The 57671-nt window shown below is 62.3% G+C and carries 44 protein-coding genes, 1 tRNA gene and 1 pseudogene (1 of these 46 running past the window's edge); 13 read left to right on the top strand and 33 right to left on the bottom strand.

The features are described from left to right. The 5 genes in view from ASD07_RS09140 to ASD07_RS09120 are tightly spaced (at most 56 nt apart) and all read right to left on the bottom strand, a layout consistent with a single transcriptional unit that may run on beyond the window. On the bottom strand, positions 1 to 160 hold the start of the coding sequence (locus tag ASD07_RS09140) for a DUF4159 domain-containing protein (RefSeq protein ID WP_055928395.1). The gene continues 461 nt to the left of window position 1, outside the view; 160 of the gene's 621 nt are visible here — the first part of the coding sequence; the start codon lies at positions 158 to 160; the stop codon falls past the left edge of the window. Between the two features lie 3 nt (positions 161 to 163). Next, positions 164 to 1498 (bottom strand): TldD/PmbA family protein, encoded by a 1335-nt coding sequence (locus tag ASD07_RS09135; protein WP_055928391.1) that lies wholly within the window; start codon positions 1496 to 1498, stop codon positions 164 to 166. Between the two features lie 11 nt (positions 1499 to 1509). Further along, positions 1510 to 3147, bottom strand: coding sequence for a TldD/PmbA family protein (locus tag ASD07_RS09130; protein WP_055928388.1), 1638 nt, complete (start codon positions 3145 to 3147; stop codon positions 1510 to 1512). Between the two features lie 56 nt (positions 3148 to 3203). After that, positions 3204 to 4541, bottom strand: a complete 1338-nt coding sequence (locus ASD07_RS09125) for a TldD/PmbA family protein (RefSeq protein WP_055928386.1) — start codon at positions 4539 to 4541, stop codon at positions 3204 to 3206. Positions 4542 to 4556: 15 nt separating this feature from the next. After that, positions 4557 to 6191: a TldD/PmbA family protein gene (locus tag ASD07_RS09120; protein WP_055928383.1), complete on the bottom strand. Its 1635-nt coding sequence runs from the start codon at positions 6189 to 6191 to the stop codon at positions 4557 to 4559. A 240-nt stretch (positions 6192 to 6431) separates the two neighbouring features. Here ASD07_RS09120 and ASD07_RS09115 point away from each other — a divergent pair, with 240 nt between their 5' ends. After that, positions 6432 to 7247 carry a class I SAM-dependent methyltransferase gene (locus ASD07_RS09115; RefSeq protein ID WP_055928380.1) on the top strand — a complete coding sequence of 272 codons (816 nt, stop codon included), beginning with the start codon at positions 6432 to 6434 and terminating at the stop codon, positions 7245 to 7247. A gap of 3 nt (positions 7248 to 7250) precedes the next feature. Next, positions 7251 to 8108 (top strand): ABC transporter substrate-binding protein, encoded by an 858-nt coding sequence (locus tag ASD07_RS09110; protein WP_055928377.1) that lies wholly within the window; start codon positions 7251 to 7253, stop codon positions 8106 to 8108. A 157-nt stretch (positions 8109 to 8265) separates the two neighbouring features. On the opposite strand, the gene ASD07_RS09105 is transcribed toward ASD07_RS09110, so the two are convergent. The 3 genes from ASD07_RS09105 to ASD07_RS09095 form a co-directional block, all read right to left on the bottom strand. Beyond that, entirely contained in the window at positions 8266 to 9873 is a 1608-nt protein-coding gene (locus tag ASD07_RS09105; protein WP_055928454.1) for a serine hydrolase, read from the bottom strand. Positions 9874 to 9875: 2 nt separating this feature from the next. Then, positions 9876 to 11717 (bottom strand): M1 family metallopeptidase, encoded by a 1842-nt coding sequence (locus tag ASD07_RS09100; RefSeq protein WP_307143641.1) that lies wholly within the window; start codon positions 11715 to 11717, stop codon positions 9876 to 9878. A gap of 122 nt (positions 11718 to 11839) precedes the next feature. Further along, a complete protein-coding gene (locus ASD07_RS09095) occupies positions 11840 to 20395 on the bottom strand; it encodes a GH36-type glycosyl hydrolase domain-containing protein (RefSeq protein ID WP_373922078.1) in 8556 nt (2851 codons plus the stop codon). Between the two features lie 345 nt (positions 20396 to 20740). Between ASD07_RS09095 and ASD07_RS09090 the strand changes: the two genes are divergently transcribed. Next, positions 20741 to 22894: a TonB-dependent siderophore receptor gene (locus tag ASD07_RS09090; protein ID WP_055928367.1), complete on the top strand. Its 2154-nt coding sequence runs from the start codon at positions 20741 to 20743 to the stop codon at positions 22892 to 22894. A gap of 242 nt (positions 22895 to 23136) precedes the next feature. Here the strand turns inward: ASD07_RS09090 and ASD07_RS32290 are convergent, their stop codons facing one another. Beyond that, a complete protein-coding gene (locus ASD07_RS32290) occupies positions 23137 to 23391 on the bottom strand; it encodes an STY0301 family protein (protein ID WP_373922077.1) in 255 nt (84 codons plus the stop codon). Positions 23392 to 23516: 125 nt separating this feature from the next. Between ASD07_RS32290 and ASD07_RS09085 the strand changes: the two genes are divergently transcribed. Then, positions 23517 to 23960 (top strand): DUF3592 domain-containing protein, encoded by a 444-nt coding sequence (locus ASD07_RS09085; RefSeq protein ID WP_055928365.1) that lies wholly within the window; start codon positions 23517 to 23519, stop codon positions 23958 to 23960. A gap of 56 nt (positions 23961 to 24016) precedes the next feature. Here the strand turns inward: ASD07_RS09085 and ASD07_RS09080 are convergent, their stop codons facing one another. Continuing rightward, on the bottom strand, positions 24017 to 25942 hold the full coding sequence (locus ASD07_RS09080; protein ID WP_055928363.1) for an aminotransferase class V-fold PLP-dependent enzyme: 1926 nt from the start codon (positions 25940 to 25942) through the stop codon (positions 24017 to 24019). Positions 25943 to 26042: 100 nt separating this feature from the next. Here ASD07_RS09080 and ASD07_RS09075 point away from each other — a divergent pair, with 100 nt between their 5' ends. Together ASD07_RS09075 and ASD07_RS09070 are read left to right on the top strand one after the other, a co-directional pair. Then, positions 26043 to 26528 carry an Lrp/AsnC family transcriptional regulator gene (locus ASD07_RS09075; protein WP_055928360.1) on the top strand — a complete coding sequence of 162 codons (486 nt, stop codon included), beginning with the start codon at positions 26043 to 26045 and terminating at the stop codon, positions 26526 to 26528. Between the two features lie 31 nt (positions 26529 to 26559). After that, positions 26560 to 27750 carry an HPP family protein gene (locus ASD07_RS09070; RefSeq protein WP_055928357.1) on the top strand — a complete coding sequence of 397 codons (1191 nt, stop codon included), beginning with the start codon at positions 26560 to 26562 and terminating at the stop codon, positions 27748 to 27750. Here ASD07_RS09070 and ASD07_RS09065 read toward each other — a convergent pair. Then, a complete protein-coding gene (locus ASD07_RS09065; protein ID WP_055928354.1) occupies positions 27692 to 28321 on the bottom strand; it encodes a TIGR02281 family clan AA aspartic protease in 630 nt (209 codons plus the stop codon). The genes ASD07_RS09070 and ASD07_RS09065 overlap by 59 nt on opposite strands. Positions 28322 to 28413: 92 nt before the next feature. Between ASD07_RS09065 and ASD07_RS09060 the strand changes: the two genes are divergently transcribed. Beyond that, positions 28414 to 30636, top strand: a complete 2223-nt coding sequence (locus ASD07_RS09060; RefSeq protein WP_082507223.1) for a DUF1631 family protein — start codon at positions 28414 to 28416, stop codon at positions 30634 to 30636. Positions 30637 to 30639: 3 nt separating this feature from the next. On the opposite strand, the gene ASD07_RS09055 is transcribed toward ASD07_RS09060, so the two are convergent. The 3 genes from ASD07_RS09055 to ASD07_RS09045 are packed head-to-tail and all read right to left on the bottom strand — an operon-like array spanning position 30640 to position 31932. Next, positions 30640 to 31044: a hypothetical protein gene (locus ASD07_RS09055; RefSeq protein WP_156397940.1), complete on the bottom strand. Its 405-nt coding sequence runs from the start codon at positions 31042 to 31044 to the stop codon at positions 30640 to 30642. 22 nt (positions 31045 to 31066) lie between these two features. Further along, positions 31067 to 31465 carry a DUF4348 domain-containing protein gene (locus ASD07_RS09050; protein ID WP_055928346.1) on the bottom strand — a complete coding sequence of 133 codons (399 nt, stop codon included), beginning with the start codon at positions 31463 to 31465 and terminating at the stop codon, positions 31067 to 31069. Beyond that, complete coding sequence (locus ASD07_RS09045) at positions 31462 to 31932, bottom strand: cupin domain-containing protein (RefSeq protein ID WP_055928343.1); 471 nt, start codon at positions 31930 to 31932, stop codon at positions 31462 to 31464. The genes ASD07_RS09050 and ASD07_RS09045 overlap by 4 nt, the downstream gene beginning before the upstream one ends. Before the next feature lie 97 nt (positions 31933 to 32029). Here ASD07_RS09045 and ASD07_RS09040 point away from each other — a divergent pair, with 97 nt between their 5' ends. Both ASD07_RS09040 and ASD07_RS09035 read left to right on the top strand, forming a co-directional pair. Further along, positions 32030 to 33847 carry a DUF885 family protein gene (locus tag ASD07_RS09040; RefSeq protein ID WP_055928341.1) on the top strand — a complete coding sequence of 606 codons (1818 nt, stop codon included), beginning with the start codon at positions 32030 to 32032 and terminating at the stop codon, positions 33845 to 33847. A 92-nt stretch (positions 33848 to 33939) separates the two neighbouring features. After that, positions 33940 to 34491 carry an outer membrane beta-barrel protein gene (locus ASD07_RS09035; protein ID WP_055928339.1) on the top strand — a complete coding sequence of 184 codons (552 nt, stop codon included), beginning with the start codon at positions 33940 to 33942 and terminating at the stop codon, positions 34489 to 34491. On the opposite strand, the gene ASD07_RS09030 is transcribed toward ASD07_RS09035, so the two are convergent. The 3 genes from ASD07_RS09030 to ASD07_RS09020 are packed head-to-tail and all read right to left on the bottom strand — an operon-like array spanning position 34488 to position 37029. Further along, positions 34488 to 35132, bottom strand: coding sequence for a hypothetical protein (locus ASD07_RS09030; protein WP_055928335.1), 645 nt, complete (start codon positions 35130 to 35132; stop codon positions 34488 to 34490). The genes ASD07_RS09035 and ASD07_RS09030 overlap by 4 nt on opposite strands. Beyond that, positions 35132 to 35755, bottom strand: a complete 624-nt coding sequence (locus ASD07_RS09025) for a response regulator transcription factor (protein ID WP_055928332.1) — start codon at positions 35753 to 35755, stop codon at positions 35132 to 35134. The genes ASD07_RS09030 and ASD07_RS09025 overlap by 1 nt, the downstream gene beginning before the upstream one ends. Next, entirely contained in the window at positions 35752 to 37029 is a 1278-nt protein-coding gene (locus tag ASD07_RS09020; protein WP_055928329.1) for a sensor histidine kinase, read from the bottom strand. Before ASD07_RS09020 ends, ASD07_RS09025 begins: the two co-directional genes overlap by 4 nt. A 125-nt stretch (positions 37030 to 37154) precedes the next feature. Here ASD07_RS09020 and ASD07_RS09015 point away from each other — a divergent pair, with 125 nt between their 5' ends. Beyond that, positions 37155 to 37883 carry a hypothetical protein gene (locus tag ASD07_RS09015; RefSeq protein WP_055928326.1) on the top strand — a complete coding sequence of 243 codons (729 nt, stop codon included), beginning with the start codon at positions 37155 to 37157 and terminating at the stop codon, positions 37881 to 37883. Here ASD07_RS09015 and ASD07_RS09010 read toward each other — a convergent pair whose 3' ends face one another. Then, on the bottom strand, positions 37884 to 38327 hold the full coding sequence (locus tag ASD07_RS09010) for a thioesterase family protein (protein ID WP_055928324.1): 444 nt from the start codon (positions 38325 to 38327) through the stop codon (positions 37884 to 37886). A gap of 147 nt (positions 38328 to 38474) precedes the next feature. Here ASD07_RS09010 and ASD07_RS09005 point away from each other — a divergent pair, with 147 nt between their 5' ends. Then, positions 38475 to 39896: a sensor histidine kinase gene (locus tag ASD07_RS09005; protein WP_055928322.1), complete on the top strand. Its 1422-nt coding sequence runs from the start codon at positions 38475 to 38477 to the stop codon at positions 39894 to 39896. Here the strand turns inward: ASD07_RS09005 and ASD07_RS09000 are convergent. Next, the gene (locus tag ASD07_RS09000) at positions 39840 to 40145 is read right to left on the bottom strand and encodes a DUF962 domain-containing protein (protein ID WP_055928319.1); all 306 of its coding nucleotides are present in this window, start codon (positions 40143 to 40145) and stop codon (positions 39840 to 39842) included. The two genes, ASD07_RS09005 and ASD07_RS09000, sit on opposite strands and share 57 nt — an antisense overlap. Beyond that, complete coding sequence (locus tag ASD07_RS08995; protein ID WP_055928316.1) at positions 40120 to 40755, bottom strand: transcriptional regulator; 636 nt, start codon at positions 40753 to 40755, stop codon at positions 40120 to 40122. Before ASD07_RS08995 ends, ASD07_RS09000 begins: the two co-directional genes overlap by 26 nt. Before the next feature lie 106 nt (positions 40756 to 40861). Here ASD07_RS08995 and ASD07_RS08990 point away from each other — a divergent pair, with 106 nt between their 5' ends. After that, a complete protein-coding gene (locus ASD07_RS08990; RefSeq protein ID WP_055928313.1) occupies positions 40862 to 41218 on the top strand; it encodes an MmcQ/YjbR family DNA-binding protein in 357 nt (118 codons plus the stop codon). On the opposite strand, the gene ASD07_RS08985 is transcribed toward ASD07_RS08990, so the two are convergent. Both ASD07_RS08985 and ASD07_RS08980 read right to left on the bottom strand, forming a co-directional pair. After that, positions 41208 to 42818, bottom strand: a complete 1611-nt coding sequence (locus ASD07_RS08985; RefSeq protein WP_055928309.1) for a M64 family metallopeptidase — start codon at positions 42816 to 42818, stop codon at positions 41208 to 41210. The two genes, ASD07_RS08990 and ASD07_RS08985, sit on opposite strands and share 11 nt — an antisense overlap. A gap of 94 nt (positions 42819 to 42912) precedes the next feature. Further along, complete coding sequence (locus tag ASD07_RS08980; protein WP_055928306.1) at positions 42913 to 43806, bottom strand: helix-turn-helix domain-containing protein; 894 nt, start codon at positions 43804 to 43806, stop codon at positions 42913 to 42915. A gap of 210 nt (positions 43807 to 44016) precedes the next feature. Here ASD07_RS08980 and ASD07_RS08975 point away from each other — a divergent pair, with 210 nt between their 5' ends. Continuing rightward, positions 44017 to 44472: a cupin domain-containing protein gene (locus ASD07_RS08975; RefSeq protein WP_055928304.1), complete on the top strand. Its 456-nt coding sequence runs from the start codon at positions 44017 to 44019 to the stop codon at positions 44470 to 44472. 10 nt (positions 44473 to 44482) lie between these two features. Here the strand turns inward: ASD07_RS08975 and ASD07_RS08970 are convergent, their stop codons facing one another. From ASD07_RS08970 to ASD07_RS30035, 11 genes and pseudogenes are all read right to left on the bottom strand, one after another. Beyond that, on the bottom strand, positions 44483 to 45079 hold the full coding sequence (locus ASD07_RS08970; protein ID WP_055928301.1) for a hypothetical protein: 597 nt from the start codon (positions 45077 to 45079) through the stop codon (positions 44483 to 44485). A 206-nt stretch (positions 45080 to 45285) separates the two neighbouring features. Further along, entirely contained in the window at positions 45286 to 49509 is a 4224-nt protein-coding gene (gene rpoC, locus ASD07_RS08965; protein WP_055928297.1) for a DNA-directed RNA polymerase subunit beta', read from the bottom strand. Positions 49510 to 49649: 140 nt separating this feature from the next. Then, positions 49650 to 53759 (bottom strand): DNA-directed RNA polymerase subunit beta, encoded by a 4110-nt coding sequence (rpoB, locus tag ASD07_RS08960; protein ID WP_055928294.1) that lies wholly within the window; start codon positions 53757 to 53759, stop codon positions 49650 to 49652. 191 nt (positions 53760 to 53950) lie between these two features. Further along, positions 53951 to 54322 carry a 50S ribosomal protein L7/L12 gene (rplL, locus tag ASD07_RS08955; RefSeq protein ID WP_055928291.1) on the bottom strand — a complete coding sequence of 124 codons (372 nt, stop codon included), beginning with the start codon at positions 54320 to 54322 and terminating at the stop codon, positions 53951 to 53953. 64 nt (positions 54323 to 54386) lie between these two features. Next, the gene (gene rplJ / locus ASD07_RS08950) at positions 54387 to 54884 is read right to left on the bottom strand and encodes a 50S ribosomal protein L10 (RefSeq protein ID WP_055928288.1); all 498 of its coding nucleotides are present in this window, start codon (positions 54882 to 54884) and stop codon (positions 54387 to 54389) included. 299 nt (positions 54885 to 55183) lie between these two features. Continuing rightward, positions 55184 to 55873, bottom strand: coding sequence for a 50S ribosomal protein L1 (gene rplA / locus ASD07_RS08945; RefSeq protein ID WP_055928285.1), 690 nt, complete (start codon positions 55871 to 55873; stop codon positions 55184 to 55186). 2 nt (positions 55874 to 55875) lie between these two features. After that, positions 55876 to 56307 carry a 50S ribosomal protein L11 gene (gene rplK, locus ASD07_RS08940; RefSeq protein WP_028103004.1) on the bottom strand — a complete coding sequence of 144 codons (432 nt, stop codon included), beginning with the start codon at positions 56305 to 56307 and terminating at the stop codon, positions 55876 to 55878. 91 nt (positions 56308 to 56398) lie between these two features. Then, entirely contained in the window at positions 56399 to 56998 is a 600-nt protein-coding gene (gene nusG / locus ASD07_RS08935) for a transcription termination/antitermination protein NusG (protein WP_055928282.1), read from the bottom strand. Next, a complete protein-coding gene (gene secE / locus ASD07_RS08930; RefSeq protein ID WP_055928278.1) occupies positions 56998 to 57381 on the bottom strand; it encodes a preprotein translocase subunit SecE in 384 nt (127 codons plus the stop codon). The genes nusG and secE overlap by 1 nt, the downstream gene beginning before the upstream one ends. 36 nt (positions 57382 to 57417) lie before the next feature. After that, a tRNA-Trp gene (locus ASD07_RS08925) sits at positions 57418 to 57493 on the bottom strand. Positions 57494 to 57572: 79 nt separating this feature from the next. Then, a pseudogene (locus tag ASD07_RS30035) lies at positions 57573 to 57671 on the bottom strand (elongation factor Tu); the annotation flags it as partial.

Here is a 57671-nt window from a genome sequence, read left to right as displayed (position 1 = left end):
TCTTCGGGTCGGACAGGGCCACAATGCGCTCAACGGGATCAACTTTCAGGGTCGTGTATTCGACCAGTGAGTTGAGCACATTGCTCGGCATGCGGATATCGACATCCCAATCGCCCGACTCGTAAGTCAGGCGGCTGAAATAGAAATCGTAGGCGGGCATTCCTTACACCGCGTCGGACAGCGACGTGAAGTTGAAATCGCGCACCTTCATTGCAGGAATCATCAGCTTGCGCGTATCGGTATCGCCGATCAGCACCGGACGGCCCAGTTCATCGATGTTGTTCAGCATCGATACCGGGCTGTCGTTGAAGCGGAAGTTCTTGATCGGGTGCTTGATCTTGCCGTTCTCGATGTAGAACGTGCCGTCGCGGGTCAGGCCGGTCAGTGCCACCGATTGCGGGTCCACCATGCGGATATACCAGGTGCGGGTCACCAGGATGCCCTTCCTGGTCGAAGCAACCAGTTCCTCGGTCGACCTGGAGCCGCCCGCCATGATGATATTGCCGGCTGGCGCAGTCGATTCCTTGCGCTGCTTCTGCGCCCAGAAACGGCTGTAATCGAGCGAAGTGATGACGCCGCCCTTGATCAGGTCACGCCGCGCGCGCGCCTGCATCGAGCCCTGGTCCCATGGCAGCACCGGCGCATTGGCATCCCACGGATCGGTCCAGACATTCACCTGCTCGTCGAACAGCTTGTCGCCCAGGCGATTGGCGCCACCCTTCTTGGACAGGAAGCTGCGGCCCTCGTCGGCGGAACGCGCATCGAAGGCGCTGAACATGAAGTTCAGCAGGTCGTTGGTTGCCGCCGGCTCCATCACCACGGTGTAGCGGCCCGGTTCCAGCGCCTTGGCATCCACCGAGCGCAACGCTTTCTCGATCGCAATTTCAGAGGTCGCGCGCGGATCGAATGCCTTGGGATCATAGGCAGCGCGGTTGACCCAGCCCGAACCGCGGCCGTCGTCCGTGCGCGTCGTCACGGTGAAATTCAGGCCGCCCAGTTCCTGGAAACCGAATACGCCGTTCGAATTGGCGACGCAATCGAACCCGATGCTGTCGTTAAAGAAGCCGGCTGCCTGCAGGCCGGCCTTCTTCGCCGCCGCGATGCTGGCGAACGCCACGTCGGCACGGTAGTCGGGATTGAACGCTTCCGCATTGCGGTTGAAGGTATCGGTCGCCTTGAAGTCCTGTTTGCCTACGGCCGGCATGAATTCGGGATTCTCCGGCGCCAGGCGCGCGATCTCCTCGGCGCGCCGCACGGCAGCTTCCAGCGACCTGGCGTCGAACTGGTTGCAGGTGGCGGAGCCTTGCTTCTTGCCGAAGGCGACGCTGACGACCAGGGTCGTGTCTTCAATCTGTCCCGCAGTGGAGACGCTGTTGTTCGCATAGCGCACATTGCCCTTGCGGCTGCCGCTCAGGTTGACGCGGCACTCGTCGGCCCTGGACATGGCCATCACTTTGTCGCAGATGCTTTTTGCTTCGTCTTTGCTCAGGAGTTTCATCTATCGCGTCCTTAGTCAATCTTGCGGGCAGTGTTGATCACATTGATGCCATTGAAGCGCGTGGTCGAGGAACCGTGCGAGACGGCGCTGACCTGGCTCGGCTGGCCTTTGCCGTCGAAGAACGAACCGCCCATGCGCCAGTCGCGTTGGTCGCAGATGGCCGAGCAGGAGTTCCAGAATTCCTGGGTGTTCGACTGGTAGGCCACGTCGTTCAGCATCTGGCCGACCTTGCCGTCCTTGATCTCGTAGAACAACTGGCCGCCAAACTGGAAGTTGTAGCGCTGCTGGTCGATCGAGTAGGAGCCGCGGCCCAGGATATAGATGCCCTTCTTCACGTCCTTGACCATGTCGTCCACCGACAGCGGCTTCCTGCCCGCTTCCAGCGATACGTTGGGCATGCGCTGGAATTGCACGCTGCTCCAGGAATCCGCATACGAACAGCCATGCGACTCCTTCTCGCCGATGATGTGCGCCTGGTCGCGCGTGGCCTGGTAGTTCACCAGGATGCCGTTGCGGATCAGGTCCCACTTCTTCGAAGCGACTCCCTCATCGTCGTAGCCGACATTGCCCAGCGATCCCGCGGTGGTCTTGTCGGCGACGATATTGACGATGTCGGAACCGTACTTGAAATTCCTGCCCTTCCATTTATCCAAGGTCGCGAAAGAAGTGCCGGCGTAGTTGGCCTCGTAGCCCAGCACGCGATCCAGCTCGGTCGCATGGCCGACATTCTCGTGGATGGTCAGGAACAGGTGTTCAGGACTGAGCACCAGGTCGTACTTGCCCGGCTCGACCGATTTGGCGGACAGCTTCTCGCGCGCCTGCTTGCCGGCCGCCCTGGCGTCTTCGATGATGTCGTAGCCGCCGTTGTACAACTGGGTAACGCCGCCAGCCGAACGCACCTTGTGCTCCGGCTTGGCGTCGAAGAATTCAAAGCCCATGCCGGCCGGTGAAGACAGCCCGTCGCGCGTGCGGAACTTGCCGGTCGCCTTGTCCACTGCCGTGGCAGTGAACGGCGCCCACAGGCGGTGCACGTCCTGGTCGATATAGGAACCGTCGGTCGAAGCAAAGTATTTCTGCTGGTTGACCTGGAACAGGTTGGCGGTCATGAAGGACGCGCCGGCGTCCAGGCCTGCCTTGTTTGCGGCCAACAGCATGTCGGCCTTTTCCTTGATCGGCACTTCGCGCCAGTCCTTTTTGAAAGGCGTCTGCCATGCCACTTCGCCGACGCCTTTGACCGGCGCCAGTTGCACCGGCGAGGATTGCAGGCGCGCGTTGGCGCGCGCGATGGCGACTGCCTGGCGCGCGGCATCAGCCACCGCATCCATCGTCATCGCGTTGGTGGCGGCAAAGCCGTAGGCGCCGTTGGCGATCACGCGCACGCCGACACCGGTCGATTCGGTGTTGACGATGTTTTCTACGCGGGTGTCGCGGGTGGTGATGAACTGGTTCAGGTAGCGGCCAATGCGCACGTCGCAGTAGCTGGCGCCGGCCTTGGTGGCAGCGTTCAGTGCGGCGTCGGCCAGTTCTTTCTTGAACTTGCGGGCCATCGGGTTCATCAAATCTTCGGCGGCGATAGCGTTGCCGAAGACGGGTACCAGCACGGTGCCGCCGGCAGCAGCGGCGACTTTCAGGAAGGATCTACGTTCCACATTTACTCCAGAATCATAAGCGCCGCCGCGTGGAGGCGGCGGCGCGTTGGGGTTGCTTAAACAGCGTCAGACAAAGAGGTGAAGTTGAAGTCGCGCACCTTCATGGCCGGAATCAGCAGCTGGAATTGCGACTCGTCGCCGGCCAGCACCTCAGGGCGGCCCAGTTCTTCAATATTGTTCAACATCGTCACCGGACTTTCGTTGAAGCGGAAGTTCTTCACCGGGTGTTTGATCTTGCCGTTCTCGATGTAGAAAGTGCCGTCGCGGGTCAACCCGGTCAGCAGCACAGTCTGCGGATCGACCATGCGGATATACCAGGTGCGGGTCACCAGGATACCCTTCTTGGTCGAGGCAATCAGTTCCTCGGTCGACTTGGATCCGCCGGCCATGATGATATTGCCCGGCTGGCCCACCGCACGCTGGCCCTGCTTCTTGCCCCAGAACGGCGAATAGTTCAACGACGCGATCTTGCCGTTCCTGATGATGTCCATGCGTTCGCGCGCCAGCAAGGTCTGGTTATCCCAAGGCAGCACAGGGATGTCCTTGTCCCACGGATCGGCCCACACGTTCACCTGCTCGTCGAACAGCTTGTCGCCCATGCGGTTGCCGCCGCCCTTCTTCGCCAGGAAGCTGCGGCCCTCGTCGGCCGAACGCGCATCGAAGCCATTGAACATGAAGGCCAGCAGGTCCGACGTTGCGGCAGGCTCCAGGATCACCGTGTAGCGGCCCGGCTCCAGCGCCTTGGCTTCCGCCGAACGGATCGCCTTTTCCATTGCGACTTCGGCCGCCGCGCGCGGATCGAAGCGAGCCACGTCCTGCGCATCGCGGCGCACCCAGCCCGAACCGCGGCCGTCTTCGGTGCGCACGGTGCAGGTGAAGTCGACGCCGGTTTGCGACTGGTGGCCGAACACGCCGCGCGAGTTGGCGACTGTTTCGAACGAAGACTGGTCGGTGAAGAAGCCGGCAGCAACCAGGCCTTTCTTCTTGCAGGCCTCGATGCTGTACGCCGCCACCTGCGCGCGGTACTCAGGATTGATCGCGTCGGTCGACTTGCTGAAGGTATCGGAGCCCTTGAACGCCTGCTTGTCCGGCGTAGGCATGAACTCCGGATTTTCCGGAGCCAGCCTGGCCAGTTCTTCGGCGCGCTGAACGGCCTTCGCCAGCGATTTGTCGTCGAACTCGTTGATCACGGCCGTGCCCTGCTTCTTGCCGAAAGCGACAGCCACGGACAGCTGGGTGTTCTCCACCAGGCCTGCGGTCGATACGGCATTGCGCGCATAGCGGATATTGCCGGTGCGGCTGCCGTTGATGGTGACGATGCACTCATCGGCTTTGCTCAGCGACATGACCTTGTCGGCGATGCGCTTGGTCTCTTCCTGATTCAGGATCTTCATGGTTGTCCTTTACGCTCAGCCGATCTTGCGGGCAGTGTTGATCACATTGATGCCGTTGAAGCGGGAAGTCGACGAACCGTGCGACACCGCGCTCACCTGCATCGGCTGGCCTTTGCCGTCGAAGAAGGAACCGCCCATGCGCCAGTCGCGCTCATCGCATACGGCAGTGCACGCGTTCCAGAACTCCTGGGTATTCGACTGGTACGCCACGTCCTCCAGCATCTGGCCGATCTTGCCATCCTTGATCTCGTAGAACATCTGGCCGCCGAACTGGAAGTTGTAGCGCTGCTGGTCGATCGAGAAGGAACCGGCGCCCACGATGTAGATGCCCTTCTTCACGTCTTTCACCAGTTCGTCCGGGGTCAGCTTCTTCTTGCCCGATTTGAGCGAAACGTTCGGCATGCGCTGGAACTGCACATTGCTCCAGGAGTCCGCATAAGAGCAGCCGTGCGATTCTTTTTCGCCAATCACTGCCGCCTGGTCGCGCGTGGCCTGGTAGTTGACCAGGATGCCGTCCTTGATGATGTCCCACTTCTTGCACTTGACGCCTTCGTCATCGAAACCGACGGCACCGAGCGAGCCCTGGATGGTCTTGTCGGCTTCGATGTTGACCAGGTCGGAACCGTACTTGAATTTCTTCGACTGCTGCTTGTCCAGCGTGGCGAAGGAGGTGCCGGCGAAGTTGGCCTCGTAACCCAGTACGCGATCCAGTTCGGTCGGGTGGCCGACGGATTCGTGGATGGTCAGCCACATATGCTCCGGCGACAGCACCAGGTCGTACTTGCCCGGCTCGACCGACTTGGCAGTCAGCTTCTCCTTGGCCTGGCGGCCGGCGGCTTTCGCATCTTCGACCAGGTCGTAGGAGCGGTTGTACAGGGTGGCGACGCCGCCCGCAGCCTTGATCTTGTCTTCCTTGCGGCCATCCAGGTATTCGTAGCCCATGCCGACCGGAGTGCCCAGGTCGGAGCGGCTGCGGAACTTGCCGCTCGCCTTGTCGACGGCGGTAGCAAAGAAAGGCACCCACAGCCGATGCAGGTCCTGGTCGATGTAGGAACCGTCGGTGGAAGCGAAGTACTTCTGCTGGTTGACCTGGAACAGCAAGGACTGGATGAAAGAGGCACCGGCCTCCAGCGCGCCCTTGTTGGCGGTGATCAGCAGGTCGGCCTTCTCCTTGATCGGCACCGTGCGCCAGTCTTTCCTGATCGGGGTGGCCCACGACACCTCGCCCACGCCCGGCGTCGGCGCCAGCTGCACGCCCGCAGCCTGCAGCTTGGCATTGGCCTTGGCGATGGCGACCGCCTGGCGCGCGGCACCGGCCACGCCGTCCGGCGACATATCGCTGGTGGCGGCAAAGCCGTAGGCGCCGCTCGCGATCACGCGCACGCCCACGCCTGCGGATTCGGTATTGGTGACGTTTTCGATGTTCAGGTCACGGGTGGTGATGAACTGGTTCAGGTAGCGGCCGATGCGCACGTCGCAGTAGCTGGCGCCGGCCTGGGTGGCCGCGGTCAGCGCGGTATCTGCCAGCATCTTCTTGAACTTCACTTCCACGGGCTTGATCAGCTCGTCGGCCGCAATGGCGCGGCCAAAAGGCATCATCATGGCAGCCATTGCACCGCCGCTCATGTTGAGGAATGCACGTCGTTCCATAGTCTCTCCAGGGTTATCGTTATGACCTAAGACAGCTTGCAGGAATCAAATCGTACGCAATTTTTGTGCCATTGTGTAAAGCTTGTACAAAGCTGAAACATATCGGCGAAAAGTGTCCGGTCGAGTGTCCGCACACCGTCCGCGCGGACACTTGACCCGGCGCTCAGCTTGCACGATCATCAAGTCCCGGGCGACCGGACTCGCTGCGTCGCCTGCCCAACGAAAAAAGGAGACTCCTGAATGAAACAGTACGTCCTGGCCGGCCTGCTGGCCGTAGGCTTCACCAGTTTTTCCGGCGTTGCATGGGCAGATCCTGCCTTGAAAGCCGCAATCGCCAACCCGACCCGCAACGCCGACAACGTCAAACGCGACCAGTTCCGCCATCCATACGAGACCCTGACCTTCTTCGGCATCAAGCCGAACATGACGGTGGTCGAACTGTCGCCAGGCGGCGGCTGGTACACCGAAATCCTGGCGCCTTACCTGCGTGACCAGGGCAAGCTGATTACCGCCGGCTCCAGCCCGCAATCGGCCGATGAACGCGTGCGCAAGTCGGCCGAACGCTTCCAGGAATTCCTGGCCAGGCAACCGGGTCGCGACAAAGTGGTGCTGGGCGCCTTTGAGCCAGGCAATGGCGTTTACACCTACGCGCCGAAAGGCAGCGCCGACATGGTGCTCACTTTCCGCAATATCCACAATTGGATCGGCACCGGCGACGAAAACATGAAGAAGCTGATGGCCAGCATTTACGACAGCCTGAAGCCAGGCGGCGTGTTCGGCGTGGAAGAGCACCGCCTGCCGGCTGCGATGAGCCAGGACGCCAAAGCCAGCTCCGGCTATATGCACGAAGCCTACGTGATCAAGATGGCCGAGCAGGCCGGCTTCAAACTGGTGGCCAAGTCCGACGTCAACGCCAATGCAAAGGATGATGCCAACCACGAAAACGGCGTCTGGGCGCTGCCGCCAACCTTCACCAACAAGGACAAGGACCGTGCCAAATACGCGGCTATCGGCGAGAGCGACCGCATGACGCTGAAGTTCGTCAAGCCTCAGTAATCAGTGCTGAAAAAGCTGCAATGCGCTGCCGCCGGCCTGCTGCTGGCGGCAGCTTCCACCCTGGCCAACGCCGGCGGCGCGGCCAACGCGCCGCTGATGCGCTTCGTCCTGCCGTCGGTCACCCCGGGCTCCGAAGTGCAGGTCACCTACTTCCACCTGCTGCTGCGCCTCGCGCTGGAAAAGACCGACGGCCCGTTCTCGATCGAGTTCTATCCCTACGAACTGACCAGCCCGCGGCGCGCCCTGGAGCTCAAACGCAATGGCGTCATCAACATCATGTGGGACGGCACCAACGCCCAGCGCGAACGCGACTTGCTGCCGATTCGCATCTCCCTGGTGCGCGATTTGAATGATTACCGCGTCTTCATGATCCGCAAGGAAGATGAGGCGCGCTTCCACGACGTACGCAGCCTGGCCGACCTGCGCAAGCTCACCGCCGGCGCGGGCCTGAACTGGCCTTCGGTGGACGTATTGCGCCATAACCGCTTGCCGGTGGAAACGACGGTCAATTACAGTTCCCTGTTCCCGATGCTGAAAGCCAGGCGCTTCGACTACATGCCGCGCGGCGTGCACGAAGCCTGGGCTGAAGAACAGGTGTATGGCAAGGATGGATTGATGGTGGAGCCGACCATCTTCCTGCATTACCGCGTGCCGTTCTATTTCTTTGTCGGCAAGGACAACAAGGCAATGGCGCAGCGGGTGGAGAGGGGGTTGAAACTGGCGCAAGCCGATGGCAGTTTCGACAAGCTGTTGAACGGCTACCCGGCTTTCCAGCGCGCGCTGGCGGAGATCGCGGCGCGCAAGCGCAAGGTATTCGAGCTGGAACTTCCTAGCGGGACTGCAGGCGGCTCATCAAAGTGACAAAGCCATAGCCGGCGACGACCAGACCTCCCAAAACGGCGGCAATTGAAACGATCAAGCTAGTCATTCATTCTCCCATGTGCGCAAACTAGCGATATTATGCGTCATGCGCACATGAATGAATCTCACACTTCGTTTCAATATTGTCGCAATTGTGTCATTTTTTCAGCGGAGTAAAGGACAAATCGGCGAAGTCGTAGCTGAAATCGGTCTCGGTGGACACCGGCGCCATCTTCATGCGCTCGATCGAGCCGTCCGGATTCAGCGCGAACGTCACGTAGGCGTCCGCATTGAAATTGCGCTCCTTCCAGCGCACGATGAAGGTGTCGTGCTGGAAGTGTTCCAGCGTGCCGCTCAGGTCCGGCGTGCGGCTGAAGGTCATCAGCTGCCTGCCGCCCGCCTGCCTGATGCTCACCGTGCCATACCAGTCGTCCTGGTAGTCGCCGTTGTAGGAAGCCAGCGGCAGCGAAGGCTTGGATGCCGCCGCGCGCGCTGCAGTCAGCTTGCCTTGGCGCGCCAGTTCGTCCTTGTGCATTTCGGCTTCCATCTCGGCATAGACCTTGATCCAGTCGGTCGGCGCCGCGCCCATGTAGTTGTCCAGGATGCGCCACTGCAGCGCGCTCATGGACGGACCGTTTTCCGCATTGGTGAAGATCGCCACGCCCAGTTTTTCCTCCGGCACCATCACGATGCGCGAATAGAAGCCCTGCAGCGCGCCGCCGTGCATGGCGAGCTTGCGGCCGCGGTAGTCGCGCAGCTGGAAGCCCAGGCCGTACGCGGCGAAGTTAGCCCTGGTGGCGGCCAGCGGCGGTTTCGGCTCGCTGATCTTCATCGGCGTCTGCGGCGTCCACATTTCGCGCGCCTGCTTGGCGCTGAACAGCTGCTTGCCGTTTTCCATCTTGCCTTCGTTGAGCAGGACCTGCATCCACTTGGCAATATCTTCGGCATTGGTCTGGATGCCGACCGCGCCCACGGCGTTCTGCACCGGCATCGGCTTGACCACGGCGGCCTTGCCATTGACCTTGCTGTGCGGCGCCGAATAGTCGGCCGTCTTCAGCATTTCGTCCACGTTGGTGGTGGAACCACTCATGCCCAGCGGCGCCAGGATGCGTTCGCGGGTGGCGTCTTCCCAGCTCTTGCCGGACTTCTGCGCGATGATCTTGCCGGCCACGATGTACAGCAGGTTGTCGTAGGCGTAGTTGTTGCGGAAACTGGTGGCCAGCTTCACATTGCGCAGGCGCTCGATGATTTCATCGGTGCTGAAGGTGGTGGTCGGCCACCACAGCAAGTCGCCCGCACCCAGCCCCAGGCCGCTGCGGTGCACCAGCAGGTCGCGCACGGTCATGGTGTGGGTCACGTAGGCGTCAGCCATCTGGAAACCAGGCAGGTGCCTGGTGACGGGATCGTCCCAGGCCAGCTTTCCCTCGTCCACCAGTTGCGCCAGTTCGGCAGCGGTAAAGGCCTTCGAGTTGGAGGCAATCTCGAACAGGGTCTTGCCGGTTACCGGCGCCGGGTCGCCCAGCCTGCGCACGCCGAAACCTTTGGCCGCCACCACCTTGCCGTCCTTGACGATGGCGATGGCGATGCCGGGAACGTCGAAAGTTTTAAGCGCCAGGTTGACGTCGCGGTCCAGGTCGAAGGCCGGCGCACTGGCAGCTGCTGCAGCGACCGCGCCTTCCGCTGCGGCGACAGCCGGCGCACCGATGGCGGCGCTGGCCGCGAAGGCCAGCATGAACAGGGCGGCGAGAGGTTTCTTCAGCAGCATGGTCATTTCTTCAGCAGTTTATCGACGGAGCCCTGGGTCTCAGGGTGGTAGCGCGGGCGTGCCTTGGCATAGACGCCCTTGGCCCAGGACGCTTCGTTCGGGTTGTTCAGCAGCGCCTTGTACAGCGGGACCACGAACTTCTGCCGGCCCACGCTCATCAGGAAGGCATTCAGCGGCTCACGCACGCCATAGCCGGCATGCACCGACGCCAGCAGGAAGCGGAAGCCGATTTCATTGTTCTTCGTATCGCGCAGCTTGAAGGCCTCATCCAGCTCCTTCATTTGCGCCGCATTGGCCTTGCTGTCGATGCCGTTCAGGAAGTGCATCCACTCCAGCGCGATCCACTGCTGCGTCTCCAGCGTGCTGGTCGCCAGCTCGCCCTTCAGCCAGGCGTCGCGCTTGGCGTCCAGCGCAGCCAGGCGCGCCGAATTCACATACTGCGCGCTGGCCGGGATGCCGCTGCCGTGCAGCCATTCATCGAGCTCCGCGTCGCCCATGATGGCCGGATTTTTCGCCAGCAGGTTCTTGCGCAGGTAATCGACGAATTCGCCCGTCGTCGCCGACTGGAAGGCATGCTGGTCGAACCAGCCGCGCAGGAAGGGATCGAACACTTCGCGGCCGGCGCGCTGCTCCAGCGTATGCAGCAGCCAGGCGCCTTTCGGATAAGCCAGCCCCTCGTCGGTGTAGGTGTCCGGATTGGTGTCGGCATCCTTGGTCAGCAAGGCTTGCTTGGCCGGCGCGATGTCCTTCAGCGAGGCGACGGCTTCGGCCTGCTCCACCTGCAGGTTCATGTCGGCCACGTCCTTGCCGTACAGGCTCTCCACGATGCGGGTGGTGACGTAAGTGGTAAAGCCTTCGTTCAGCCACCAGTGTTTCCACGAGGCGTTGGTGACCAGGTTGCCGGACCAGCTGTGCGCCAGTTCGTGCGCGATCAGGTCGTTCAGGCTGCGGTCGCCCGCGATCATGGTCGGGGTCAGGAAAGTCATGCGCGGGTTTTCCATGCCGCCGATCGGGAACGACGGCGGCAGCACCAGCATGTCGTAACGCCCCCAGCGATAAGGGCCGTACAGCGCTTCGGCCGCGTTGACCATCTTCTCGGTGTCGGCCAGCTCGTAGGCTGCGGCGTCGATACGGCCTGGCTCCGCGTACACTGCGGTGCGCGGGCCGAGGTTGCGCAACTCGATTTCGCCGATGGCGATGGCCAGCAGGTAGGATGGAATCGGCTGCGGCATCTTGAAGTTCCAGCCGCCCTTGCCGGTCGCGTGCTGGTCGCCCTCCGCGCTCATCACCACGCGCATGCCGGCCGGCGCGTCGATGTGGGCGCTGTAGGTGAAACGCACTGCCGGCGTATCCTGCACCGGCGCCCAGGAGCGCGCCTCGATCGTCTCCGACTGGCTGAACATGAAGGGGCGCTTGCCCGACAGCGTCTGCTCGGGATTCATCCACTGCAGGGCATTGGCCGTCGGCGCGGTGCGGTAATAGATGCGCACTTTCTCGGGCTGCGTTTGCAGCGCGATGCGCAGGGCGCGGCCCTTCTTCGAGTCCTGCTTGTCGAGCATGAACGAAGCCGGTGCCCAGTTGCCGCCAGGCTGCTGCACCTGCACGCGTGCGATTTTCAGCTGGCGGGTATCGAGTACCAGGGTGCGCGCCGACTTGTCGATCCAGTTCAGCGACAGTTCCGCATAGCCGTCGAGCGTCTTGCGTGCGAAATCGGCTTTCAGGTCCAGGTGCAAGTCGGTGGTGCGCACCTGGTCATAGCGCGCAAAGCTCAGCGGATCTTGCGCCCACGCAGGCAACGCAAACGCAGCCACCACAGCGGCAGCAGGCATAGACAGTCGGAACATGGCATCTCTCTGTTGTTACAAGCGCGCAGAGGATAGCACACCTAAAGTCGGGGTCAGGTCTGGCAATCGGACATTTTGCGCAGCAAAATGTCCGATTGCCAGACCTGACCCCGACTTTCAAATTACACCTTTATATCTATCTCGTAGGTTGTGCCATCGTCGACCAGCGCAATCTCTGTTGGCGCGGCGCTCGCTTCGCCGCGGGTGACGCGCAGGATGTAGGTGCTGCTGCCGTAGCGGTAGTGCAGCGTGAAGCCCGGCCACGCGGCCGGCAGGCGCGGGGCCAATAGCAGCTTGTCGGCCTGGCGCGTCAGGCCGAGCAGGGATTCCAGCAGCAGGCGGTACATCCAGCCGGAAGAACCGGTGTACCAGCTCCAGCCGCCGCGGCCCACATGCGGTTCGACGGCGTACACGTCGGCGGTCACCACATACGGCTCCACCTTGTAGCGTGCGCAGGTTTCCGCGCTGGAGCCGTGCCGTACCGGGTTGATCATCCGCATCAGGTCCCAGGCGCGTTCCACGTCGCCCAGCCGCGCAAAGGCCATCACGGTCCAGATGGCAGCGTGCGTGTACTGCCCGCCGTTCTCGCGCACGCCCGGCACGTAGCCGCGGATGTAGCCGGGGTTCAGGTCGGCCTTGTCGAACGGCGGGTCAAGCAGCTGGATCAGGCCGAAATCACGCCGCACCAGCCGTGCTTCCACCTGCTCCATTGCGCCTTCCACGCGCGCCTTGTCGGCGGCGCCGGTCAGCACGCCCCAGCTTTGCGAAATCGAATCGATCTGGCATTCCTCGTTCTGCGCGGAGCCGAGCGGCGTGCCGTCGTCGAAATAGGCGCGGCGGTACCACTGGCCGTCCCAGGCATTGGCTTCGATGTTGGCGGCAAGCTGTCTGGCCTGCTCGCGGCATTCGTTGGCGAAGGAGGCATCATCGCGCTTCTCCGCCACTTCGGCAAAGCGCTGCAGCACTTCGATCAGGAACCAGGCCAGCCACACGCTCTCGCCCTTGCCATGTTCGCCGACCTTGTCCATGCCATCGTTCCAGTCGCAGGAACCGATCAGCGGCAAACCATGCTCGCCGAAGCGCAGGCCATTCCGGATGGCGCGCACGCAGTGTTCGTACAGGTCGCCGGCATGGGCCGAGCGGCCCGGCATGTCGTAATAGGAGTCTTCTTCCGGCTGCACTGAACGGCCTTCCAGGTAATGCGCCTGCTCGTCCAGCACCGACAGGTCGCCGGTACTAGAGACATAGCGCCAGGCTGCAAGCGGCAGCCACAGGTAGTCGTCCGAGCAGTGCGTGCGTACGCCGCGGTCGGATGGCGGATGCCACCAGTGCTGCACATCGCCTTCCACGAACTGGTGCGCCGCGCACAGGACCAGGTGCTCGCGCAGGATATCGGGGCGCGTGTGCACCATCGCCATCGCATCCTGCAGCTGGTCGCGGAAGCCGAACGCGCCGCCGCTCTGGTAGTAGCCGCTGCGCGCCCACATGCGGCAGGCGATGGTCTGGTACATCAGCCAGCCGTTGGCCAGCACGTCCAGTTCCGGCTCGGGCGTCTGGACCTGCACCGCGCCCAGCACCTTGTCCCAATGTTCATGCACTTCGCCCAGCGCCTGCAGCGCCGCGCCGCGCCCGCCATGGCGCTGCACCACATTGGTGGCGTCGGCGTTGCGGCGGCCGCCCATGCCCAGCACGAACACAATCTCGCGTTCCTGCCCCGGCTGCAATTCGAACGGCGCCTGAATCGCTGCGCAGGCATCGAGCCCGGCGCCGGCCTTGCCCGACAAACGCACCCGCCGCAGCGCCGCCGGCCGCGCCAGGCTGCCATTGCGGCCGATGAATTCGGTACGATCGCACGTCACGGTGCGCACCGAAGCGTCGGCATTGAAGAAGGCTACGCGGCCGGAGAATTCGGTGTTGTAGGCATTGCGCGCAAACAGCGCGCCGCTCACCGGATCGATCTCGGTCACGATATGCATGCCCGACTTGGAGCGCATATCGCCCAGCACCCACTCGACATAGCCCGTCACCGACAGCTTGCGCACCGCGTCGGAATCATTGCGTACGCGGATCACCGTGTAGCGCACCGGCGCGTCCAGCGCCACGAAGGTGGTCATGCGGCTGCTGATGCCGGCTTCTGCGTATTCGAACGAGGAATAGCCGAAGCCATGGCGCGTCAGGTAGCTGCCGGCGCCCGGCGCAGGCAAGGCAGACGGCGACCAGAAACGGCCGCTCTGTTCATCGCGCAGGTAGAACGCCTCGCCGCTCGAATCCGACACCGGATCGTTATGCCATGGCGTCAGGCGGAATTCGTGTGCATTCTCCTGCCAGGTATAGGCCTGGCCGCTTTCCGACACCACACTGCCGAATTGCGCGTTGGCGATCACATTCGACCATGGCAGCGGCGTGCGTTGCCCGGCACTGGTGGCGATGACATACTCCTTGCCGTCCGGCGTAAAGCCGCCCAGGCCGTTCACCAGGATCAGGTCGTCCGGCAAGGTCACGCCCGCTGCAGCGTCACGCTCCGCCGGCTCGGAGCGCCCTTCCGCCATCAACGGCGGCATGCGCAGCGTGGGCGCCACGCCGCGCTTCAATTGATCGGCCAGCGTGCCGCGTTCATCGCTCAGCACTACGCGTGCCACGGTCTGCAGCAGCACGCGGTCTTCCGGTGCGATGCCTTCCGTCGGCCGCACGAAGATGCCGCCCGGCCGGTCGATCGCCTGCGCATCCAGGCCCGACGCAATCAGCCCCATGATCTGGTCATGCAGCGCCTGGCGGTAGCCGGAACGGTCTTCGTACCAGATCACCAGGTCCACCACCAGCCCTTTCAGGCGCCAGTAGGCGTGCGCCTGCACCAGCTGCCGCGCCAGTTCGATATTGGCGGCATCGCGGATTTCCATCAGCACGATCGGCAAGTCGCCGGAAATCGCATAGGCCCACAGGCCGGACTGGCCGCGCTGGTTGCGGATCAGGATGCCGGAGTCCGCCCGCAGCGCCGCATTTGGATAAATCACATGGTTGGCCAGCCGCGCATACAACTGGGCCTCGGCCTCGCTGGCATTCAGCTGCCGCAGCACCACCTGGCTATGGGTCCATGCCAGTTCGAACACGCGGTCCGCCATGTGGCGGTCCTGGTACTTGTCGATCAGGTATTGCGCCGCGTCGCGCGTATCGGTCATGCCGGTCACCACGTCGACCACCGACACCTGGCCCGGCTCCAGCGCAATGCGGTAGCGGATCGCCACCACCGGATCGAGCACCGAACCCTCGCTGCCGGACAGCGGCCCCGGCTGCTGCACCGCCAACGGCAGCTGCGCCGTGTTGCCGCGGCCTATGAAGCGCGCGCGGTCGGTTTCATACGACACCTGCTGCACCTGCGCATCGTGCACCGTCATCACGTGCAGCAGGTATGGCGTCTTTTCGTCCTTGCCGCGCGGACGGCGCGTGCACAGGATGGCGCTTTCGTCTTCCACGATCTCGGTCTGCACGAACAGCTTGCTGAACGCCTGGTGCGCGTTATCGGCCGGCGCCGGCGCCATCACCACTTCGCCGAAGCTGGTGACCTCGATGGTGCGGCGCCGGTCGGAATGGTTGGAAATTCGCGTGCGCCGCATCTCGATATCATCTTCCGGCGATACCACGATTTCCGTGTACAGTTCGATCTCGTTGTCGCTGCGGCGGAACTCGGCCCGGCCTTCGGAGAAGATCACTTCCAGCCGTTTCGGCTCGGCCTGGGTCGGCTGGTATGTGGTGGACCAGACCGCACCGTCCTCCACATCCTGCACGTAGCAGAACTGGCCCCAGTTGTCGCGCGTGCTGTCCTCGCGCCAGCGCGTCACCGCAAGATTGTTCCAGCGGCTGTAGCTGCCGCCGGCGCTGCTCACCATCACATGGTAGCGGCCATTCGACAGGAGCTGGGTTTCCGGCACCGCCGGCGTATGCTGGCTTGTGATCCGCATCGGCGCAGCCTGGTCCGGCACCGTGCTGCGCACCGAGGCCTGCTCCGCGCTGGCCGAATGGAAGGCGCCGATGCGCGGGCTGCGCTCCTGCAGCACCAGCAAGGTCGATTGCAGCAGCGGGTCGGATTCGAACCGGCGCTGCATCGGGCGATCGTTCAGCACATAGCTCAGCGCCAGGAGGCCCATACCCTGGTGGTGCACCATGAAGGACTTGATGATGGCGTATTGCTGGCCGCGCGGCAGGCGCGCCGCCGTGTAATCGATCGCCTCGTAAAAGCCGTAGCGGCCCATGAAGCCCATGGCCGCCATCTTCTGCAGGTTCTGGCAGGAGCTATCAGGATCGACCATCAGGCCAAGCATGGTGGCGTAGGGCGCTACCACCAGATCTTCCGCCAGGCCGCGCTTCAGGCCGATGCCCGGCACGCCGAATGCGCGGTACTGGTAGTTCAGCGCCGCGTCGGTGGTGTTGTAGCCCGACTCCGAAATCCCCCACGGCACGTTGCGCTGCTTTGCGTATTCCACTTGCGCCGCCACCACCGATTGGTATGTCTGCTCCAGCAGCGTACTTGGGTAGGTCGGCATCACCAGCAGCGGCATCAGGTACTCGAACATCGAGCCGCTCCACGACAGCAGTACCGGCTGGCCATGCACCATGCACAGCTGGCGCCCCATGGCGAACCAGTGCTCCTGCGGCAGCTGCCCTTGCGCGATGGCGACGAAACTGGCCAGCCGCACTTCGGAGGCCAGCAAGTCGTAGCAGCTCGCATCCAGTCGCCGCTCGCTCAGGTTGTAGCCGATAGCCAGCAATTTCGTGGTCTGGTTGTACAGGAAGCCATACTCGCACTGGGCGAATTCATTGGCCTGGTGCGACAGGCGGTTCAGCATGTCGAGCCGTTCGCGCGCGCGTGCCGCCCCCTGCTCCACCAGCGTTGCCAGCTGCTGCTGGCGTTCGCGCTCGTCCGGCGCCAGGTCGCTCAGCGCGGCGCCGGGCAAAGGCCAGCTGGCCAGTTCACGCAGGGTCGGCACGCGATCGAGCGTGGTGTCGTATTGCGCCTCGGTTTGCGCCGTGATCCAGGGCGCGAAGCCATCCAGCTCTTCCAGCATGCTGCGGCATTGCGAATGCAGGGCGCCAGCCCATGCGGCTACCTGCGGGTCGAGCGGCACCGACGCCTGGCGCAGGAATTGTTCGGCGCCTTCGCAAGCGCGCACCAGCCAGCTGCGCGCCTGCCGCAGGCTTGGCGGATAGGCCGCCGGCGGCGCAGCAACGGCTGCCTCCAGCGCGGCCAGCGCATCGGCCGCCACACTGCCGGCCGAAGCAGCGGCTTCGCGCAGCAGGGAACAGGTAGTGGCCAGGCCTTGCGCCAGGTTCGGGTGCACGATGGGCAGTTCGGCAATGCCGACCAGGCCAGCCTGCAGCGTGAGCAGGTGGCCTGCCAGGTTGCCGCTGTCGACGGTGGAAATATAGATCGGGTGCAGCGGCTTCATCGACTGGGTGTCGTACCAGTTGTAGAAGTGGCCCTGGTGCCGCTCCAGCTGCGCCATGCTGTCCAGGGTGCTGGCCGTGCGTGCCGCCAGCTGGGCGCCGCTAATGTAGCCGAAATCGTAAGCGGTCAGGTTGGCCAGCAGCGCCATCCCCATATTGGTGGGCGAGGTACGGTGCGCCACCACCTGGGTCGGATGCTCCTGCATATTATCGGGCGGCAGCCAGTTGTCTTCCGGGCCGACAAAGGTCTCAAACCACAGCCAGGTCTTGCGCGACAGCTTGTGCAGGAACTGGTTCTGGTCTTCCTTCAAGGCCCGCTGCACGCGTGCAATGGGAAGGCTGATCCACCAGGCCACCAGCGGCGATGCGAACCAGGCAGCGACGAAAATCAGCGCCGCCTGAAACGCCTGCGGGCGCAGTACCGCCAGGCCAGCCCCGGCACCCAGGGCCAGCAGCGGCGCAATCCACATGGTGCGCCAGTTGCTGGCCAGGCTGGTGCCCGAGCGCGACAGCCCGGACGCACGCCATTCCAGCAAACGGCGCCGCGATACCAGCAGGCGCCAGCCGGTGCGCACGATGGCATCCAGGCTGATGTAGGCTTCATACGGCAGGAACACCAGCGTCAGCAGTGCGTGCGCGAACTGCAAGCCGCTGCGGCGCAGCGATGCCGGCGCATGCTGGCTCCACAGCGTGTCGTCCGGCTTGTGCAGCAAATCGTAGACGGCGCTCACCAGCGGCGGCAGGAAGATAATCGCCAGCACGGCCAAGGCCCAGAACCATGGATGCGGCAGGGCGGCAAAAGCCATCAGCAGCGACAATGTCAGGACCGGCGCCACCAGGCTGCGGCGCAGGTTGTCGAACAGCTTCCAGCGCGACAGGGCGGACAGCGGATTGCTTTCGTGCTTGCCGCCGGCCAGCGGCACGCGCCGCATCAGCCATGGCAGCAATTGCCAGTCGCCACGCATCCAGCGCTGGCGCCGGCTCACGTCATCGCGATAGCGCGCCGGGTAATGTTCATAGAGCTGCGCATCGCTCAGCAGGCCGGCGCGCAGGTAGCAGCCTTCCAGCAAGTCGTGGCTCAGGATGCGGTTATGCGGCAAGCGCCGGCCCAGTACTTCCTCGAACACGTCGACATCGTAGATACCCTTGCCGATGAAAGAGCCTTCGGCAAACACGTCCTGGTATACGTCGCTGACGGTACGGGTATAGGGATCGATGCCAGGCTCGCCGCCGCACAGCTTTTCATAGCGCGACGCGTCTTCGCTCGGCAAGCTGACTGCCACCCGCGGCTGCAGGATGCCATAGCCGGCCACCACGCGCCGCAGGCGCTGGTCGATACGCGGCAGGTTGAGCGGATGGCGCATGGTAGCGACAAACTGGCGTGCCGCATCGCGCGGCAACTGGGTGTCGCTATCCAGCGTGATCACATACTTAAAGGCAGGCAGGTCGTCGATATCGCCAACGATCAGCGAGAAGGCATCCTGCGCCCCGCCGCGCATGAAGCGGTTCAGGTCGGACAGCTTGCCGCGCTTGCGCTCCTCGCCCATCCAGGCCCGCTGCGCCGCGTTCCAGCGGCGCGCGCGATGCAGCAGCAGGAAAGGCGCCGGCCCGCCCTGCTCCGTATATTTCAGGTTCAGGCGCGCGATATTGGCGGCCGCACGCTCGGTCAAAGCTGCATCGGTCGGCAGCGTCTCTTCCTGCGCATCGGCGAAGTCGGTCAGCAGGCAAAAACGCAGGTTGGGGTCGCGGTTGGCAAGGAAGCGCACTTCAAGCTGCTCGCAAAGTTCATCGACGTTTTCACGGCTGAACAGCAAGGTTGGCACCACCACCACGGTGCGCGCATCCGGCGGCACGCCGTTCTGGAAGTCCATGCGCGGCAATGGCCGCGGCTCGACAAACAGCGTGGCGACCCAGTTGACCAGGGCCAGTGCCAGCTGGCTGCTGCCCATCAGGCCAAGGATGCCCAGTACCACCAGCGCCCACGGCTGCACGCCATCGCGCCAGGCGCGTTCCAGCATCAGCGCAGTGGCGATCACGGACAGTGCGCCGATCGCGCCGAGATAGGACAACAGCGGCGAGGTGCGCATGGTGCGCTTCAGCGAGCGCAGGGGCGGCAGGCGCACGCCGACCTGGCGCTCCATCAGCAGCATGCCTTCGCCCACCAGGTAATAGCCTACGTGATGCAGGCGTGTGTCAAGGTCGCCGGCCCGCGTGCGCGCCAGCTCGAGCGCCTGCTGCGCCACCTCCGCCTCCGTTGCCTGCGAATAGCGCGCCATGCGTTCCACGCTGTGGCGGTACTGGTCGCGCGTGGAAAAGTCCATGTCCGGATAAGTACCGGCAGGATCCTGGCGCAAGGTCTGCTCGACCACGCTCATGGTCTCGACAAACTCCTGCCAGTCCATGGTGCTGAGGAAGCGCAGGCTGCCGATGCTGTTGGCAATCGACACCTGCTCCGCAGCCTGCATATGGATTTCGGCCTGGATCTGCTGCTCGATGGTCTGGCCGGTTTCCGCCAGGCGGTAGGTGATCCAGTTCAGCGCCAGGGTCAGCACCGGGCTTTGCCCTTGCAAGCGGCGCGCCAGTTCGGCCACGAAGCCGCTGGTGATCGGCGGCTCGGAGCGCGCCATGTCGGCCACCAGCAGGATCAAGCCGCTCGGATTCTTGTCGGCGATCTCCACCATCTGGTCGGCCCAGCTATTGGCCAGGTCGCGCTGGAAGCGGTTTTCCGCCACGCGCGCAGCCACCCGGCGCAGGTTCTCGATCAACGCCAGGCGCAGCATGATCGGGATCGCCCACAGCTCGCCCAGTTTCAGCGTCGCCACTTCCTGGTAGGCTTCCACGAAACGGCTCAGGCTCTCCGGATCAACGCGGCCGTCGCCATGGGCAATGATCTCCAGCGCGATCTGGTAGACGCGCGGCGTGCCCTGCGGCGCGCCTTTGGCCAGGCGCGGCAATTCCTTGCTGTAGTCTTTCGGCAGGTGGCGCCGCGCGGTGCGGATCTGGTCTTCGATCAGGTAGAAGTTATCCAGCAGCCATTCGGAAGCGGGCGTGATCTGCCGGCCTTCCTTGACCGCTTCGGTCAGGCCTTCGCAGGTTGAACCGATCAGCGCTTCGTTTTCACTGAGCCGCGCAAGCAGGCGGTCCCCGCCACCGCGCTTGCTGAGTTCATGGCTTGCAGCCAGTGCACGGCCATGCTGTTCCATTTGCTGCGCGCTGAACAGCTCACCGCGCAGGGGCAAATCGTCTTCCTCACCGGTCCCTTTTTCAAGGGACCCCGATTCTGATTCCTTGAACCCGGCACTTGCGGCCGGCCATAAAAAAGGATGCTCTTTCAAGGGTGGGCCTCACACTTATTCTTAGAACTGCCGCGCAGACGGGCAGTATGGTCCAAGGCATGTTAGGCGGGCGCACGACTTACGACTGTTCGCTAGCGTACATATGGGTCCGTTAAAGATCAGCGAGAATTTCACCTCGGCAAGAGCACGTTTTTTTTTGCTAAGCCGGCGGCCTGAAAATTGAATAACTGCCGGGTTAACGGTTGGCAGTGTATCCTGTCATGTTTCCCAAAAGCCACCGCCATTTGCATGAAGAAAATCGCCCTCCCCCTCCTGCTCATCGTCCAGGCGCTGAACGGCGCTTACGCACAAGAGCAAGCCGCATCCGACAAAGCCACGCCCAAGGTTGAGATCAAAGGCAGCGCGGCGATGGATATCCGCCGCAACGACACCGCCACCAAGATCGTCGTGACGCAGGAAGAGATCCTGAAAAATGGCGACACCAGCATCGGCGAAGTGCTCAAGCGCCTGCCGGGCATTACGCTGGACGGCGTGCAGGGCCGCGGCGGCAACATCCGCATGCGCGGCCTGGGCAGCGGCTACACCTCCATCATGCTGAATGGCGAACCGGCGCCGCCAGGCTTCTCGCTCGACTCGCTGACACCGGACATGATCGAACGTATTGAAGTCATGCGCGCCGCCACGGCGGAATTCAGCACCCAGGCGATTGCCGGCGGCATCAACATCGTGCTGAAGAAAGCCATCTCCACGGCGCAGACCGAAATCAAGGCCGGACTGCAAGCGGACAACGGCCAACCCGGCGCCAGCGTCAACCTGCAGATGTCGGACCGCAAAGGCCCTTGGTCGTACTCCATCGGCGGCGGCTTCCTGCACGGCGATTTTGATCGCCCAAGCCACACCATCACCGAAGCCACCGGCAGCGCGCCCCTGCTGCGCCGTGCCGAAGCCACCAGCAAAGGCTCATTCCGCAACCTCAACCTCGCGCCGCGAGTGAACTACGCGATCAAGCCGGGCGACGTGATCACCTCGCAGAGCTTCATTGCGGTCAACCGCTTCCGCGCCCAAAACTCCGAGCGCACCACCACCGCGTACGGCGACGAGCCAATGTTCAGCGCCCTGGACCAGGCCATCAAGGCCGACATGGAATTGTTCCGCACGGACCTGAGCTGGGCGCGTCCGCTGGCCGACGGCGCCAAGCTGGATATGAAAGCAGGCCTCAATTACAACCACCGCAACGTGCAGGCACCGAACCTGCAAAGCGGCGCACTGCTCGAACGCACCCGCACCGTCACATCGGAATCGACCGACAAAGGCTTCAGCAGCACCGGCAAATATTCCAGCCCGCTGGTCCCCGGCCATGCGCTGGCGACCGGCTGGGACATCGGCTACAGCAAGCGCGATGAAGACCGCATCCAGCGCGAACAATACCTGCGTGCACCGCCCGGCATCGCCCCACAGAACCTCGACGAAGTTTATTCCGCCGACGTCACGCGCCTCGCCGCCTACGCGCAGGATGAATGGAATGTGACCGACCGCTGGTCCGTCTATTTCGGCCTGCGCTGGGAAGGCGTCAACATCAAGAGCACCGGCACTGACTACGGCAGCATCGACAACAACTCCAGCGTATTGAGCCCGCTGTTCCAGACCCTGTACAAGCTGGGCGAAAAGAAGAAGGACCAGGTGCGTTTCGGCCTGACCCGCACCTACAAGGCGCCCGGCGTGGGCGACCTGATCCCGCGCCGCTTCACCTCCAACAACAACAGCTCGACTTCGCCAGACTCCATGGGCAACCCGAACCTGAAGCCGGAACTGGCCTGGGGCCTGGACCTCGCGTTCGAGCACTATCTGGGCGAAGGCGGCGGCCTGCTGTCGGCCAGCACCTATGCCCGCCGCATCGAAGACATCACACGCCGCCGCGTGGACCTGATCGATGGCGTGTGGGTCTCGCGTCCTGTCAACGCCGGCACCGCCGACACCTACGGCATCGAACTGGAAGCCAAGCTGCCATTGCGCGCGATCATGAAGGACGCGCCAGGCGTGGAAATGCGCGCCAACCTGACGCGCAGCTGGTCGAAGCTGGACACCGTACCGGGCCCCAACAACCGCCTGGACCAGCAGGTTCCAATCAGCGGCACCGTGGGTGCGGACTGGAAGCTGGACAAGCTTCCGCTGACACTGGGCGGCTCCTACAGCTACCAGGGTGGCGGCGAGGTGCGCATCTCCGACAGGCAGTACGCCTACTCGGTGCCGAAGCGGGCACTGGACGTATATGGCTTGTGGAAGTTCACTCCCAAGACGCAACTGCGCCTGTCGGCATCGAACATGCTGCACCAGGACAACCTGTCGCAGTCGTCCTTCGTCGAGGCCACCGGACGGCGGAGCGACACCACCATCACCCCAACCAGCGTCTTGTTCCGCGCGATGCTGGAGATGAAGCTATAAAGAGGACGGCGACCGATTGCAAAGTCGGTGCCAACAAAGTCGGTGCCAGGTCTGTCATTCGGACAGATAGCGCTCACGCTTGATAAAACTCAAGACGCAAAACCAGCCGGTTTTCCGTCTTGAGTTTTATCAAAAGACCGGTTCGCGTGTCCGAATGACAGACCTGGCACAGACTTATGTCCGAATGACAGACCTGGCACAGACTTATGGCACAGACTTATGGCCGCGCTACGCATCGCGCATTACCGCGAACGATAGGGCCGTAGCGTCTTATTCGCCTGGTGGGTTGAGTCAACGCACGTTACAACGACTTTTCCCCTACCCGATCTCGTTTGAGCCAGCTCGCTGCGCTGAAAGCACAAGGTAGTGTCTGAACGAATTCGTTTACTCAGTGATAGAGAAGAACGCGCATAGTCGCATCTCATCCACATTTCCCTTTGTTCGATCGGCTCACCAAACGCCCAGTATTGAATTCCATCCTTCGTCAAAGGCCTCAACTCAGCCAGGCATTAAAACCCCAACGAATAAAGCACCGCACAGGATGGGCCCGGCCAGCGGTCGGGAAATTATCTTATGGTAACATTGTTTAATTATTTAACAAATACATGTACCAAGCCACCTTATGTTTAGTGTTTTTCGCAGTGCCGTATTCCCCTGGATCCTGATCACATTCGCCGTATTATTCATGTTCACAGGCCACAAACATGGCGTGGAATTTTCGAAGCTGCGCGACCACGGCGTAGCCGCAGCGGCTGAGATCACCGAACTCGAATGGAAAAAGCGGAAGAATGGCGGCTCCGAGAAGGAGCACGTAGCCCACATCCAGTTCACGATGGAGAATGGACAGCAAGTCCGTGACACGGTATCCATCCCCGAAAGCCTGGCCCGGCAACTGCGCGCGCGGGAAATTCCTTGGTCAATCGATATTCGTTATTTGCCGGAATCGCCTTCGACTTTGGTTAAAGCCGGTGACAACGACACTTCGGATGGGGAAAAGGGCTTCGCACGGATCTTGCTGCTGGCCGGGATTGCGGTGCTGGTCCTGCGCCATTTTTTTGCCAAGTAGGCGCTAAAAAAAACGGCGGCCAACGGCCGCCGCAAGCAGGATACAACCTCACAAAATCATGCGGCCAGCGCCAGCGCTGGCGATGCCAGGGCAATCCCTCCGCCCAGGCTATAAGCATTGCGATAGCCGAGGCGGCGCAGGCATTGCGCGGCTTTGGCGCTACGGTTACCGCTGCGACAGAAGAAAACCAGCGGCGGCTGTTCTGCTGCATCCAGCCAGTGCGGCACGAATGCAGCCAGCCGGCTCAGTGGGACGCTTTGCGCGGCGCGGCCGCCTGGGATGCAGGCGGCTTGTTCATAGACTTCCCGCACATCCACCAGCACCGCTTGCGGATACGCTTCCAGCAGGCGCGCCAGCGCGATGCTGTCCAGGTTCAGGTCTGCGTTTGCCATGCTGCCCTGCTCCTCCGCGCGCAAGCTGGTGCAGCAGGCGTTCAGTTCTTCGCGACCGGCGCATAGCAGCGCGTCGTCCGGAATCCTGCCGGCCAGCGCAGCCAACGGTGCCATGCCGGTAAAGGCGTAATCGACTTTATCGCCGCTGCACAGCAGGAAGGCCTGCTGGTTCGCGTCCAGCGTCATGCGGCGCAGCGTGTGCGCGCCAAACGCCATGCTGTCATGCGCGGTTGCGGTGTCGCGCGTGCTCACGCGGGCCGCCACCTGGTAGCCGTGGCTGCGCAACAGGCTGTCGATGCGTTCGACCAGTTCGGCTTGATGGTCGACCACGATGCATTGGCGCGATGCTGCGTCCAGCAGGAGCCAGGTGTGGTTGCCGGCCAGGCTCAGTTGCAGCACCCCTTCCGGCAGGTTGCCGGCGGCGCGCAAGGCTTGGCCGCATCGCTCGATGCGCGCGCAGGCTTCGTTGATGATTTCTTCGCTGGCCAGCGGCCCGAAAGACATACGTACTGCGCTGCTGCTGCGCCATACCGGCAAGCCCATGGCATCAAGCACATAGCTTGGCGCTGCCTTGGCGGCGGAACAGGCGCTGCCCGCGCTGACGCGCACATTCGCCGCATCAAACACGTCCAGCAACTCTTTACTCGATAGGCCGGGCACCGAGAAATTAAGGGTGGTTGGCAACGCCTTCTCGAACGGCGCATTGAACACGATGCCGGGGAATGCAGCGCGCAGGCTGGCGGCCAGCTTTTCGCGGAAACCGTACAGCTCCGCCGGCGAGCGGAAGGTGCCGCCGTCTTCCAGCGCAGCCAGCACGGCGCCCAGCGCTGCAATCCCAGCCATGTTTTCAGTGCCGGAGCGCAGGCCCGCTTCCTGGCCGCCGCCCATCACCAGCGGGGTGTATGGGGCGCCTTCGCGCAGGTACAGCATGCCGATGCCTTTTGGCGCGTACAGCTTATGGCCGGAGAACGGTGCGTAATCGATGCGGGAGTTGCCGAGGTCCAGCGGCAGCTTGCCCAGGCCCTGTACGCAATCGACCATCCACAGCGCCTTGCTGCCTACCAGCGTCGCGCCGATGCCCACCAGGTCGGACACCACGCCGGTTTCATTATTGGCCGCCATGGTGCAGACAAAGGCCGCTTGCGGCGCCAATGCGCGCAGCGCGGCCAGGTCATGGCGGCCATCGCCATCGACCGGCAGTTTCTTCAGTTCCAGGCCGAGGCCCAGCAAGCGGTTCCAGTGCGCCAGCGCTTCCGGAACGGCCTTGTGTTCGGTGGCGCCGTAGACCAGCAGGCTGCCGATAGCTTCACCGTTTTCGCGACGTTCGCGCAGCGCGCACAGTGCCGACAGCACGGCGGTCTGGATGCCTTCCGTGGCGCCGCTATTAAACATGATGCGGCCGCTGCCCACGCCCAGCAAGCGCTTGGCGCGCTGGCGCACGGCGTCCATCATGGCCTTGGCCTTCAGGCCGGTGGCGTGGGTGCTGCTGGGATTGCCGAAACAATCGCGCATGGCTTGCACCGCTGCGTCGATGGCGGCCGGCAGCACGCAAGTGGTGGCATTCCCGTCGAGGTAGATTTCTTTGCTCATACTCAATAGTTTACGAACTGGCGGTGAATCAGGCATTCCAAAATTACCTCAAACAGGCCTTAATGTAGAATAAGCATTCCAAATATCGATATAAACAAAAATGAATGATCTCGACCGCTACGATTACGCGATCCTGGGCGCGCTGCAGGTTGACGGCACGCTGTCCGTGGCTGAGCTGGCGGAAAAGGTTGGCCTTTCGACCACGCCCTGCTGGAAGCGTTTGAAGCGGCTGGAAGAGGATGGATATTTCGACCGCCGCGTGGCGATCGTCAACCGCCGCAAGGCGGGCTTGCCGGTGACGGTATTCGTCAGCGTGCGCACCAGCCAGCACGATGAAAAGTGGCTCGCCAGGTTCGCTGCCGCCGTGGTGGCGCTGCCGGAAGTGCAGGAATTCCACCGCATGAGCGGCGATATCGACTACCTGCTGAAGGTGGTGACCACCGATATCGAAGGGTATGACCGTTTTTACAAGAAGCTGATCAAGGCCGCGCAGTTGACCGGCGTTTCGTCAGCCTTCTCGATGGAGCAGATCAAGTACACCACCAGCCTGCCGCTTGACCTGGTGTCGCACGGGGCCGGTAGCTGAGAGTAGCTGCCAACCGTGGGATAATGGCCGGATGCTGAAATCCGTGCTTCTCTCACTGCTTCCCGCCCGCAGCAATACCAGCCAGCGCCAGCGTTTGCGCGCCAGCTTCGGTGCCTTGCTTGGCCTTTTGATAACCAGCTTCGTCGCCCACTTCCTGCTGGGCGAGAACGTCATGTGGATGGTAGCGCCAATAGGCGCTTCTTCCGTGCTGTTGTTCTGCCTGCCAGCCAGCCCGATGGCCCAGCCTTGGGCGGTCATCGGCGGCAATGTGGTGTCCGGCTTGATGGGCGTGGTTTGCGTGCAGTTCTTCGGCCCGGGACCGATGGCCGCCGCCCTGGCAACGCCGCTGGCGATCGCCGCCATGTTCGCGCTGCGCTGCCTGCACCCGCCCGGCGGCGCCACGGCACTGATGATGGTGATCGGCGGCCCGGCCGTGCATGCCATGGGCTACCGCCTGCCTTTGGGTCCGGTGTTGCTGGACTGCGTGCTGATCGTGCTCGCGGCCATCGCCTATAACAACCTGACCGGGCGCCGCTATCCGCACAGCCAGCAACTGGCGCACCCCAACCCGCATGCGACCAAGGATGAAGTGCCGACGGTGCGCTTCGGTTTCCAGCCGGAAGACCTGGACGCGGTGCTGCGCCAGTACAACCAGGAACTGGACATCAGCCGCGACGACCTGGAAGAGCTGTTCCTGAAAACCGAGATGCGCGCCTACCAGCGCCGCTTCGGCATCATCACCTGCGGCGACATCATGTCGAAGGACGTGGTGACAGCGGAATTCGCAACGCCGCTGGCCGATGCCTGGCGCGAAATGCGCCAGCACCGCATTGCGGCGGTGCCGGTATTGAACCGCGTGCGGCGCGTGATCGGCATCGTCACCACCAGCGATTTCATGAAGCATGGCGGACTGGATGATTACCACGGCATGCGCCGCCAGCTGCTGGACTTCCTGCGCCCGTCCGGCACCACGCATTCGGAAAAGCCGGAAGTGGTCGGCCAGATCATGGTGAGGCACCCGCGCACGGCCAGCATCGATACGCCGATCACTGAACTGGTGCCGCTGATGGCCGACTCAGGCTTCCACCACATTCCGGTGCTCGATCACGAAGAACGTTTTGCCGGCATCGTGACCCAATCGGACGTGGTGGCTGCGCTGTATGCTAAAAACGCTTTGTCAGCGTCAGGGTCCCCGACTCCGTCTTCATATCAAGCCGCTTGAGGACCGAATTCCCGAGCAGGATCACGTTCAGGCCGGCTTCGTTGATGGAGCCATCCACGTTGGCGAATTCAAAATCGCCAACCTTTACCTTGTCCAGCTTCACAATCCACACCGGCGCCGTGCCGGCCGCAGTCTGGGTGGTGGCGCGGCGGCCCTTGTTGCGGTAGTCGATGCCCATCTTGTCGGCCAGGACGGCAGGAATCGACACCAGCGTAGCGCCGGTATCGAGCATCATTTTCACCGGCACGCCATTGATCTCGCCAGCCACCGAGTAGTGGCCGTTCGTATCGGGCGACAGCACCATCGAATTGCCGCCACCATTTGCCTTGGATGCCGCGTACTCGCCCAGGCGGATGGTATAACGCTTGCCGCCTTCTTCAATAGTTGCCTCGCCCGACGTTACGCCAACCAGTCTGCTACCATCAGGTAGCGTGGCGCCAACCGGGAAAGTCCGTGGTGCGCCGCCGTTGACCGCTAACAGGGCCTTGTCTTTCAGGGTGCCCACCAGGCCCACATCGGCCCGGGACGACAAGGCGGTTAACATCAGGGCAGCAACTAAGGCGATACGCATTACGGGAAACTCCGGTCAAAATTGCATTTTGACACACTTTCGACCGTTAAATTGTTGACTGTTGGGCGCAACATTTCGATAGAATCTGGCATATGCAAACGTTGAAAAGGGTGCTTGCACTCGCCCTAGAAGAAGCGCAAACCGGCTTTGCGACATTGTGCAAACGGATGACCGACCAGGCTGACGTTGTATTGGGCGAAGCCCTGCGTACAGCGCCGCCGGCGGAACAGCGCCTCGCCGGGCCAAGCCGCGTCTTCCTGCGCGAGCAGGGGGCAGCCATGCGCGCGCGCATGGAACGCTCTTACGCAGGCCTGCTGTCGCGCGCCATGAAGACCATGCACACCGACTTGCGCACCGGCCTGCATAACTTCAGCGCCGATACCCTGACCCTGATCGATGACGAAGTAGTAACGCGCCAGATCGAAGTCGAGCGCCTGCTGCTGAAACTGCGCGACGCCGACGAGCTCAGTCTCGGCCACCTCAACCTGATCATCGCCCAGATGCACGGCGACAGCGAAGTGCGCGAGCGTGAAAACCCGTTCCGCCCTTACCTGCTGGCGCGCTCCCTGTACGACGCGCTGCACGCCATGGTGCCGGACGAAGCGCAAAGCAAACTGCTGTTCGACACCCTGTCGCAAGCCATGACGGCGGAGCTGGGCGACTTCTACACCCGACTGCGCGAAGTGTTCGAATCGCGCGGCATTCGCTCGCGCCTGGTAGCGCGCCCGTCGGCGCTGAACCGCCTGGAACAGGATCGCCTGGCCTGGCAGCGCGCGGCAACCGGGCAGGCCGACGCCGACGCTGGCATGCGCCAGCGCGTGGCGCGACTGGGCGCGGTGCAAAAGGAAATCCAGCAGGATTCGCCGCCGAGCATCCTGCAGGGCCAGCAAAACATGGCGTCCAAGCCGGAACTGCAGGAGCTGGTCTTCAGCATGTTCAATCCGTCCGGCCTCCGGCGCAGCGCCCCGCAGCCGCAAAACACTTTGCGCGTGCAGCTCGATAACGCCTTGCGCCAACTCCAGCGCGAACATGCCGGCAGCGGGCTGCAGCCGCCGCTGGCCCTGCTCGACCGGATGGCCAACCTGCCGCACGGTTCGGAACGCATCGTGGTGGAACTGATCGGCCTGCTGTTCGAGTTCATCCTGAACGATGAACAGCTGCCCAAACCAATACGCGAGCAACTGTGCCGCCTGCATGCGCCCTTCCTGCGCGCCGCCCTGAAGGACTTGGCGGTGCTGCAAGGATCCCACCTGCCTGCGCGCCACCTGCTGGACCGCATTGGCAGCGCGGCCGTCGGCATCGGCGCCGATTCGCCGCTGATGCCGCCGTTGCTGGGCGAAGTGGAGCGGCTGGTCAACCAGGTACTGCAGCAGTATGAGCACGACCCGTCCGCGTTCGCCGAAGCGAGCCTGGAGCTTGACGGGTTCGTGGCATCCCTGCTGCGCGAAAGCGATCCGGTCGTGCACCGCGCGATGCCGGCTTTCGAACGCGCGGTGAAAGTGGCGCCGTTCGTGGCAGCCCTGGCCGACGCCCTGCGTGGCCAGCTCGAATCGGTCAATGTCGACCGCCGCATGATGGAATTCATCACCGGCACCTGGGCGCAAGTGATGGTGCATACCTACGGCCGCGAGCCGGACTACGGCAAGCTGCTGCCGGAACTGGTGTGGAGCGCCCAGGAAAAGATCCTGCCGGAAGAGCGTGCAGTGCTGATGAAAATGCTGCCGGCGTTGGGGCGCGAGCTGCGGGCCGGCCTGGCAACGATCGGCATGAACGAAAAAGAGGCGCAGACGGCGCTGGACCAGCTGGTATCGCTGCACATGGACGTGCTGTCCAATAATATGCCGATGCCCACCGCGCCACGCATGAATGTAGCGGGACTGCGCGAGCGTTTCGCTGCCATCGATCCCGGCCAGCCGGCACTGGTGGCCGCCACCCATGCCGATGCCTTGCCGGCACAGGCCCAGTTCAGCGCCGAGTTTGCACTGCACGGCGTGTTGGCCACGGTGCAGCCCGACCCGGCATTGGCTCCGGTGTCCAGCTACGAAGAGGGATGGCTGCAATGGGCGCAGGCCGGCAACGGCTTTGAACTGCTGTCCGAAGGCAGCTACGTGCCGCTGCGCCTGGGGGCAGTCGCAGCGCGCAATGCCGGCTTCCTGTTCACGGCTGCAGACCATTCCACGCCAGTGGTGTACTCGCGTGCCGCGCTGCTGGCGGCGATGCGCGATGGCAGCCTGCGGCCGGTGGAGTATTCGCCGCTGTTCGAGCGCGCAGTGGAATCGCTGATGACCGGTGCGGAGTCGCTGGACGCTGCGTAAGGATCAGGACTCGGCCTGCCACAACTCCCAGCAGCCGCCCTGCAGGCGGAAGCGGTAGGTAAGCGGGCCGGCGTCCACCTCCGCCTTTCCTGCCTCGCGGCGCACGGCCATGCCGTGCTTCTTCACGATATCGCCCAGCAGCTCCTGGCTGCGGTACTCGGTGCGCGGCACCATGGTCGTGGCCGGGCCTTCGGCGCCATTGAGTACCTTCTCCAGCGGATCGGTAGTACGCGCATTGGCAAACATGCGGTCGGACTGGTAGCGCGGCAGGAAGGCGTCGAACGATTCGGGCGCTTTCGGACCGCAGCCCTTGCGCATGGTTTGCACGCCCTTGGTCAGCGACGGCAGCAGCCGCGTCGAATACCACATGCCGCCGACCAGGGCGCCCGCCAACAACATATAAAACATTCCGCGCTTGCTCAGCATATGTTCACAGTGATGAATCTTCGAATTGCCACAGGTACCAGCAGCCTTCCTGCTGGCGGAAGCGGTAGAAATAGGTCAACGAATCGGAATCCGGCCGCAACAGGTTCAGCTCCATGCCGCCCGCATTGGCCTGCTGCCTGATCGACAGGTGATCGGCCTTGATCATGTCTCCCAGCAGGGTTGACGCCGCAAACTGTTCGCGCGTTACCAGCGATTTCCTTTCGTCCGCTCTGTCCAGCGATTCGAGGGGAAACACTGTGCGCTCGCCCGCGAACTGGCGGTCGCTCATGTAGCGCGGCAGGAAGTCCTCGAATTTTTCCGCACTGCAGCCGCGCGGCACGGTTTGCGTTGCGCATCCGGCCATCGCCGCCGCTGCGATCATCATCGCCAGGTATTTTGTCATAGCGGCCCGAAGTCTTTGCCTTCCGAGAGTTTGTAGACCTTGATCTTGTCGCCGGTGCGCACCATGCGGCGATCGAGCAGCGGGAAGTCCGCCACTTCGCTTGCCAGGTTTTCGCCGCCCATCAGGTAGACCAGGTCCTCGCTGCCGCGGTTGATCATCTGGTGCGCCCTGGATGGCGTGGGAAAGCCGACGAAGTCGCCCGGCTCCAGTTGGTAATCCTCGCCGTCGATATGTGCGACGCCGCGCCCCGAAAGGATATACACCCACTCTTCTTCGTTATGGTGCAGATGGTAGGCGAACGACTCCTTGCCCGGTTTGAGGCGGCCGATGCTGACGCCCGTGCGCTTCAAGCCCGCCATGCGCGACAGCTGCGAACCGCTGATTTCCGAGTTCGGATTCCAGGGATGCGAAAAGCTGCCTTCCGCTTCCTGCGCGGCGGCCTTCCGAACGATGTGCGGATACGACATGCTGCTTCCTCCCTCTTGTTGAGCGATCTTGCAACATTGTAGCAGCGGCCTCGCTGGGCTATGCTTGTCGCTCCTTCATTTACCCGGATCAAGACAAATGAAACATCGTATTACCCTCGGCGCGCTGGCGGCGGCCGTTTTGCTGGCTTATGCCCCTGTCCACGCCAATGCTGCCGCAGCCAAGCCGGCGGCGGTAGAGAAAGCTCCGGCCAGGAGCAATGAGGCGGCCAAGAAGCAGTTCTGGGCGCTGGCCGACGAGTATTACGATGCCATCGCCAAGTTCGATCCGGTAGGCGCGACGCAGAACGGCGACAACCGCTTCGACGACCAGATCGGCACCGCCATCTGGCCAGCCTCGCGCGCCAGGCAGTTCGACCTGTACCGCAACTTCACCAAGCGCCTGCAGGCGATCCCGCGCGCCCAGCTCGATCGCGGCGACCGTATCAGCTACGACGTGATGGCCTTCGAGCTGAAGACCTACCTGGCCTACGAGCCGTTCCCGGAGCACCTGCTGCCGATCGAGCATATGAGCAGCATGCCGGTCACCCTGGCCAACTTCTCCGGCGGCGACGCTTCGCAGCCACTGACCACGGTCAAGGAATACGAGGCATACCTGAGCCGCCTGAACCAGCTGCCAGGCTGGATCGACCAGGCCATCGCCAATATGAAGGAAGGCATGGCCAAGGGCATCACCCAGCCGAAAGCCATCATGCTTGCCGCGCTGCCGCAGTTCCAGAAGCTGGTCAGCGAAACGCCTGAAAAGAACATCTACTTCACGCCGGTGACCAGGTTCCCTGCCGGCTTCAGCGATGCCGACAAGCAGCGCCTGGCCGCCGCCTACCGCGCCACTGTGGCCGACAAGCTCAATCCTGCCCTGGGCAAGCTGTCCGCCTTCGTCGAGAAGGAATACATCCCGGCCTGCCGCACCAGCACCGGCTGGAGCGCCTTGCCGAATGGCGCAGCGTGGTACAAGGTGCGTATCGCCGATTCCACCACCACCAGCAAGTCGGCGGAAGAAATCCACCAGACCGGCCTGCGCGAAGTGGCACGCATTCAGGCCGAATACGCCAAGCTGGGCCCGAAGCTGGGCTACACCGGCGCGGCCGCCGGCCTGCCGACCTGGATCTCGCAGCAGCCGAAATTCTTCCCGTTCAAGACGGAAGACGAAGTGCAGGCCGTGTACCACAAGCTCAACGACCTGCTGGACACCAAGCTGCCCTCCATGTTCACCCTGATCCCGAAGGCCAAGCTCGACCTGCGCCTGGAACCTGAGCTGAGCCGCGACACCGCCTCCGACCACTACACCGCGCCGGCGCTGGATGGCTCGCGTCCGGGCGTGTTCTGGTCGGTGGTGACCGACCCGGCCAAATACGGCAGTACCGGCATGAACACCCTGTTCCTGCACGAAGGCAAACCGGGCCACCACTTCCACATCGCCCTGATGCAGGAACTGGACATGCCGAAGTTCCGCAAGTTCGGCGGCAATACCGCCTTCACTGAAGGCTGGGCGCTGTATGCCGAAACCCTGGGCAAGGAAATGGGCCTGTACGAAGATCCGGCGCAGTACTTCGGCCACCTGAACGACGAAATGCTGCGCGCGGTGCGCCTGGTGGTCGACACCGGCATGCACGCCAAGGGCTGGAGCCGCGAGCAGTCGATCAGGTACATGACCGAAACCCTGGGCGATGAAAGCGTGGCGCGCAACCAGACCGAACGCTACATGGTGTGGCCGGCGCAGGCCCTGGCCTACAAGACCGGCGCCCTGAAGATCCAGGAGCTGCGCGCCAAGGCCGAGAAAGCCCTGGGCAGCAGGTTCACGCTGGCCAAGTTCCACGCCATTGTACTGGGCGACGGCACCGTGCCGCTCGCGCTGCTGGAATCCAAAGTCGACGCCTGGATCGCCGGCGCCAGGTAAGGCGGCATGACTTTCGGCAGGTGCGCGTGCGCCCTGCCTTCCCTACAGTGACGGCACGGCACACCAACCGTGCCATCACTGAAAGGGATTCAATGAAACGCCTCATCTCCATCATTGCCTTGTGCTGCGCTGGCAGTGCGAGTGCACAAGACTACTTCGCCGGTGTTGCCGTCATCGCCCCGGGCGACAGCCACCTCGATACCCAGGCCGGCCGCATCAAGGGCAGCAACGACCCGCTGCGCTTCAAGCTGTACGGCGGCATTAACCTCAGCGACAGCTTCGCGCTGGAAGCAGGCTATGCGCGCTTCGGCAAGGACCGCTTTGCCGCGACCGGCGTCAAGGCAGGCATTTCAACCGACATCCTGTACCTCGCCGCGCGCGGCACCTGGCACCTTGGCGATTCCTTTGAATTGTTCGGCCGTGCCGGCATAGCGGCGCAGCGTTACCGCATCGACGGCCTGGCCGGTACCGCCGACAGCAAGAGCGGCTTTGCGCCGCTGCTGGGCGTGGGCCTGGGTTACAAACTGAGCGATACACTGACGTTGACCGTGGAGGCCGAGCATTTCGGCCGCGTTGAAATCGGCAACAAGAACCGGCACTTCGGGCGCGGCGCTTATTCCGCCGGACTGAAATACAGCTTCTAAAAGCGGTACAGCAGCGCAGCGCTCACGGCGACGCTACTGCGCCGCTCGATGCCGGGCGCATGGGCGCTGCTGCCCGCCAGGCGGATGCCCGTGACTGAGCTCATCAGGGTATGGCGGCGCCCCAGCCGCCAAGACCAGCGCGCACCGAGGCGATGGTTCCATCCCTCGTCATTTCCGGCGGCTGCCTGCAGCACCAGGCTGTGGTCGGCATCGATCGAATAGGCCCAGTTGAGCGCCAGGTCGGCCTTCACCCTGCCATCCCGGGCGCCGACGCCAGCCTGCGCCGCCACTTCAACGTTATGCAGCACCCGCCACAGCACAAAACCGCCAGGTGTCAGCTGTGATCCGCCAGCGCCCTGCGCCGGGGTACTCAGGCCGATCACGGGCCCGTACTGGAAATGCACCTCTTCCGACAGCTTCCATCCGGCCGACAATCCTTCCACAAAGGCGCCGTTACTCCACTGCATGGAGAACCAGGGAATGACGAACGCCTTGCGCGCATTGCTGCCGCGCCGGGCCCACGCCTCGCCGTACACCAGGCCGGCGCTGCCTTCGCTGCTGCCCTCCGGCATCAGGGTAACGGGCGACTGGGCGGCCGCCTGGCAGGACACCGCCAGCAAGAGAAGGACGGCGGCGCGCATCAGATCAATCCCATTTCCAGGCCATGCAGCACCGCACGCACACGGTCGCGCACGCCCAGCTTGGCCAGGATGCTCGACACATGGTTCTTCACCGTGCCCTCGCTCAGGACAAGTGCGGCCGCGATTTCCGCATTGCTCATGCCTGCTGCCACCAGCGCCAGCACCTCGATTTCGCGCTCGCTGAGCGTGCCGCCGGCATCGTGCACGCCGCGTGCGCTCTCGAAGGCTGCGCGCGTGCGCTCGGTCAGCGCGGGCCGGAACAGCGTGCCACCCTGCGCTACGCTGCGGATACCGTCCGCCAGGCGCTCCAGCGATATGTCTTTCAGCAGGAAACCGCGCGCGCCCGCGCGCATGCCTTCGAACAGCACCTCTTCGTCATCGAAGGTGGTGAGCAGGATGGCTGGCGGCAGCGCCTGGCCGCCACGCAGCAGCTCAAGGCCGGAACAATGCGGCATGCGCACGTCCAGCAGCAGCACGTCGGCTTCGGTGCGCGCCAGCAGTGCGGCCGCTTGCGCGCCATCCGCCGCCTCCGCCACCACGCGGATGTCGGGTGTCATGTCGAGCAGTCCTCGAATGCCGCTGCGCACCAGCATCTGGTCATCCACCAGCACGACGCGGATCATGGCTGCACTCCTGTATTGGGCAAGGTAATGCGCAGGCCGAAACCGCGCTGCGGCAAGTCGGCAGCATGCAGGACACCGCCCAGCAAGGCCAGGCGCTCGCGCATGCCGCGCAAGCCGTTGCCTTCCTGCGCCGTGCCGCGGCCGGCGCCATCGTCTTCAATCGCCGCATGCAGCTGTCCGTCACGCTGGACGATCTCGATCACCAGGTTGGCTGCGTGCGCGTGGCGCACGGCATTGCTGAGGGCTTCCTGCACGCAGCAGAAGATGGCGTGCGCCACCGCCGGCGCCGGCGCCTGCATGGCCTCGGCCACACGCAGCGTAACGGCCGGCTGCGGGATGCCGGCGCACAGGCGCTGCAACGCCAGACGCAGATCGACGCCCACCGCCTGCCGTTCGGCGGCCACCACGGCCCGCACTTGCGCCAGCAGTTCGCGCGCAAGCTCATGCGCGGTCAGCAGCGAAGCGTCGGCCCGCTCGCCCGCCTTGCGCCGCGCCAGGTCCAGGTGCAGTTTCAGCGCCGTCAGGTGATGCCCGGTCGAATCGTGCAGGTCGCGCGCGATGCGCATGCGTTCCGATTCGCGGATGGTGTCGGCCAGCAGCACCTGCGTGGCCAACAGCTCGGCATGCTTGGCAGCCAGCGCCTGGCGGCTGCGCCGTTCGCTTGACGCCAGCCAGCCCAGCGCGAATGTGAGCAAGACCACCAGTTGCTCCAGCAATACGTACAGAACCATCGCGGTGGCCTTGCCGTCGCTGGCGGAAATACCCTCTTGCAGCGCCAGCGCCGCCAGCACGCCAACCGATACGGTATTCAGCCCCAGCATGGCTGCCAGTGCCGCCAGCGCGCGGCGCGGCGGCAGGTGGCTGGCCAGCATGGCGCCCTGCACCATCGATAACACCACCGAGTGCAGCGCACAGGCGCTGGCCAGTTGCAGCGCCAGCAAGCAGCGGCTGGCAGCAGGCGTCCGCCGCCGGCGCGGCTGCAGCTGCAGCGCGGTGGCGGCGATGAACGCAGCGCTTAGCAGCGCGGCCAGGGCGAGGAAGATGTGCCAGGCCAGCAAGGCATGGTCCGAGCCTGCCCGGACCAGCGACGGGGCCGCAGCGTACCGGCCGGCCAGGCGGCGCGCCAGCACGCCGGCAGCGCTGAACAGGTCGGCACTGTCCGGGCCCAGATACCACGGCACCAGGATTTCGATGGCAGCGCCGGCCAGGCTGGCAAGCAGGATGATGCCGGCGGCACTGCCGGGACGCAGCCGGTACGGGAGAATGGCGGGCATAGCTGACAAATAATTGATAGCGCCGCAATTCTACCCGCCGCGGCGACGCCGCCGGCAATGTGTTTCGCCGCGGGCATGACTTTCGGCAGGGGTGCCCGGCCCGGCTTGCATTAAAATTGCGTCCCATGAATGGTCGACCCTTGCTGATTGCCGCCGCCCTGCTGGCCGCGGCCCCCGCGCGCGCCGGCGACGACATGCCCGTGGTGCAGGTGGTGGCGGCGGCCGATGCCGAGTGGCACAGCTATCGCCAGGCCTACAAGGCGGCCAGCTTTTTCGCACCGTATGTCGCCAAGCGCCCTTTGATCCAGGCGCACCTGCAAATCCGTCCGCTGGCGCCGGAAGCGCCGATGGAAGGCTTGCACATCAAGCTGGAGGGGGAAACCACCAATCTCGATATCGCCGTCGACATGCTGGGCCGCGCTACCCTGCCGCTGCTGAAGCAGGCGTTCGACGAAGACGCGGTGCTGCGCCTGAACCGGCGCAAAGGCTACTACCAGTTCAGCGGCCGCTATTCGATCCGCACCCGCGACGACGGCGTCTATCCGCTGTCCATGCTGCGCGAAGCCTGCGAGCAGCTGATTTCCGCCCAGCGTGCCTCCGGCTACCGCCTGCGCCTGCTGGGCAAGGAATGCAAGGGCGTCAAGTTCATTTACGCCCCCGGCGATGCCAATGCGGCGGTGCAATTGCGCCAGGCGGACGCCAGCCGGCGCATTGCCGCCCAGCCCGGCCTTCCGTTTGAAAACCGCAGCATGGGCAGCTACCAGGTGGTTACCGTGCGCTTGGCCGACTGGCCCGCGCAGGCAGAAGCAGTGCCGTTGCCGGGCTTGCTGGGCATCGGCACCGTCTACGAGTAGCTATTTTTTTAGCGCGTAGCGCTTGATGCGTTTGAGCACCAGCTCGGGCAGCGGCGAGATCTGCTTCGCATGGTTGGCAAAGACGATCTGCTGCCGCCCCACCGAAACCGGGTGGCCGTCGGCATAAAAGCGGAACTCGAGCCAGAACGAGCATTTCCGTACATCGTAGGTATTCACCTCGCACGACACTTCCTGGAACGGGAAAGTCTCCTGCAGATAATCATTCTGGGCGTGTTTCGTAATAAATACTCCCTCCTCCTGCAGCATATCGCGCGAAATACATTCGTAAAACCACTTCTCCCGGCAAATACCCTGCCATTCAAAATACCGTGCGAAATAGGTATTGCCGTAGGCGTTGGAATCCTTGAGGAAAATCGAAATCTTGTGGTGGAATGTCATTTCAGCTGCGGCAGGGGCGTCGGGGGCTGGGACGTGCATGTACATAGGACTATTTCTCCATAAAAGTAAAACGGCTTAATGCCAGCCCTTACTTTTTCCGATTGGCGCGCCGAACTATTGATATTCCTCAATACTTGTCCAATTTCTTGACAATAAGCTGTTAACAATCCGTTTTTAAGCTGAGGAAACTCAATGTATGCGCTAATACCGGCATTGGTCTCAGCCCTATTTATTTGCTATGGGCTGTACGTTTTGCGCTCGCGCGGCCCGAACCGGGTCGGGCTGACCTTCTTCGCCGTCTGTGCCACGACCTTTTTCTGGCAGGCGAGCTGGGCGCTGCTGTTCCTGACCCATAACGACGCCACGGCCATGGCGCTGGCACGCCTGGGCTACCTGCCCATCCTGTTCCTGCCCACCACGCTGTACCACTTCATCATCGAACTGACCGGCAGCAAGGACGAGCACCCCGGCCTCTATGCGAGCTACCTGTTCGCCTGCGGCCTGGGCCTGCTGCTGCCGACCACCGACTGGATGCTGTCCGGCCTGCAGCACTACTTCTACGGTTCCTATCCCAAGGCGGGCTGGCTGCATCCGCTGCACCTGGCGCAGACCGTGATCGTGATCGGGCGCGCCCTGTGGCTGCTGTATCGCCGCCAGCAGCGCGCGGTATCGACCGAACGCACGCGCTTGCGCTACGTACTGGTCAGCATCCTGATCTACTTCGGCGCAGCCAGCGATTACCTGTGCAACTACGGGGTCGAGATTTATCCACCGGGCGTGGTATTCATCATGGCCTCGCTGGGATTGATCGCCCAGGCCATGGTGCGCCATAACCTGCTGGCCGACCCGATGGCCGCCGCCGCCACCATTGCGCATGAGATGCGCACCCCGCTGGCCAGCATCCGCAGCCAGACCCGCATCCTGGCGCGCAGCCTGCCCGAACTGATTGCCGGCTACCGGCCGGAGCACCAGGGTGCGCTGGGCACGCGCCAGCTGGAACACCTGGGCGAGATCGCCCGCAGCATCGATGCCGAAGTGTCGCGCTCGAACTTCATCGTCGACATGCTGCTGGCCTCGGCCCGCGATGGCATCATGCGCAGCGAGAGCTTCACCGTGCACTCGGTCAGCGTGTGCGTGGATGAAGCGATGGCCTGCTACCCCTTCTCGGGCGCCGAACGCTCGCAGGTGCGCGTCTCCATCCGCAATGAATACAGCTTCCATGGCTCGGACGTACTGCTGATGTTCGTGCTGTACAACCTGCTGAAGAACGCGCTGCAGGCAGTAAAGGTGAATGGCAGCGGCGCGGTGGAGGTCGAATGCTATTCGCGCGGCATGCACAACTGGCTGGTGGTGACCGACAACGGCCACGGCATTGCGCCCGATGTGCTGCCGCACGTGTTCGAGCCGTTCTACACCACCCACCGCAATGGCGGCGGCACCGGCATGGGCCTGGCCTTCTGCAAACGCGTGGTGTCGGCCTTCGGCGGCGAAATCGGCTGCGAGTCGGAGGCGGGGCGCTATACCCGCGTGGCCATCAGCCTGCCGTGCTCGGCTGCCTCACCACGCAACGCGGCCCGTAAGCATATCGCGGAACATTACCCAGTCGCCCATTAGGCTGAACAGCGGATACTTGAAGGTGGCCGGCCGGTTGTGTTCGAAGAAGAAATGGCCGGCCCAGGCGAAGCCGTAGCCGACCACGGGCAGCAGCCACAGCAGTGCCAGTTCGCCCGTGACCATGGCCATTGCCAGCAGCAGCAGCACGATGCTGGAGCCGGCGAAATGCAGGCGGCGGCACGTGCTGTTGGCATGCTCCTGCAAGTAGTAGGGGTAGAACTCCTTAAACGTCCGGTAACGCGTCTCCATGCTCCTCCTCCGGGTGGACTTCTTTGATGATGTTATCGAGGTCGGTATCGTCGCCCAGTACGAACACCTTGCGGTCCCCCAGCATCTTGAGGATGAAAGGCTGCTGCTCGCGCAAGCGGCGCTGGAAGTCGTCAACTGAATACAGGTTGGGATTGATCTTGCGGCGCAGCAGGCGCTCGGCCACCGGCAGGCGGTTCAGCAGCTCGCCGTAGGTCGTGTTCTCGCCGATCAGCAGCAGCTCCACCGGCGCAGTGGAATCTTCCGCTTCCTTGACCGTAGTGCCATAGACGAATGCCACGCTGAGCTGCTTGCGCATCGGCGCCAGCGCGGAATTCAGCACGCTGACCAGGCCAAAGGTCTTCTTGACCAGGCTGGCCAGCTCGGAATAGACCAGGTTTTCCTTATTCGGACGGAACTGGCGCACATTGCCGATGCGCTCGGAGACGATCAGCCCGGATTCATGCAGGCGCTTCAGCTCGCGTTGCGCGGAAGCGCTGCCCAGCCCGGTCAGGCGCATGATTTCGTTGAGGTGGAAACCCTCATTCACGCGCACAAACAGCAAACCCAGCAGCTTTTGCTGGGCGGGAGTAAACAGGGCCGAGGCAATCATAGGCCAAATATTAGCATGGCCGGAGCCATGAATATGCTGGCAATTTGGCAAAAAAGCATGCATCCTTGCAGCCCGAGCCCCCGTCAATCCGCCCTGCCTGACCGCCATGAATACAGAGAAGTTGAAAGCCCACTGCGCCAGCCTGCCCGGCGCGGAAAGCCTGCTGCATGCGCCGCCGGTCAATGTACTGAGCTACAAAATCGGCGGCAAGACCTTCGCCTACTTCAAGACCAGCGAACCGGAACGGTGGCGCTTCAGCCTGCGCACCACGCCCGACCGCTTCCTCGAACTCACCGGCATGCCGGGAGTGAAACCGGCCCGCTACATGGGCCGGTTTCACTGGGTCACGATAGTCGACGTACGCAGCTTCCCGCAGGACTACCTGGCCGAACTGGTGCAATGGTCCTACGACAAGGCGTTTTCCGCCCTGCCGAAGGCGCGCCAGCGTGAACTCAAGGCTTAGGGAAGGCGTAGCTCAGCGAGTAGTTGCCGCTGCCCGAGTATGACTTCACCTGCGCATAGTAATAGCCCGCCGTGCCGTTGTAGCTGATCGACTCGCTGGAAGTGCTGCCCTCGCTGGCCGCAACCTTGGCCCAGGCGCTGCCCGACCACTTGTACAAGAACAGGTCGAAGTCGGCACCGGAAGGGCCGCTCAGTTGCAGCGAGAAGGTACCGGCACCGGCCTGCACCCAGCCAGGAGAAGCGCTCGGCGCGATTGCGCTGCCGCCATTGGCCAGCGAACCGGTCTGCGTCACCGATCCAGCGCCGGTGTACTTGGTAAACACCTTCTTCACCGCACCTTCATTCACCGCATGCCATGGATAGCCGAGCGTGCGCATGCGCGAGTTCTCGGTCGGGCGGTACTTGCCTGAACCGCAGTACTGGGCGCCGACGAAAGTACCGACAGTGCCATTCGGGTAGACGCCCAGGCCGGTCGGCACCGCCGTGCTGCCGGCAATCAGGTTGCCCCACTTGACCGAGCGCGTGCCGTTCAGCGACACATTGACCTCGGTCGGCTCGCTGCTCGTGCTGCAGGTGCCGTACTCGTATTCGTCAGCCAGCGCGAATGCCGTGTGGCCGATTTCATGCAGCGCCACCTCGATCGACGAAGCGTGCATCGACAGCGTCGCCACCGCACCGCCCGAGCCGCCATAGCGCGTCGAATTGGCGATCACCACGATCACATCGCGCGCATCGGGCGCCAGCACCGAGCCGGCGATATTGGTCGCCTTGGTATCGTTCACGCACAGCAGGCGCTCGATGTTATAGCAGCCGAACTCCGCATCCATCGCCGTGTCGCGGTAGATGCCCTTGTCGATTTCGTCCACGCCGGACTGGTTGCTCGCCACGTCGACGCGATGGATATTCATCGAAGCGCGGTTGGCATTGAACAGCGGATCAGCCAGGAAGCCGTTGATCACCTTCTGCGCATCGGCGCGCCACTTGTCCATTTCAGCGGCCGTATAGCCGTCGCCGATAAAGACATAGTCCATATGGGTCGCCGCGCTGCCGTTATTCAGGATCGTCGTCGCCGTTGCAGCCGGCGTTGCGGCCAGCATGGCGGAACGGGCGGTCTTGCCGCTGGCCGCAGCCTGTTCCAGCGCGCTGCGGTCGAAGCGCGCCAGCGGCCCTGCCGCGGCCACGGCGGCCTTGGCGCCGCTAGCTGCGCCCTGCTTCGGCAGCACTTCCACGCTGGCAGTTGCCTTATCGAACGGCAGCGACACCTCGAAGCTGCCCTCACGCTTCTGCACCGTGGTCGACAGGTCGATAGCGCCCGAACGCGGGTTAAAAGTCTCCACGTGGCGGCGCAAGCCATTGTTGACGCTCACCTCATGCAGCACGCGGCCTTGCGCATCCTTGGCCACCACCACCCACTGGTCATCCTCGGCGCCCTGGCGCACATTGGGCGTCACGGCAAACTTGCCCACCTCCGCATGCAGCGGCTTGAATTCCGCGCCCGCACGTCCTTCGCTAAAGCCGATGCGAAGCGAGATATTGTCAGCCTGCACAGCGCCGGCCGCCGCCAGCGCAAGCAGCGCCAGGGAATTGCGTAGTAAAGCCATGTTGTCTCCATTTTTTGGTGTAGGACTGGAGATTCTGTGGCCGACCGGCCGCACGGTGCGTGCACAAACGCGCGCAAATTGCACAATCCTGCTATTAACAATTGTTACAGCGGCCGGCGCGCCACGCAGCGGGCGCCAGGCCGTAATGCGCCGTGAAGGCACGCGTGAAATGACTGGCACTATGGAAGCCGAATTCCTCGGCGATATCGACGATGCGCGCCTCCCTGCCCGCCAGCGCCACGCAGGCTTGCTCCAGGCGGCGGGTCAGCACGTAGCGATGCGGCGGCAGCCCGACGGCACGATGGAACTCGCGTGAAAAATGCGCCGCACTCATGCCGCACAGCGCAGCCAGCTCCGCATTCGCCAGCGGCGTATCAAGGTGTTCAGTGATATGGAGCAGCACACGGCGCAAACGCGCGCCGCCGAGCGAGCTCTCAGCCGACTGCGCCGGCCGTGAATAATGCTCGATCAGGTAGCAAGCCAGGGCCATGGCAAGGTGGTCGCACATTTCAGCCGCCAGTGGACCGGCCAGCGCCTGGGCATCGAGCATCTTGCGCACCAGGTCGAACACCATGCCGTCGGAGGTAAACTGGCTGGCCGCCAGCGTCGCATCGATCTGCTCCCCGCGCTGCGCCGCCAGGCGGTCCACCAGCGGCACCGGCAGGAAGACGTTGACGATGTCGCAACCGCTAAGCTGGCTCCACCGGCCCTGCTCCCCCGGCGGGCAAAGGCGGAAGCGATTGGCCCCGATGGTACCGCCCCAGACCGGCGTATTGCCCTGCCAGATACGCGCATCAAGCGGCTCCATCATCAGCGCCAGGCGGTAAGTGCCCGGATGCGGACTGACGGAACGGATGGCGTGTTCCGGCCCATCGCTGGTCCACCGCCCCAACGCAGCCCGCGATCCGGGAAGCGGCCCGATGCAGGCATGCAGCGAATCCACGCCCGCCATCCGGAACCACCGCTCAAGCTCTTCAACGCTCTCCATCAAAGCAATATACCCCACCTACAGCCGAGCCCGTGTCACACCATGGGGTCACACCCCAAGTGGGACACGGGCTCGGCCGTAGTCAGCTCAGATTGCCGGCGTTTCGGCACAGCTTTGTCGCAGAAGCCCAACTTGGAATCCAGGATGGATGGGCTATAACGATAGGTGGACGCCAGTTTCCCGCCACCCACAACAAGAAGGAGCGCCACCATGAAAACAATTGCATTTACGGTACTAGCGGTTGCCACCTTGCTGAGCGCAAACGCGGCAGCGAAAGACAAGGCCAAGGAAGACGTGGTCTGGCCCGCCGAAGCGGTGAAATGGGAACCCGGCCCGGTCCCCGGCACCAAGTTCGCCAAGCTGTGGGGCGATATGGCGAAGGGCGGCCCCTACGGCGTACTGGTGAAGTTCGATGCCGGCCAGATCAACGCCCTGCACCACCACACCCATGCGCTGAAAATCGTGATCATGTCAGGCACGTTCGTGCACAAAACCGATGGCGCCCCTGAAACCAAGCTGGGCCCCGGCTCCTACCTGATGCAAGCGGCCGGCAAGAAGCACGTCAGTGGCTGCGAGCAAGGAGCCGAATGCACCTTCTTCATGACGTCGGACGGCAAGTTCGACCTGATCGATGATTCAAAGGCTGCGGCCAGCGACAAGAAGTAATTAAGCGGCCTCAGTCCTTGCCATAGCTGAGCAGGAACTGCAGGATGGCGCGAATTTCCGCCTCCGTCGCCGACGGTAGGTGGAACACGTCGCGGTCATCCCAGGTCATTTTGGATGCGGTCAGCTTGGTCATGCAAGCGCCGAAATGGTCCATATTGAAGGATGCGCCGAGTGCATTCCCACGCGGCGGCATGGTATTGAAGATGATCCTGAAACTGCGGTCAGGCATCTGGCGGATCACCGGTTCGCAGTTCGAATCAAAACCCCGCGCCTGGACTTCGCCGTAGGCACGGGCATGCTTCGCGATGATCGACGCGTAGCTGAAGCGGCGCACGCCGCCGTAACGCTGGTTCACATGCACCGTCACGTCATGGTCCAGCGGGACTTTAACCACGGCCCCGCTCTGGTCCCTGGCTTCGGCTTCCACGCGCTCGCCCGCCACCAGCGCATCGAACAGCTTTCGCTTGGCTGGATGCAGGCGCGCGACGATTTCTGCATGATTGTTTGGCAAGTCGAACAGGCCGCTGAACATCGATTCATGCAAGTACATTATTCCGTCGTCACCTACCGTCGTTGCGTCGCAGGTGATTTGCAGGGATTCGGCCATATCGCTCTCAAAACATTTTTCAGAAATACTGATTGTAGTATGCAATTGGCGACTGGCAACCTTTCAGGCCTCAACGCACATAAAAACGCCTGCAACGGTGGCATTTTTGTCACTGTAATGTCCACTTCGGGGTCAGGAACCAAAGTGGACATTTGCGGCAAAAAAAACGCCACCCGAAGGTGGCGTTTCCGCTAGCGAGATAAAGCTTATGCTTCGTCGCTGTGGTGCGGTTCGTCCGCTGGCAGTTCGGCCACGATGGCGGCGCGTTCTGCTTCCAGCAGCGCTTTGCGCTCTTCGGCTTCCCACACTTCCTTCTCTTTGCGGGCGCGGTGGAAGGCCAGGCCGGTACCGCCAGGGATCAGGCGGCCGACGATGACGTTTTCCTTCAAGCCGCGCAGGCCGTCGCGCTTGCCCATGATCGCAGCTTCGGTCAGGACACGGGTGGTTTCCTGGAACGATGCGGCCGAGATGAAGGAGTCGGTCGACAGCGATGCCTTGGTAATACCCAGCAGCACGTTTTCGTAGGTTGCCGGAATCTTGTTCAAGGCGTTGACCTTGTCGTTTTCTTCCAGCAGCTCGGAACGCTCCACCTGCTCGCCGACGATGTAGTCGGTGTCGCCGGCGTTGACGATCTGGACGCGGCGCAGCATCTGGCGAACGATCACCTCGATGTGCTTGTCGTTAATCTTCACGCCCTGCAGACGGTACACGTCCTGCACTTCGTCAACGATGTAGCGAGCCAGCGCTTCGATACCCAGCAGGCGCAGGATGTCTTGCGGATCGGCCGGGCCGTCCACGATCATCTCGCCCTTGTTCACCACCTGGCCGTCGTGCACCAGCACTTGCTTGTCCTTGGTAATCAGGAACTCGTGCTTGTTGCCGTCCATGTCGGTGATTTCCAGGCGCTGTTTGCCCTTGGTCTCTTTACCGAAGGCCACGGTACCGGTGACTTCCGCCAGCATGCCCGCATCTTTCGGCGAACGTGCTTCGAACAGTTCCGCCACGCGCGGCAGACCGCCGGTAATGTCTCGGGTCTTCTGCGATTCGGTCGGGATACGCGCCAGAACCTCACCCACGGACACTTGCTGGCCGTCTTTCACCATGATCAGTGCGCCCACCTGGAAGCCGATCGCTACTGCGTGTTCGGTGCCGGCGATCTTCACTTCCTGGCCTTCTTCGTTCAGCAGTTTTACCTGTGGACGCAGGGCCTTGCCTGGCGAGCCGCGACGCTTGGCGTCGATCACCACCAGGGTAGCCAGGCCGGTCACGTCGTCGACCTGGCGCGCCACGGTCACGCCTTCTTCGACGTTCTCGAAGCGGACCACACCGGCGTACTCGGTAATGATCGGACGGGTCAGCGGATCCCAGGTTGCCAGAGGAGCGCCGGCCTTGATGACCATGCCGTCCTTGACGATCAGGGTCGCGCCGTACGGCACCTTGTGGCGCTCGCGCTCACGGCCGTGGTCGTCGGTAATCAGCACTTCGCCGGAACGGGAAATGACGATCTGTGCGCCCTTGCCGTTGGTGACGTAACGCATGGTGGCGGTGAAGCGCACGATACCGTTCGACTTGGCTTCCACCGAAGATGCCACCGCTGCACGCGATGCCGCACCACCGATGTGGAAGGTACGCATGGTCAGCTGGGTACCAGGTTCACCGATCGACTGTGCTGCCACCACGCCGACTGCTTCGCCGGAGTTGACCAGCATACCGCGGCCCAGGTCGCGGCCGTAGCACTTGGCGCACAGGCCGAAGCGGGTGTCGCAAGTCAGCGGGGTGCGGACCTTGACTTCGTCCACGCCCATGCGCTCGATGTCTTCCACCATGTCTTCGTCCAGCAGGGTGCCGGCTTCGTACACGGTAGCCTGGGTTTCCGGGTTGACGATGTCGGTGCCTGCCACGCGGCCGAGGATACGGTCGCGCAGGGCTTCGATCACTTCACCACCTTCGACCATCGCCTTCATCAGGGTGCCGTTGGAAGTGCCGCAATCGTCTTCGATCACCACCAGGTCCTGCGTCACGTCGACCAGACGACGGGTCAGGTAACCGGAGTTCGCGGTCTTCAGCGCGGTGTCGGCCAGACCTTTACGAGCGCCGTGGGTCGAGATGAAGTACTGCAGAACGTTCAGGCCTTCGCGGAAGTTCGCGGTAATCGGCGTTTCAATAATGGAACCGTCAGGTTTTGCCATCAGGCCACGCATACCGGCCAGCTGGCGAATCTGTGCTGCGGAACCACGCGCACCGGAGTCGGCCATCATGTAAATCGCGTTGAACGATTCCTGGGTCGACTTGGTGCCGTCGCGACGGATCACGTCTTCCACTTTCAGGTGGTCCATCATCGCCTTGCCGACTTCATCGGAGGTCTTGCCCCAGATGTCGACGACCTTGTTGTAACGTTCGCCGGCGGTGACCAGACCGGAAGCGTACTGCTGCTCGATCTGCTTCACTTCCGCTTCGGCGGTCGCGATCATGGTCTTCTTGACTTCCGGCACCAGCATATCGTCCACGCAGATGGAGATACCGGCACGGGTTGCCAGGCGGAAGCCCGACTGCATCAGCTGGTCGGCGAACACCACGGTGGCGCGCAGGCCGCACTTGCGGAAGGACGTGTTGATCAGCTTGGAGATCTCTTTCTTCTTCAGCGAACGGTTCAGTACGCTGAATGGCAGGCCCTTCGGCAGGATCTCGGACAGGATGGCACGGCCAACGGTGGTTTCGTAACGGGTCAGGGTACGCACGAACTCGCCGGTCGCCGGATCCTTTGGATTCTCAACGATACGCACGGTGATGCGGGTGGCCAGCTCGACTTCCTTGTTGTCGTAAGCACGGATGACTTCGGACACGTCCGGGAACATCATGCCTTCGCCCTTGGCGTTGACGGCTTCGCGGGTCGCGTAGTACAGACCCAGCACGATATCCTGCGAAGGAACGATCGATGGTTCGCCGTTCGATGGGAACAGAATGTTGTTCGAAGCCAGCATCAGGGTGCGGGCTTCCATCTGTGCTTCGATCGACAGCGGCACGTGGACTGCCATCTGGTCACCGTCGAAGTCGGCGTTGAACGCCGCGCAGACCAGCGGGTGCAGCTGGATCGCTTTACCTTCGATCAGCACCGGCTCGAACGCCTGGATACCGAGACGGTGCAGGGTTGGTGCACGGTTCAGCATGATCGGGTGTTCGCGGATCACTTCTTCCAGGATGTCCCACACCACTGGCTCTTGCACTTCGACCAGCTTCTTGGCGGCCTTGATGGTGGTCGCGAGACCCATCAGTTCCAGCTTGTTGAAGATGAACGGCTTGAACAGTTCCAGGGCCATCAGCTTTGGCAGGCCGCACTGGTGCAGTTTCAGCTGTGGACCCACCACGATCACGGAACGGCCGGAGTAGTCGACGCGCTTACCCAGCAAGTTCTGACGGAAGCGGCCGCCCTTGCCTTTGATCATTTCAGCCAGCGACTTCAGCGGACGCTTGTTGGCGCCGGTCATCGCTTTGCCGCGACGGCCGTTGTCCAGCAGCGAGTCAACCGCTTCTTGCAGCATGCGCTTTTCGTTACGCGTGATGATCTCTGGAGCACGCAGCTCCATCAGGCGCTTCAGACGGTTGTTACGGTTGATGACGCGGCGGTACAGGTCGTTCAGGTCGGAGGTCGCGAAGCGGCCGCCATCCAGCGGGACCAGTGGACGCAGTTCCGGCGGCAGCACCGGCAGCACTTCCATGATCATCCAGTCCGGCTTGATGCCGGAACGCTGGAATGCTTCCAGCACTTTCAGGCGCTTGGCGTACTTCTTGATCTTCGCTTCGGACTTCGATTCCTTCAGTTCCACGCGCAGGGCTTCGGCATCGCGGTGGATGTCGATCGAGCGCAGCAGTTCGCGGATACCTTCAGCGCCCATGAAGGCGGTGAAGTCGTCGCCGTACTCTTCGTACTTGGCGGCGTAATCGTCTTCCGACATGATCTGGCACTTCTTCAGCGGGGTCATGCCTGGATCGGTCACAACGTATGCTTCGAAGTACAGGACGCGTTCGATATCGCGCAGGGTCATGTCCAGGACCATACCCAGACGCGACGGCAGCGATTTCAGGAACCAGATGTGCGCAACCGGGGATGCCAGTTCGATGTGGCCCATGCGCTCACGGCGCACTTTGGCCAGGGTCACTTCAACGCCGCACTTTTCGCAGATGACACCGCGGTGCTTCAGGCGCTTGTACTTGCCGCACAGGCATTCGTAGTCCTTGATCGGGCCAAAGATCTTGGCGCAGAACAGGCCATCGCGCTCTGGCTTGAAGGTACGGTAGTTGATGGTCTCAGGCTTTTTGACTTCGCCGTAGGACCACGAACGGATTTTCTCAGGAGAGGCCAGACCGATCTTGATCGCGTCGAACGACTCGTTTTGCTGTACTTGCTTGAATAAATCGAGCAGGGCTTTCATGTATCACTCCAGATGGTGACGAATTCTTTACTTACTTAAAACCGGTAAACCGGTGTCAGACCCGCAGGGTCTGACACCTGATACGCGGCTTCCGAGGGCCCAGTGTCTGACCCCGCGGGTCAGACACTGCTTTACCGGTTTTAGTTGCGTTCCAGGTCGATATCGATACCCAGGGAACGGATCTCTTTCACCAGCACGTTGAACGATTCCGGCATGCCGGCATCGATCACGTGGTCGCCCTTGACGAGGTTTTCGTACACTTTGGTACGGCCGTTCACGTCGTCGGACTTCACGGTCAGCATTTCTTGCAGCACGTAGGATGCGCCGTACGCTTCCAGTGCCCACACCTCCATCTCACCGAAGCGCTGGCCGCCGAACTGGGCTTTACCGCCCAGAGGCTGCTGCGTCACCAGGGAGTAAGGACCGGTGGAACGGGCGTGCATCTTGTCGTCGACCAGGTGGTGCAGCTTCAGCATGTGCATCACGCCCACGGTGACTTTGCGTTCGAACGCTTCGCCGGTGCGGCCGTCGTACATGGTGACCTGGTTCTTGGACGGGGTCATGCCCAGGTGCTTGGCGATATCGTCCGGATACGCCAGGTCCAGCATGCGGCGGATTTCCGATTCGTGCGCGCCGTCGAACACCGGAGTCGCGAACGGCACACCCTTCTTCAGGTTGAATGCCAGCTTCATGATCTCGTCGTCGGACAGGGAAGCGATGTCTTCCTTGGCGCCGGACTCGTTGTACACGGTGGTCAGGTACTTGCGCATCTCTTCGACTTTGATCTGCGCTTGCAGCATTTCGCCGATACGGATGCCCAGGCCCTTCGCTGCCCAACCCAGGTGGGTTTCCAGGATCTGGCCCACGTTCATACGGGACGGAACGCCCAGCGGGTTCAGCACCACGTCGGCCGGGGTACCGTCTGCCATGTAAGGCATGTCTTCCACCGGAACGATACGCGACACCACACCCTTGTTACCGTGGCGGCCTGCCATCTTGTCGCCGGACTGCAGGCGACGCTTGACGGCCAGGTAGACCTTGACCATCTTCTGCACGCCAGGCTGCAGTTCGTCGCCCTGGGTCAGCTTCTTGCGCTTCTCTTCGAAGGCCAGGTCGAACTGGTGACGCTTCTCGGCGATGGATTCCTTGATGGCTTCCAGGGCCTTGGCCATGTCTTCGTCGGCAGGACGGATGTCGAACCAGTGGAACTTGTCCAGGTCGTCCAGGTAGTCCTTGGTGATCTTGGCGCCTTTGGCCAGCTTCTTAGGGCCGCCGTTGACAACCTGGCCGATCATCATCTTTTCCAGACGCTGGAAGGCGTCGCCTTCCACGATACGCATCTGGTCGTTCAGGTCCAGGCGGTAGCGCTTCAGTTCATCATCGATGATCTGCTGGGCGCGCTTGTCGCGCGGGATGCCTTCGCGGGTGAACACCTGCACGTCGATGACGGTACCAACCATGCCGGATGGCACGCGCAGCGAGGTGTCTTTCACGTCGGATGCTTTTTCGCCGAAGATCGCGCGCAGCAGCTTCTCTTCAGGAGTCAGCTGGGTTTCGCCTTTCGGGGTCACCTTACCGACCAGCACGTCGCCGGCTTGCACTTCAGCGCCGATGTACACGATGCCGGATTCGTCCAGGCGAGCCAGTTGGTTCTCCGCCAGGTTCGAAATATCGCGGGTGATTTCTTCCGCGCCCAGCTTGGTGTCACGGGCAACGACGGACAGTTCTTCGATGTGGATCGAGGTGTAACGGTCGTCTTTCACGACGTTTTCCGAGATCAGGATCGAGTCTTCGAAGTTCAGGCCGTTCCATGGCATGAAGGCCACGGTCATGTTCTGGCCCAGTGCCAGTTCGCCCAGGTCGGTCGATGCGCCGTCGGCGATCACGTCGCCCTTGGCCACGCGGTCACCTACTTTGACGATAGGACGCTGGTTGATGTTGGTGTTCTGGTTGGAACGGGTGTACTTGATCAGGTTGTAGATGTCGACGCCGACTTCACCAGCCTGCGCTTCTTCATCGTTGACGCGGATCACGACGCGGCCCGCGTCGATGTAGTCCACCACGCCGCCGCGCAGGGCCTGCACGGTGGTGCCGGAGTCGACTGCCACGGTACGCTCGATGCCGGTACCGACCAGCGCCTTTTCAGGACGCAGGCAAGGCACAGCCTGGCGCTGCATGTTGGCGCCCATCAGTGCACGGTTCGCGTCATCGTGTTCCAGGAATGGAATCAGCGATGCTGCGACGGACACGATCTGGCCTGGAGCAACGTCCATGTACTGCACGCGCTCCGGGGAAACCAGGATGGTTTCGCCGGCTTCACGCGAGGACACCAGTTCGTCGACCAGCTTGCCTTCTTCATTGATCTTGGCGTTAGCCTGGGCAATGATGTAGCGGCCTTCTTCAATCGCGGACAGGTAATCGATCTTGTCGGTCACCTTGGAGCCTTCAACCTTGCGGTATGGGGTTTCCAGGAAGCCGTATTCGTTCAGGCGGGCGTACAGTGCCAGCGAGTTGATCAGACCGATGTTCGGGCCTTCAGGCGTTTCGATCGGGCACACGCGGCCGTAGTGGGTCGGGTGCACGTCGCGCACTTCGAAGCCGGCGCGTTCGCGGGTCAGGCCGCCAGGGCCCAGGGCCGATACACGGCGCTTGTGGGTGATTTCCGACAGCGGGTTGGTCTGGTCCATGAACTGCGACAGCTGGGACGAACCGAAGAACTCGCGGATAGCAGCCGAGATCGGCTTGGAGTTGATCAGGTCATGCGGCATCAGGTTGTCGGCTTCGGCCTGGCCCAGGCGCTCCTTGACGGCGCGCTCAACGCGCACCAGGCCGGCGCGGAACTGGTTCTCGGCCAGTTCGCCCACGCAGCGTACGCGGCGGTTACCCAGGTGATCGATATCGTCGACTTCGCCGCGGCCATTGCGCAGCTCAACCAGGATCTTGATCACGGCCAGCACGTCTTCGTTCGACAGGGTCATGGCGCCGGTCAGTTCATCGCGGCTGATGCGGCGGTTAAACTTCATGCGGCCGACGGCCGACAGGTCGTAACGGTCAGGGCTGTAGAACAGGCCGTTGAACAGGGCTTCCACCGACTCTTCGGTTGGCGGTTCGCCAGGACGCATCATGCGGTAGATCGCCACGCGTGCAGCGGTCTGGTCGGCGGTGTCGTCGATACGCAGGGTCTGCGAGATGTAGCCGCCCTGGTCCAGGTCGTTGGTGTACAGGGTCTGGATGGTGTTGATGCTGGCGTCGCGCAGCTTGCCCAGGGTTTCCTCGGTCAGCTCGTCGTTCGCCAGTGCCACCACTTCGCCGGTGTCCTGGTCAACGATGTTCTTGGCCAGGACGCGGCCCAGCAGGTAGTCTTCCGGCACGGAGATGTGCTGGATGCCTGCCTGCTCGATTTCACGCACGTGCTTGGCGTTGATACGCTTGTCCTTGGTGACGATGGTCTTGCCCGTCTTCGGATCGACGATGTCGAAGCGCGCGACTTCGCCGCGCAGGCGTTCGGACACGAACTCCATCTCTGCGCCTTCCGAACGCAGGTTGAAGTTGTCGAAGACGAAGAAGTTTGCCAGGATCTGTTCCGGGGTCATGCCGATCGCCTTCAGCAGGATCGATACCGGCATCTTGCGGCGGCGGTCGACGCGGAAGTACAGGATGTCTTTCGGGTCGAACTCGAAGTCCAGCCAGGAACCGCGGTAAGGGATGATACGTGCCGAGAACAGCAGCTTGCCGGACGAGTGGGTCTTGCCGCGGTCGTGCTCGAAGAACACGCCTGGCGAACGGTGCAGCTGGGATACGATGACACGCTCGGTACCGTTGATCACGAACGAGCCGGTGGTCGTCATCAGGGGCAGTTCGCCCATGTAGACTTCCTGTTCCTTCATTTCCTTCACGACCGGCTTGGTTGGCGATTCCTTGTCCAGGATCACCAGGCGCACTTTGGCGCGCAGCGGGGATGCGAAAGTCAGGCCGCGCAGTTGGCATTCCTTGACGTCGAACGCCGGGTCACCCAGGACGTAGGACAGGAATTCCAGACGGGCGAAGCCGTTGTGGGAAACGATTGGGAAGATCGACGTGAAAGCCGACTGCAGGCCTTCGTTCTTGCGTGTTGCAACAGGAGTGTGCTCTTGCAAGAAGTTCTCGTAAGACTCAAGCTGGGTAGCCAGCAAGAACGGAACGTTGTGGACGTTGGCGCGTTTCGCAAAGGACTTGCGAATGCGTTTCTTCTCAGTAAATGAGTAGTGCATGGACACTCCGTGTGAGACAGGAAAAGGTAGAGAATTCAGCGTTGCGGGCGCGCTTCGCAAGACTCAATTCACTATAAAACAACAACTTCTACTTCAGAGACGACAAAGGAGCCAAGGGCGGACCTACCCTTCCGGGTGAGATCCGCCGCATTGGCTTCCTAAACTAAGGCAGGAATCCCGCCTTGGTTCAATTACTTCAGGTCGGCCTTGGCGCCAGCTTCTTCCAGCTTCTTCTTGCCAGCTTCAGCGTCAGCTTTCGACAGGGCTTCTTTCACGGTCTTCGGTGCGCCGTCAACCAGATCCTTGGCTTCTTTCAGGCCCAGACCGGTGATTTCGCGAACAGCCTTAATCACGCCAACTTTGTTAGCGCCGACTTCGGACAGAACCAGGTTGAATTCGGTCTGCTCTTCAGCAGCAGCAGCCACAGCGCCACCAGCTGCAGGAGCAGCCATTGCAGCAGCGGACACGCCGAATTTTTCTTCGAATGCCTTGACCAGTTCGTTCAGGTCCATTACGGACATTTCGGACACTGCGTTCAGGATGTCGTCTTTGGAAATTGCCATTTGAAACTCCTAATTTGTTTGTAATACTACAGAATTGGTATTGACTAAGAAACCAAGCCAGCGATTAAGCGGCTTCGGTTTCTTTCTTGGCTGCCAGAGCAGCCAGGCCACGTGCAAAGCCCGACACCGGAGCCAGCATAACGCCCAACAGCTGCGAGATGAGGACTTCACGGGAAGGAATGCTCGCCAGTGCGGTAATGCCAGCTACGTCGAGCTGCTTACCTGCAAAGTTACCAGCCTTCAGGACCAGTTTGTCGTTGGTTTTGGCGAAGTCGGCGAGGACTTTCGCTGCAGCAACGGCATCATCCGAGATCGAGTAGATCAGCGGACCGGTCATGGAATCGGCCAGAGCGGCGAACTGCGTGCCTTCTACTGCACGACGTGCCAGGGTGTTCTTCAGAACACGGATGTACACGCCTTGCGCACGCGCATTAGCACGGAGTTTAGTCAAGTGACCAACCTGGATGCCACGGTACTCGGCCACAGCGATAGTTTGCGCAGTTGCTACTTTTGCGGAAACTTCGGCAACGACGGCCTTTTTGTCATTCAGATTGAGACCCACGGTCTTCTCCTTAAATAATGCTCGGCTTGCGCCTCGCATCGGTTCGAACAACGGCGTCCGAGGTTTAGGAGTCTAAAGGGACTACATAAACTTGTTCGGGATCACCATCTGCGTTGGGAGCTTGCACTATTAACCCAGAGCCTACCTGATGCTCCGAGCCCAACGGTCTTTGAAGGCGCGGCCGGGTTGCCCCGGCCAGCCCAAAGATCCGCCTGGTCTTCCGACCAGGGCTTAATACTATTCAGTCGCTGCCAGGGGCCAACACGCTGCGCGTCTCAGCCACTGGCACCGACAAGTGATTACAGACCAGCGTGATCCACGCGTACGCCAGCGCCCATGGTGGACGACAGGGCGACTTTGCGCAGGTAAACGCCTTTCGACGAAGCTGGCTTAGCCTTGTTCAGGGCATCGATCAGGGCAACCAGGTTGCTCTTCAGGTCTGCATCGCTGAACGATTTGCGGCCGATGGTGGCGTGGATGATACCTGCCTTGTCGGTACGGTACTGAACCTGGCCGGCTTTCGCGTTTTTCACGGCGGTAGCGACGTCAGGGGTAACGGTGCCAACTTTCGGGTTAGGCATCAGGCCACGTGGGCCCAGGATCTGGCCCAGGGTACCAACGATACGCATGGTGTCCGGGGAAGCGATCACGATGTCGAAAGGCATGTCGCCGGCTTTGACGCGCTCAGCCAGGTCTTCCATACCAACAACGTCAGCGCCGGCAGCTTTAGCTTGCTCGGCCTTGTCGCCGGTTGCGAACACGGCAACGCGAACAGTCTTACCGGTGCCTGCTGGCAGAACCACGGAACCGCGAACAACCTGGTCGGACTTCTTAGGGTCCACGCCCAGCTGAACGGACACGTCGATCGATTCGTTGAACTTGGCGGTAGCCAGTTCCTTGATCAGAGCAACAGCGTTGTCGAAGGCGTACACTTTGGTACGGTCAACTTTAGCCTTGATGGCTTGAGCGCGCTTGGACAGTTTTGCCATGATTAGATGCCCTCTACGGTGATGCCCATGGAACGTGCGGAACCAGCGATGGTGCGAACAGCAGCATCCAGGTCGGCAGCGGTCAGGTCCGGGGTCTTCAGTTTAGCGATTTCTTCAGCTTGGGCGCGGGTCAGCTTGCCTACCTTGTCGGTATGTGGCTTCGCGGAACCTTTTTGCACGCCGGAGTGCTTCTTGATCAGGAAGGTCGCTGGAGGAGTCTTCATCACGAAGGTGAAGGACTTGTCCGCGAACGCAGTGATCACGACTGGGATTGGCATGCCTGGTTCCATACCTTGGGTCTGCGCGTTGAACGCTTTGCAGAATTCCATGATGTTCAGACCGCGCTGGCCCAGTGCTGGACCGATTGGAGGGGATGGGTTTGCCTTACCAGCTGGAACTTGCAGCTTGATAAAGCCAATGATTTTCTTTGCCATTTGGGCACTTCCTATCGTTGGATTGAGTAGTAGCGCCCCGCACGCGGCGGGGCTCCTCTTGGTTTTGCCAGCTTAGACGCGCTGGCAGGCGTTAAACTTTTTCGACTTGACCGAACTCGAGTTCGACTGGGGTCGCGCGGCCGAAGATGGTGACAGAGACACGCACCTTGGATTTCTCGTAGTTGACTTCTTCGACGTTGCCGTTGAAGTCGGTGAACGGGCCATCCTTGATGCGGACTTGCTCGCCCACTTCGTACAGCACTTTCGGACGCGGCTTTTCCACGCCTTCCTGCATTTGCTGCATGATCTTGTCGATCTCGCGCGCAGGAATCGGGGTCGGCTTGTTCGATTTGCCGCCGATGAAGCCGGTCACCTTGCTGGTGTTCTTCACCAGGTGCCAGGTTTCGTCGGTCATTTCCATTTCAACCAGGACGTAGCCAGGGAAGAAGCGGCGCTCGGTAACGGACTTCTGACCGTTACGAACCTCAACGACTTCTTCGGTCGGCACCAGGATCTGGCCGAACTGATCTTGCATACCGGCGCGCTCGACGCGCTCCATCAAGGCGCGCTGAACGCTTTTCTCCATACCGGAGTAGGCATGCACGACGTACCAGCGCTTGTTGCTGACTGGGGTCGACACTGCCTGCGCAGGCTCTTCCTTGCCCGGCTCGTCTTGTACAATTTCGCTCATTATTTCTTCCAACCCAGGATGAGGTCGTACAACACAAATTCGAGGATCTTATCCGTGCCCCAGAGGAAAATCGCCATCACCAGCACAAAGGCGAACACGATCAGGGTGATCTGACGGGCTTCCTTGTGGGTTGGCCATACTACTTTCTTGGTCTCGCGAACGGATTCTTTCGCAAAATTCAGGAAATCACGGCCTGCAGCAGAGGTGTACGCGATGCCGACGGAAATGAGCAAACCAACCACAAGCGCGGCTGCCCGCACCAGGGTTGGTTTACCGGTCAGGACAAAGAATCCGACCACGCCTGCAATCAACGCCACAACTGCCAACACGACTTTGAACTTATCGTTCGTCGTGCTAACGGTTTGCACGGATTGATTAGACATTTAACTTTTACTTTCGGTGCCCTGCACCAGATTCGGTGGCAGGGGCGGAGGGCATCGAACCCCCAACCTTCGGTTTTGGAGACCGACGCTCTGCCAATTGAGCTACGCCCCTACGTAAAACTTTACAGTGGAATCCGTAATTCTAGCACCCATCAGCGATGGGCGCTAGCCTTGGCTGGATTCTTTTCGCCTTAAGCCAGGATCTTGGCTACCACGCCGGCGCCGACGGTACGACCGCCTTCACGGATGGCGAAACGCAGGCCTTCTTCCATCGCGATCGGGGAGATCAG

It is taken from the genome of Duganella sp. Root336D2 (genome assembly GCF_001425005.1).
Classification (GTDB): domain Bacteria; phylum Pseudomonadota; class Gammaproteobacteria; order Burkholderiales; family Burkholderiaceae_D; genus Rugamonas.
This window is presented reverse-complemented; position numbering and strand designations above follow the sequence as displayed.

Coding starts and splice junctions, on each gene's coding strand:
- ASD07_RS09135 (WP_055928391.1), bottom strand. CDS start 1,498: ATGAAACTCCTGAGCAAAGACGAAGCAAAAAGCATCTGCGACAAAGTG.
- ASD07_RS09125 (WP_055928386.1), bottom strand. CDS start 4,541: ATGAAGATCCTGAATCAGGAAGAGACCAAGCGCATCGCCGACAAGGTC.
- ASD07_RS09120 (WP_055928383.1), bottom strand. CDS start 6,191: ATGGAACGACGTGCATTCCTCAACATGAGCGGCGGTGCAATGGCTGCC.
- ASD07_RS09115 (WP_055928380.1), top strand. CDS start 6,432: ATGAAACAGTACGTCCTGGCCGGCCTGCTGGCCGTAGGCTTCACCAGT.
- ASD07_RS09105 (WP_055928454.1), bottom strand. CDS start 9,873: ATGCTGCTGAAGAAACCTCTCGCCGCCCTGTTCATGCTGGCCTTCGCG.
- ASD07_RS09100 (WP_307143641.1), bottom strand. CDS start 11,717: ATGTTCCGACTGTCTATGCCTGCTGCCGCTGTGGTGGCTGCGTTTGCG.
- ASD07_RS09090 (WP_055928367.1), top strand. CDS start 20,741: ATGAAGAAAATCGCCCTCCCCCTCCTGCTCATCGTCCAGGCGCTGAAC.
- ASD07_RS09085 (WP_055928365.1), top strand. CDS start 23,517: ATGTTTAGTGTTTTTCGCAGTGCCGTATTCCCCTGGATCCTGATCACA.
- ASD07_RS09080 (WP_055928363.1), bottom strand. CDS start 25,942: ATGAGCAAAGAAATCTACCTCGACGGGAATGCCACCACTTGCGTGCTG.
- ASD07_RS09075 (WP_055928360.1), top strand. CDS start 26,043: ATGAATGATCTCGACCGCTACGATTACGCGATCCTGGGCGCGCTGCAG.
- ASD07_RS09070 (WP_055928357.1), top strand. CDS start 26,560: ATGCTGAAATCCGTGCTTCTCTCACTGCTTCCCGCCCGCAGCAATACC.
- ASD07_RS09065 (WP_055928354.1), bottom strand. CDS start 28,321: ATGCGTATCGCCTTAGTTGCTGCCCTGATGTTAACCGCCTTGTCGTCC.
- ASD07_RS09060 (WP_082507223.1), top strand. CDS start 28,414: ATGCAAACGTTGAAAAGGGTGCTTGCACTCGCCCTAGAAGAAGCGCAA.
- ASD07_RS09055 (WP_156397940.1), bottom strand. CDS start 31,044: ATGTTTTATATGTTGTTGGCGGGCGCCCTGGTCGGCGGCATGTGGTAT.
- ASD07_RS09050 (WP_055928346.1), bottom strand. CDS start 31,465: ATGACAAAATACCTGGCGATGATGATCGCAGCGGCGGCGATGGCCGGA.
- ASD07_RS09045 (WP_055928343.1), bottom strand. CDS start 31,932: ATGTCGTATCCGCACATCGTTCGGAAGGCCGCCGCGCAGGAAGCGGAA.
- ASD07_RS09040 (WP_055928341.1), top strand. CDS start 32,030: ATGAAACATCGTATTACCCTCGGCGCGCTGGCGGCGGCCGTTTTGCTG.
- ASD07_RS09035 (WP_055928339.1), top strand. CDS start 33,940: ATGAAACGCCTCATCTCCATCATTGCCTTGTGCTGCGCTGGCAGTGCG.
- ASD07_RS09030 (WP_055928335.1), bottom strand. CDS start 35,132: ATGCGCGCCGCCGTCCTTCTCTTGCTGGCGGTGTCCTGCCAGGCGGCC.
- ASD07_RS09025 (WP_055928332.1), bottom strand. CDS start 35,755: ATGATCCGCGTCGTGCTGGTGGATGACCAGATGCTGGTGCGCAGCGGC.
- ASD07_RS09020 (WP_055928329.1), bottom strand. CDS start 37,029: ATGCCCGCCATTCTCCCGTACCGGCTGCGTCCCGGCAGTGCCGCCGGC.
- ASD07_RS09015 (WP_055928326.1), top strand. CDS start 37,155: ATGAATGGTCGACCCTTGCTGATTGCCGCCGCCCTGCTGGCCGCGGCC.
- ASD07_RS09010 (WP_055928324.1), bottom strand. CDS start 38,327: ATGTACATGCACGTCCCAGCCCCCGACGCCCCTGCCGCAGCTGAAATG.
- ASD07_RS09005 (WP_055928322.1), top strand. CDS start 38,475: ATGTATGCGCTAATACCGGCATTGGTCTCAGCCCTATTTATTTGCTAT.
- ASD07_RS09000 (WP_055928319.1), bottom strand. CDS start 40,145: ATGGAGACGCGTTACCGGACGTTTAAGGAGTTCTACCCCTACTACTTG.
- ASD07_RS08995 (WP_055928316.1), bottom strand. CDS start 40,755: ATGATTGCCTCGGCCCTGTTTACTCCCGCCCAGCAAAAGCTGCTGGGT.
- ASD07_RS08990 (WP_055928313.1), top strand. CDS start 40,862: ATGAATACAGAGAAGTTGAAAGCCCACTGCGCCAGCCTGCCCGGCGCG.
- ASD07_RS08985 (WP_055928309.1), bottom strand. CDS start 42,818: ATGGCTTTACTACGCAATTCCCTGGCGCTGCTTGCGCTGGCGGCGGCC.
- ASD07_RS08980 (WP_055928306.1), bottom strand. CDS start 43,806: ATGGAGAGCGTTGAAGAGCTTGAGCGGTGGTTCCGGATGGCGGGCGTG.
- ASD07_RS08975 (WP_055928304.1), top strand. CDS start 44,017: ATGAAAACAATTGCATTTACGGTACTAGCGGTTGCCACCTTGCTGAGC.
- ASD07_RS08970 (WP_055928301.1), bottom strand. CDS start 45,079: ATGGCCGAATCCCTGCAAATCACCTGCGACGCAACGACGGTAGGTGAC.
- rpoC (WP_055928297.1), bottom strand. CDS start 49,509: ATGAAAGCCCTGCTCGATTTATTCAAGCAAGTACAGCAAAACGAGTCG.
- rpoB (WP_055928294.1), bottom strand. CDS start 53,759: ATGCACTACTCATTTACTGAGAAGAAACGCATTCGCAAGTCCTTTGCG.
- rplL (WP_055928291.1), bottom strand. CDS start 54,322: ATGGCAATTTCCAAAGACGACATCCTGAACGCAGTGTCCGAAATGTCC.
- rplA (WP_055928285.1), bottom strand. CDS start 55,873: ATGGCAAAACTGTCCAAGCGCGCTCAAGCCATCAAGGCTAAAGTTGAC.
- rplK (WP_028103004.1), bottom strand. CDS start 56,307: ATGGCAAAGAAAATCATTGGCTTTATCAAGCTGCAAGTTCCAGCTGGT.
- nusG (WP_055928282.1), bottom strand. CDS start 56,998: ATGAGCGAAATTGTACAAGACGAGCCGGGCAAGGAAGAGCCTGCGCAG.
- secE (WP_055928278.1), bottom strand. CDS start 57,381: ATGTCTAATCAATCCGTGCAAACCGTTAGCACGACGAACGATAAGTTC.